The organism is Streptomyces sp. NPDC002309, from assembly GCF_053593375.1.
This window is the reverse complement of record NZ_JBSFCI010000001.1, coordinates 113,978-171,648: the sequence shown is the minus strand read 5'-3', so window position 1 is coordinate 171,648 and position 57,671 is coordinate 113,978. Positions and strand designations below refer to the sequence as shown.

47 protein-coding genes, 2 tRNA genes and 2 pseudogenes (2 of these 51 running past the window's edge) are annotated in these 57,671 nt (G+C 70.4%); 35 read left to right on the top strand and 16 right to left on the bottom strand.

All coding sequences use genetic code 11. From position 1 onward, the window contains the following. Position 1, bottom strand: a 1-nt sliver of a protein-coding gene (gene gvpJ, locus ACWCPM_RS00745; protein ID WP_450974087.1) for a gas vesicle protein GvpJ. It extends 464 nt beyond the left edge of the window; a 1-nt sliver of its 465-nt coding sequence is all that appears in the window; its start codon straddles the left edge of the window (only 1 of its three bases is visible, at position 1); its stop codon lies beyond the left edge, outside the window. Between the two features lie 5 nt (positions 2–6). Further along, complete coding sequence (locus ACWCPM_RS00740) at positions 7–315, bottom strand: gas vesicle protein GvpO (protein WP_450973943.1); 309 nt, start codon at positions 313–315, stop codon at positions 7–9. A 337-nt stretch (positions 316–652) separates the two neighbouring features. Here ACWCPM_RS00740 and ACWCPM_RS00735 point away from each other — a divergent pair, with 337 nt between their 5' ends. From ACWCPM_RS00735 to ACWCPM_RS00680, 12 genes are all read left to right on the top strand, one after another. Next, on the top strand, positions 653–1,402 hold the full coding sequence (locus ACWCPM_RS00735) for a TIGR03936 family radical SAM-associated protein (protein WP_450973942.1): 750 nt from the start codon (positions 653–655) through the stop codon (positions 1,400–1,402). Positions 1,403–1,650: 248 nt separating this feature from the next. Further along, on the top strand, positions 1,651–5,889 hold the full coding sequence (locus ACWCPM_RS00730) for an Rne/Rng family ribonuclease (protein WP_450973941.1): 4,239 nt from the start codon (positions 1,651–1,653) through the stop codon (positions 5,887–5,889). 237 nt (positions 5,890–6,126) lie between these two features. Further along, positions 6,127–6,447, top strand: coding sequence for a 50S ribosomal protein L21 (gene rplU / locus ACWCPM_RS00725; RefSeq protein ID WP_007381993.1), 321 nt, complete (start codon positions 6,127–6,129; stop codon positions 6,445–6,447). Positions 6,448–6,461: 14 nt separating this feature from the next. Further along, the gene (gene rpmA, locus ACWCPM_RS00720) at positions 6,462–6,716 is read left to right on the top strand and encodes a 50S ribosomal protein L27 (RefSeq protein WP_365448950.1); all 255 of its coding nucleotides are present in this window, start codon (positions 6,462–6,464) and stop codon (positions 6,714–6,716) included. A 106-nt stretch (positions 6,717–6,822) separates the two neighbouring features. Further along, the gene (gene obgE / locus ACWCPM_RS00715) at positions 6,823–8,259 is read left to right on the top strand and encodes a GTPase ObgE (RefSeq protein WP_450973940.1); all 1,437 of its coding nucleotides are present in this window, start codon (positions 6,823–6,825) and stop codon (positions 8,257–8,259) included. Between the two features lie 690 nt (positions 8,260–8,949). Beyond that, positions 8,950–10,449 (top strand): SDR family NAD(P)-dependent oxidoreductase, encoded by a 1,500-nt coding sequence (locus tag ACWCPM_RS00710; RefSeq protein WP_450973939.1) that lies wholly within the window; start codon positions 8,950–8,952, stop codon positions 10,447–10,449. 74 nt (positions 10,450–10,523) lie between these two features. Next, complete coding sequence (locus tag ACWCPM_RS00705) at positions 10,524–12,599, top strand: hypothetical protein (protein ID WP_450973938.1); 2,076 nt, start codon at positions 10,524–10,526, stop codon at positions 12,597–12,599. Positions 12,600–12,830: 231 nt separating this feature from the next. Beyond that, positions 12,831–13,937: a glutamate 5-kinase gene (proB, locus tag ACWCPM_RS00700; RefSeq protein ID WP_450974086.1), complete on the top strand. Its 1,107-nt coding sequence runs from the start codon at positions 12,831–12,833 to the stop codon at positions 13,935–13,937. Between the two features lie 240 nt (positions 13,938–14,177). Then, positions 14,178–14,642, top strand: coding sequence for a hypothetical protein (locus ACWCPM_RS00695; RefSeq protein WP_450974085.1), 465 nt, complete (start codon positions 14,178–14,180; stop codon positions 14,640–14,642). 73 nt (positions 14,643–14,715) lie between these two features. Continuing rightward, positions 14,716–16,002 (top strand): glutamate-5-semialdehyde dehydrogenase, encoded by a 1,287-nt coding sequence (locus tag ACWCPM_RS00690; protein WP_450973937.1) that lies wholly within the window; start codon positions 14,716–14,718, stop codon positions 16,000–16,002. A 100-nt stretch (positions 16,003–16,102) separates the two neighbouring features. Next, a complete protein-coding gene (locus ACWCPM_RS00685; RefSeq protein WP_450973936.1) occupies positions 16,103–16,657 on the top strand; it encodes an SCO2584 family spore wall biosynthesis protein in 555 nt (184 codons plus the stop codon). A 135-nt stretch (positions 16,658–16,792) separates the two neighbouring features. Beyond that, positions 16,793–17,863: an SCO2583 family membrane protein gene (locus ACWCPM_RS00680; protein ID WP_450973935.1), complete on the top strand. Its 1,071-nt coding sequence runs from the start codon at positions 16,793–16,795 to the stop codon at positions 17,861–17,863. Between the two features lie 45 nt (positions 17,864–17,908). Here ACWCPM_RS00680 and ACWCPM_RS00675 read toward each other — a convergent pair whose 3' ends face one another. Beyond that, positions 17,909–19,084: a M48 family metallopeptidase gene (locus ACWCPM_RS00675; protein WP_450973934.1), complete on the bottom strand. Its 1,176-nt coding sequence runs from the start codon at positions 19,082–19,084 to the stop codon at positions 17,909–17,911. A 146-nt stretch (positions 19,085–19,230) separates the two neighbouring features. Here ACWCPM_RS00675 and ACWCPM_RS00670 point away from each other — a divergent pair, with 146 nt between their 5' ends. The 9 genes from ACWCPM_RS00670 (at position 19,231) to ACWCPM_RS00630 (ending at position 24,010) form a co-directional block, all read left to right on the top strand. Next, complete coding sequence (locus tag ACWCPM_RS00670; protein ID WP_450973933.1) at positions 19,231–19,380, top strand: hypothetical protein; 150 nt, start codon at positions 19,231–19,233, stop codon at positions 19,378–19,380. A gap of 110 nt (positions 19,381–19,490) precedes the next feature. Then, positions 19,491–19,655 carry a hypothetical protein gene (locus ACWCPM_RS00665; RefSeq protein WP_450973932.1) on the top strand — a complete coding sequence of 55 codons (165 nt, stop codon included), beginning with the start codon at positions 19,491–19,493 and terminating at the stop codon, positions 19,653–19,655. A gap of 32 nt (positions 19,656–19,687) precedes the next feature. Further along, positions 19,688–20,314 (top strand): nicotinate-nucleotide adenylyltransferase, encoded by a 627-nt coding sequence (gene nadD / locus ACWCPM_RS00660; RefSeq protein WP_450973931.1) that lies wholly within the window; start codon positions 19,688–19,690, stop codon positions 20,312–20,314. Positions 20,315–20,330: 16 nt separating this feature from the next. After that, complete coding sequence (locus tag ACWCPM_RS00655) at positions 20,331–22,016, top strand: LytR C-terminal domain-containing protein (RefSeq protein ID WP_450973930.1); 1,686 nt, start codon at positions 20,331–20,333, stop codon at positions 22,014–22,016. A gap of 68 nt (positions 22,017–22,084) precedes the next feature. Beyond that, on the top strand, positions 22,085–22,531 hold the full coding sequence (rsfS, locus tag ACWCPM_RS00650; RefSeq protein ID WP_450973929.1) for a ribosome silencing factor: 447 nt from the start codon (positions 22,085–22,087) through the stop codon (positions 22,529–22,531). Then, positions 22,522–23,199: a histidine phosphatase family protein gene (locus ACWCPM_RS00645; RefSeq protein ID WP_450974084.1), complete on the top strand. Its 678-nt coding sequence runs from the start codon at positions 22,522–22,524 to the stop codon at positions 23,197–23,199. Before rsfS ends, ACWCPM_RS00645 begins: the two co-directional genes overlap by 10 nt. Positions 23,200–23,318: 119 nt before the next feature. Further along, positions 23,319–23,391 (top strand) — tRNA-Ala (locus ACWCPM_RS00640). Positions 23,392–23,596: 205 nt separating this feature from the next. Next, positions 23,597–23,773, top strand: coding sequence for a hypothetical protein (locus ACWCPM_RS00635; protein WP_450973928.1), 177 nt, complete (start codon positions 23,597–23,599; stop codon positions 23,771–23,773). A 3-nt stretch (positions 23,774–23,776) separates the two neighbouring features. Continuing rightward, entirely contained in the window at positions 23,777–24,010 is a 234-nt protein-coding gene (locus ACWCPM_RS00630) for a hypothetical protein (RefSeq protein ID WP_003976229.1), read from the top strand. On the opposite strand, the gene ACWCPM_RS00625 is transcribed toward ACWCPM_RS00630, so the two are convergent. Beyond that, positions 23,989–25,179, bottom strand: coding sequence for a glycosyltransferase 87 family protein (locus ACWCPM_RS00625; RefSeq protein ID WP_450973927.1), 1,191 nt, complete (start codon positions 25,177–25,179; stop codon positions 23,989–23,991). The two genes, ACWCPM_RS00630 and ACWCPM_RS00625, sit on opposite strands and share 22 nt — an antisense overlap. Before the next feature lie 112 nt (positions 25,180–25,291). Here ACWCPM_RS00625 and ACWCPM_RS00620 point away from each other — a divergent pair. Continuing rightward, a tRNA-Ala gene (locus ACWCPM_RS00620) sits at positions 25,292–25,364 on the top strand. Between the two features lie 123 nt (positions 25,365–25,487). Here ACWCPM_RS00620 and ACWCPM_RS00615 read toward each other — a convergent pair. Both ACWCPM_RS00615 and ACWCPM_RS00610 read right to left on the bottom strand, forming a co-directional pair. Then, positions 25,488–27,095 (bottom strand): NADH-ubiquinone oxidoreductase-F iron-sulfur binding region domain-containing protein, encoded by a 1,608-nt coding sequence (locus ACWCPM_RS00615; protein ID WP_450973926.1) that lies wholly within the window; start codon positions 27,093–27,095, stop codon positions 25,488–25,490. Then, positions 27,092–28,375: a cytochrome b/b6 domain-containing protein gene (locus ACWCPM_RS00610; protein ID WP_450973925.1), complete on the bottom strand. Its 1,284-nt coding sequence runs from the start codon at positions 28,373–28,375 to the stop codon at positions 27,092–27,094. Before ACWCPM_RS00610 ends, ACWCPM_RS00615 begins: the two co-directional genes overlap by 4 nt. Before the next feature lie 376 nt (positions 28,376–28,751). On the opposite strand from ACWCPM_RS00610, the gene leuS reads away from it, so the two are divergent. The 9 genes and pseudogenes from leuS (at position 28,752) to ACWCPM_RS00565 (ending at position 42,987) form a co-directional block, all read left to right on the top strand. Next, positions 28,752–31,631, top strand: coding sequence for a leucine--tRNA ligase (gene leuS / locus ACWCPM_RS00605; RefSeq protein WP_450973924.1), 2,880 nt, complete (start codon positions 28,752–28,754; stop codon positions 31,629–31,631). Between the two features lie 218 nt (positions 31,632–31,849). After that, positions 31,850–32,584 carry a hypothetical protein gene (locus ACWCPM_RS00600; RefSeq protein ID WP_450973923.1) on the top strand — a complete coding sequence of 245 codons (735 nt, stop codon included), beginning with the start codon at positions 31,850–31,852 and terminating at the stop codon, positions 32,582–32,584. A gap of 126 nt (positions 32,585–32,710) precedes the next feature. Next, the gene (locus ACWCPM_RS00595) at positions 32,711–33,556 is read left to right on the top strand and encodes a DegV family protein (RefSeq protein ID WP_450973922.1); all 846 of its coding nucleotides are present in this window, start codon (positions 32,711–32,713) and stop codon (positions 33,554–33,556) included. A gap of 284 nt (positions 33,557–33,840) precedes the next feature. Further along, positions 33,841–34,917, top strand: coding sequence for a helix-hairpin-helix domain-containing protein (locus ACWCPM_RS00590; RefSeq protein ID WP_450973921.1), 1,077 nt, complete (start codon positions 33,841–33,843; stop codon positions 34,915–34,917). Next, positions 34,914–36,812, top strand: a pseudogene (locus tag ACWCPM_RS00585) (ComEC/Rec2 family competence protein); the annotation flags it as partial. The gene ACWCPM_RS00590 and the pseudogene ACWCPM_RS00585, both read left to right, overlap by 4 nt. Before the next feature lie 398 nt (positions 36,813–37,210). Further along, complete coding sequence (locus tag ACWCPM_RS00580) at positions 37,211–38,560, top strand: hypothetical protein (RefSeq protein ID WP_450973920.1); 1,350 nt, start codon at positions 37,211–37,213, stop codon at positions 38,558–38,560. Next, positions 38,544–40,463 carry a hypothetical protein gene (locus ACWCPM_RS00575; RefSeq protein WP_450973919.1) on the top strand — a complete coding sequence of 640 codons (1,920 nt, stop codon included), beginning with the start codon at positions 38,544–38,546 and terminating at the stop codon, positions 40,461–40,463. Before ACWCPM_RS00580 ends, ACWCPM_RS00575 begins: the two co-directional genes overlap by 17 nt. Beyond that, on the top strand, positions 40,460–42,532 hold the full coding sequence (locus ACWCPM_RS00570; protein WP_450973918.1) for an integrase: 2,073 nt from the start codon (positions 40,460–40,462) through the stop codon (positions 42,530–42,532). Before ACWCPM_RS00575 ends, ACWCPM_RS00570 begins: the two co-directional genes overlap by 4 nt. Continuing rightward, positions 42,529–42,987, top strand: coding sequence for a hypothetical protein (locus ACWCPM_RS00565; RefSeq protein WP_450973917.1), 459 nt, complete (start codon positions 42,529–42,531; stop codon positions 42,985–42,987). Before ACWCPM_RS00570 ends, ACWCPM_RS00565 begins: the two co-directional genes overlap by 4 nt. Positions 42,988–43,109: 122 nt before the next feature. Here the strand turns inward: ACWCPM_RS00565 and ACWCPM_RS00560 are convergent, their stop codons facing one another. Further along, positions 43,110–44,576, bottom strand: a complete 1,467-nt coding sequence (locus ACWCPM_RS00560) for a hypothetical protein (protein ID WP_450973916.1) — start codon at positions 44,574–44,576, stop codon at positions 43,110–43,112. A 355-nt stretch (positions 44,577–44,931) separates the two neighbouring features. Further along, on the bottom strand, positions 44,932–45,765 hold the full coding sequence (locus tag ACWCPM_RS00555) for a PIN domain-containing protein (RefSeq protein WP_450973915.1): 834 nt from the start codon (positions 45,763–45,765) through the stop codon (positions 44,932–44,934). Positions 45,766–46,118: 353 nt separating this feature from the next. Between ACWCPM_RS00555 and ACWCPM_RS00550 the strand changes: the two genes are divergently transcribed. Next, entirely contained in the window at positions 46,119–47,039 is a 921-nt protein-coding gene (locus tag ACWCPM_RS00550; RefSeq protein ID WP_450973914.1) for an AbiTii domain-containing protein, read from the top strand. Between the two features lie 202 nt (positions 47,040–47,241). Here ACWCPM_RS00550 and ACWCPM_RS00545 read toward each other — a convergent pair whose 3' ends face one another. Then, a complete protein-coding gene (locus ACWCPM_RS00545) occupies positions 47,242–47,562 on the bottom strand; it encodes a transposase (RefSeq protein WP_450973913.1) in 321 nt (106 codons plus the stop codon). 85 nt (positions 47,563–47,647) lie between these two features. On the opposite strand from ACWCPM_RS00545, the gene ACWCPM_RS00540 reads away from it, so the two are divergent. Beyond that, positions 47,648–47,956: a helix-turn-helix domain-containing protein gene (locus tag ACWCPM_RS00540; RefSeq protein ID WP_450973912.1), complete on the top strand. Its 309-nt coding sequence runs from the start codon at positions 47,648–47,650 to the stop codon at positions 47,954–47,956. A gap of 59 nt (positions 47,957–48,015) precedes the next feature. On the opposite strand, the pseudogene ACWCPM_RS00535 reads toward ACWCPM_RS00540, so the two are convergent. Further along, a pseudogene (locus ACWCPM_RS00535) lies at positions 48,016–48,973 on the bottom strand (transposase family protein). A 101-nt stretch (positions 48,974–49,074) separates the two neighbouring features. Here ACWCPM_RS00535 and ACWCPM_RS00530 point away from each other — a divergent pair. Beyond that, the gene (locus ACWCPM_RS00530) at positions 49,075–49,704 is read left to right on the top strand and encodes an SMI1/KNR4 family protein (protein ID WP_450973911.1); all 630 of its coding nucleotides are present in this window, start codon (positions 49,075–49,077) and stop codon (positions 49,702–49,704) included. Positions 49,705–50,038: 334 nt separating this feature from the next. Here ACWCPM_RS00530 and ACWCPM_RS00525 read toward each other — a convergent pair whose 3' ends face one another. The 4 genes from ACWCPM_RS00525 to ACWCPM_RS00510 all read right to left on the bottom strand — a co-directional run bounded on the left by ACWCPM_RS00525 (position 50,039) and on the right by ACWCPM_RS00510 (position 56,169). Next, positions 50,039–51,871, bottom strand: coding sequence for a hypothetical protein (locus ACWCPM_RS00525; protein ID WP_450973910.1), 1,833 nt, complete (start codon positions 51,869–51,871; stop codon positions 50,039–50,041). After that, the gene (locus ACWCPM_RS00520; RefSeq protein ID WP_450973909.1) at positions 51,864–52,331 is read right to left on the bottom strand and encodes an ABC-three component system middle component 2; all 468 of its coding nucleotides are present in this window, start codon (positions 52,329–52,331) and stop codon (positions 51,864–51,866) included. Before ACWCPM_RS00520 ends, ACWCPM_RS00525 begins: the two co-directional genes overlap by 8 nt. After that, entirely contained in the window at positions 52,328–53,353 is a 1,026-nt protein-coding gene (locus tag ACWCPM_RS00515; protein WP_450973908.1) for an ABC-three component system protein, read from the bottom strand. The genes ACWCPM_RS00520 and ACWCPM_RS00515 overlap by 4 nt, the downstream gene beginning before the upstream one ends. A gap of 2,255 nt (positions 53,354–55,608) precedes the next feature. Then, entirely contained in the window at positions 55,609–56,169 is a 561-nt protein-coding gene (locus tag ACWCPM_RS00510; RefSeq protein ID WP_450974083.1) for a hypothetical protein, read from the bottom strand. A gap of 33 nt (positions 56,170–56,202) precedes the next feature. On the opposite strand from ACWCPM_RS00510, the gene ACWCPM_RS00505 reads away from it, so the two are divergent. Beyond that, entirely contained in the window at positions 56,203–56,658 is a 456-nt protein-coding gene (locus tag ACWCPM_RS00505) for a hypothetical protein (RefSeq protein ID WP_450973907.1), read from the top strand. 132 nt (positions 56,659–56,790) lie between these two features. Here ACWCPM_RS00505 and ACWCPM_RS00500 read toward each other — a convergent pair whose 3' ends face one another. After that, positions 56,791–57,327 carry a hypothetical protein gene (locus ACWCPM_RS00500; RefSeq protein ID WP_450973906.1) on the bottom strand — a complete coding sequence of 179 codons (537 nt, stop codon included), beginning with the start codon at positions 57,325–57,327 and terminating at the stop codon, positions 56,791–56,793. Positions 57,328–57,557: 230 nt separating this feature from the next. Then, on the bottom strand, positions 57,558–57,671 hold the 3' portion of the coding sequence (locus ACWCPM_RS00495; RefSeq protein ID WP_450973905.1) for a hypothetical protein. Its footprint extends 444 nt past the window's final position; only the last 114 of its 558 coding nucleotides appear in the window; its start codon lies off the right edge, out of view — the gene reads right to left on this strand; its stop codon occupies positions 57,558–57,560.

Genomic DNA, 57,671 nt, shown 5'->3' with positions numbered 1-57,671 from the left:
TCACAGTCACGATCTGCTCCCTTCGCTCCGGTCGAGTTGGGCACGCGTGTAGCGGCGCCCGCGTCGGTACGCCAGCAGTTGGCCGGCCGGGTCCATCGCGACCTCGTAGCTGGCCATCACGCTCGTGGTCTCGGGGATGCGCTCCAGCTCGACCACCTCGACCTCGGCCTCCCAGCCGTCGTCCGTCGGCTTCAGCGCGGAGACGGACTCGGGTCGCCGTCCGAGCAGCTCCGCGAGCTGTTCGGACGCCTGCCGCATCGCTTCGGGGGCCGAGACTCTCTCGTTGTCGGGCATATCATCACCAACTAGTGTCATTCACCCGTGTCTCCCAAAATCTCCGCCTGTATCGCTCCGGTCAGCAGGTTTTCGGGCACGGGGTGCGTCCGGGGCCGCAGCCGCCGGCGTCCACCGATACATGGATCCGGAAGAACCGCCAGTTCAGCCGCTACCTGGCGGGGTGCCTCACGGGTCGCGAACCGCGTTCCGGCGCGGGTGGTGTGCTCGGCGCGCCCCGTCATCCCGCAATGGGTCGTCCCGGCGGGAACCTCCGGCCGTCGGGACACGTACTCTTGGTAGCAGTACGACCGCTCTCACGAAGGATTGAACGACACTGGGCAAGCGACAGCCCGAAGGCCCGCCGCCGGCACCCGCGGTGCAGCGCGTCCGACTGCGTTACACCAAGCGCGGCCGCCTCCGGTTCACCAGCCACCGTGATTTCCAGCGCGCCTTCGAGCGTGCGCTGCGCCGCGCCGAGGTGCCCATGGCGTACTCGGCGGGGTTCACCCCGCACCCGAAGGTGTCGTACGCCAATGCCGCACCCACCGGCACGGGCAGTGAGGCCGAGTACCTGGAGATCGCCCTCACCGCGCCGCGCGATCCGGAGAAGCTCCGGATCCTGCTCGACGAGTCGCTGCCCACCGGCCTCGACATCGTCGACGCCGTCGAGGCCCGTACGCCGGGGCTCGCCGACCGGCTGACGGCCTCCGTCTGGGAGCTGCGCCTGACCGGCGTGGACCCGGCCGAGGCCGCGCGCGCCGTGGCGGCGTTCACCGCCGCCGAGACCGTCGAGGTCCAGCGGCAGACGAAGAACGGCGTCCGTACGTTCGACGCCCGCCCGGCCGTCGTGAGCCTCGAAAGCCATGACAGCCCCGCGGCCTCGGAAACGCAGCTTCCGCAGGCTGATAGGCCGACCGACCAGCCCTGTGCGATACTGCGGCTGGTTGTTCGGCACGTGACGCCTGCCGTACGACCCGACGACGTCCTGTCCGGTCTTCGCGCCGTGGCCGACCTGGCGCCGCCGGTCCCCGCAGCGGTGACCAGGCTGGCGCAGGGGCTGTTCGATGAAGAGACCGGCACGGTGACAGACCCGCTCGCGCCTGATCGCGAGGCGGGTCCCGCGTAGGACGCACGTCGTAGCGCCGCCCTTGTACTCGGGAGCCACCTGGGTCGGGCAGCACACCGACCAGAAGACTTTCGCCAGGCCGTACGCAACATGGCGTACGGAACCGGCGAGACAGGACAACAGAGAGCTCCCGTGCGGCGCCCGCGCCCCGGACGGCGGCAGTCGCGCATCGCGCGACCCGCGGACGTCACCGGCACCACTGCCGGACCAGGTGCGGCGCCCGGGAGCCTGACGGGAGAAACGCCCGCATGCTCGAGCCGATCGAACCCGCCGAGGGTTCCGAACTCAATACACCCAGCGACACTCTGCCGCCGCGTCGTCGGCGCCGTGCCGCATCCCGACCGGCGGGTCCGCCCGTCGCCGGGTCCGAGACGCCCGCGGAGGCGGTGGAGCCGGCCATACCGGCCGCCGACACCGCAGGGCTCGCCCCGGACGACCTGTCCTTCGCGGACTCCGCGGACTCCGAGGAGGCCGGGGACGTCGAAGAGGCGCTCGAGGCGTCCGGGACCGAAGAGGTCACCGGCACCGTCGAGGCCGTCGAGGAGACCGGCACCCCCGAGGAAGCCGCGCCCGCCGGGCGTCCGCGTCGCCGTGCCACTCGTCGGGCGTCCGCGCCCGTGGGTGCGCCGGTGTCCGTCGAGGACGCCGAGACCGTGGTGCCGGCCGCCACTCCCGCCGCCGAGCCGGTGGACGAGAGCCCGGTCGCCCCTGTCGTCGACGAGCCCGCCGGGCGTCCGCGCCGCCGTGCCACACGTCGGGCGTCCGCGCCCGTGGGTGCGCCGGCGTCCGTCGAGGACGCCGAGACCGTGGTGCCGGCCACCGCCGTGTCTGTGAGCGCCGAGGCGCCCGCCGCTGCCGCCGGCGAGGAGCCCGCGCCCGTCGAGGACGCCGCGCCCGCCGGGCGTACGCGTCGCCGGGCGACCCGCCGGGTGTCCACGCCCGCGGAGGCCCCGGCGACCGCCGAGACCGTGCGGCAGGAAGAGGCCGTGCCCGACGCCGGGACGTTCGCGGCGGAGGAGCAGCACGAGGAGCCCGAGGCGGCCGACGAAGCCGCTCCGCGCCGTGCCCGTCGCCGGGCCACGCGCCGGGTGACGGCGCCCGCCGGGACGACCGCCGGCGTGGTGGACGAGGCCGTCGCGACCGACGCCGAGCAGGCCGTCGAGGCCGACGCCGAGCAGGCATCCGACGAGGCGGCCGAGCCGCGCCGTACGCGCCGTCGGCGGGGTGCCGCCGCCGAGGTGCCCGCGGAGACCGCCGTCGCGCCGTCCGCGGTGACCGAGCGGACCGAGGAGCCCGCCGTGACCGGGTTCACGGAGACCGACACCGAGGCCGCCGACCAGGGCGGTGCGAGCCGTCGGGCGCGGCGCCGGGTGGTGCGCAAGGCCGCGACCGGCTTCGCCGCACCCGCGCAGTCCGGCGCCGGCGAGGGCGACTCGCGGCGTCCGCCGGCGCGGCCCGCCGTCGCGGTGTTCCAGCCGCCGGTGTTCACCGAGCCCAGGTTCCAGACGCCCGAGCGGGCCGCCGCCGAAGCCGCCGCCGAGGCGGCGGATGAGGCACCCGAGGCCGAGGAGTTCCCCGAGGAGCCCACCGGGTCGCGGCGTCGCCGCCGGCGCCGGGGCGCCGGCCCCGCGGAGGAGTACGGGACGCAGGCCGTCGAGACCACCGGCGACGACGACTCGGAGGAGTTCGACGAGGGCGCCGAGCACGCCGTCGAGGACGACGAGGGCGAGGAGACCGGGTCCCGTCGCCGTCGTCGCCGCGGTGGCCGTCGCCGCCGTCGGGGCGAGTCCGGCGACTTCGCGGACGGTGACGTCGACGAGCTCGCCGCCGAGCAGGCCGCGCAGGACACCGAGGACACCGCCGAGCAGATCGAGGAGGACGCCGACGACGACGAAGGGGCCGTCGGGGACTCCGGGGGCTCGTCGTCCAGCCGTCGTCGCCGTCGCCGTCGCCGCCGGGCCGGTGACAGCGGTCAGGACGCCGAGTCGTCCGCCGACGACCCCGAGCGCACGGTCGTCAAGGTCCGCGAGCCGCGGCCCGCGCGGGAGAAGGGCGAGCCGTCCGACGAGGTGCAGTCCATCAAGGGCTCCACGCGTCTGGAGGCGAAGAAGCAGCGCCGTCGTGAGGGCCGTGAGCAGGGCCGCCGCCGGGTGCCGATCATCACCGAAGCCGAGTTCCTGGCCCGGCGCGAGGCCGTCGAGCGTGTGATGGTCGTCCGCCAGCACGGCGACCGTACGCAGATCGGCGTCCTGGAGGACGGCGTGCTCGTCGAGCACTACGTCAACAAGGAGCAGTCGACCTCGTACGTCGGCAACGTCTACCTCGGCAAGGTGCAGAACGTGCTGCCGTCGATGGAGGCCGCCTTCATCGACATCGGCAAGGGCCGCAACGCGGTCCTGTACGCCGGCGAGGTCAACTTCGAGGCGCTGGGCATGGCCAACGGGCCGCGCCGCATCGAGGCCGCCCTGAAGTCCGGCCAGTCCGTGCTCGTGCAGGTCACCAAGGACCCGATCGGGCACAAGGGCGCACGTCTGACCAGCCAGGTCTCCCTCCCGGGCCGCTACCTCGTGTACGTCCCCGAGGGCTCGATGACCGGTATCAGCCGCAAGCTGCCCGACACCGAGCGGTCCCGGCTGAAGACCATCCTCAAGAAGATCGTCCCCGAGGACGCGGGCGTCATCGTGCGCACCGCCGCCGAGGGCGCGAGCGAGGACGAGCTGCGCCGCGACGTCGAGCGGCTCCAGGCGCAGTGGGAGGAGATCCAGAAGAAGGCCAAGAGCGGCAACGCGCCGACTCTGCTGTACGGCGAGCCGGACATGACCGTCCGTGTCGTGCGCGACATCTTCAACGAGGACTTCTCCAAGGTCGTCGTCAGCGGCGAGGACGCCTGGGGCACCATCCACGGCTACGTCTCGCACGTCGCGCCCGACCTCGCCCAGCGGCTGTCGAAGTGGACCTCCGAGGTCGACGTCTTCGCCACGTACCGGATCGACGAGCAGCTCGCCAAGGCGCTGGACCGCAAGGTCTGGCTGCCCAGCGGCGGTTCGCTGGTGATCGACCGGACCGAGGCGATGATCGTCGTCGACGTCAACACCGGCAAGTTCACCGGCCAGGGCGGCAACCTGGAGGAGACGGTCACCAGGAACAACCTGGAGGCGGCCGAGGAGATCGTCCGTCAGCTGCGGCTGCGCGACCTCGGCGGCATCATCGTCATCGACTTCATCGACATGGTGCTGGAGTCCAACCGGGATCTGGTGCTGCGGCGCCTGCTGGAGTGCCTGGGCCGGGACCGGACGAAGCACCAGGTCGCCGAGGTGACCTCGCTGGGCCTGGTCCAGATGACCCGCAAGCGGGTCGGCCAGGGCCTGCTGGAGTCGTTCTCCGAGACCTGCGTCCACTGCAACGGGCGCGGCGTCGTCCTGCACCTGGACCAGCCGACCGCGAACGGCGGTGGCGGCAAGCGTAAGAAGCGCGCCCGTGCCGGTGGCGAGCACCCCGAGCACACGCACGACGAGATCGCCGGCGCGACCGTCGAGGAGGAGGCGGAGACCGAGTCCGAGGTCGCCGCCGAGGTCGCGGAGCCGGTGGCCCTGGCGTCGCCGGAGTTCGCGCCGGACGAGGAGCTGTACAGCAGCGTCGCCGAGGCCGAGGCCGCCGCGTCGCGCGGTCGTTCGCGCCGCCGGTCGAGCCGTCGGGCGTCCGCCCCGGCGGGCGCGCCCGCGCCGAAGGCGGGGACCGAGCCGCGGGTTCCCACGGCTCAGGACGTGACGGTCGAGGAGGAGGCCGCGCGCCCGGTGCAGCCGGAGCCGGCCGCCGCGGCGCACGCCGAGCCGGTCGCCGTCGAGGACCCGGTGGTCGAGTCGGCCCCGGTGGAGGTTCCCGTCGAGGACGCCGCCCCCCAGGGCCGTACGCGCCGGCGCGTCACCCGCAAGGTGAGCGCACCGGCCGGTGCGCCCGCGTCGGCTTCGGCCGGGACGGCCGTGGTGACGGTCGCCGAGACCGCGCCGACCGTCACGGAGACGCCGGAGCCGGTGGAGGCCGCGCAGCAGGTGGAGGCCGAGGTGCCCGCACCGGTGCGTCAGCGTCGCCGCGCGGTGCGCAAGGCCACCGCGCCGACCGCGTCCGAGGAGACGGCCGTGCTGGTCGTCCCGTCGGCGGAGCCGGTCGCGGAGCAGGCCGCCCACGAGGCCGAGCAGGTTCTCGTGGAGGCCCGGGAGGCCGCCGCCGAGGCGGTCGCCGAGGACGACGAGTCCGCTCCGGCCAGGAAGACGGCCCGCAAGACGGCGAAGAAGGCCACGGCGAAGAAGGCCGCCACCAAGAAGACCGCGGCCAAGAAGACGGTCGCGAAGAAGGCGACGGCCAAGAAGGCGGCGGTGAAGTCCGCCACCAAGGTGACCGCCGCCAAGGCCGCCAAGGCGACGTCGAAGAAGACGGCGGCGGCCGAGCAGTCCCAGCCGACCGTGTCGGTCTCGACCGACGAAGGCTGACGCCGCGGGCGGGGTGGGCGTCCGGGTGACCGGCCGCACACCCCGCCCGACGGGGCCCGGTTTGACCCCCTCGGCCACCGCCCCGTAACCTTGACCGTCGGCGTGTCCATTGAACACGCCACATCCCCGTAAACCCTCTTCCTCCCGGGCACTCGGTTGGCCGGGAGAGGCTTCCGGTCTGTACTTCGGTCGCTGGACTGCGGGGGTGCCGTTCCCGAGCGAGAGAGTGAGATCCGCGTGTACGCCATCGTGCGCAGCGGTGGCCGCCAGCACAAGGTTGCTGTCGGTGACATCGTTGAGGTTGACAAGATTTCCACTGCCAAGGTTGGCGACACGGTCGAGCTCTCGACCCTGCTCGTTGTCGACGGCGACGCTGTGACCAGCGACCCGTGGGTCCTGGCCGGCATCAAGGTCCAGGCCGAGGTCGTGGACCACCACAAGGGCGTCAAGATCGACATCCTTCGCTACAAGAACAAGACCGGCTACCGCCGTCGTCAGGGCCACCGCCAGCAGTACACGGCGATCAAGGTCACTGAGATCCCCGCGGCTGCGAAGTAAGGGACTGAGGAGAGATGGCACACAAGAAGGGCGCATCGTCCACCCGTAACGGTCGTGACTCCAACGCTCAGCGCCTCGGCGTGAAGCGGTTCGGCGGTCAGGTCGTGAGCGCGGGCGAGATCCTGGTCCGCCAGCGTGGCACGCACTTCCACCCCGGCGCCGGCGTCGGCCGTGGCGGCGACGACACGCTGTTCGCGCTGCAGGCCGGTTCGGTGGAGTTCGGTACCCACCGTGGCCGCAAGGTCGTGAACATCGTTCCGGTCGCCTGATCGGAAGCTTTCGCGAGGCGGGCCTCACTTCCCTCCGGGGAAGCGGGTCCGCCTTTCGCGTGTTGCACAAGAGACATTCCCGTACGTAACTGGAGGCACCGCAACCATGACCACCTTCGTGGACCGCGTCGAACTGCATGTCGCCGCGGGTAGCGGGGGCCACGGCTGTGCCTCCGTCCACCGTGAGAAGTTCAAGCCGCTCGGCGGACCCGACGGCGGCAACGGCGGGCGCGGCGGGGACGTGACCCTGACCGTCGACCAGTCGATCACGACGCTGCTCGACTACCACCACTCCCCGCACCGCAAGGCCACGGGCGGCAAGCCCGGCGAGGGCGGCAACCGCTCCGGCAAGGACGGCCAGGACCTGGTCCTGGCGGTGCCGGACGGCACCGTGGTGCTGGACAAGGCGGGCAACGTCCTCGCCGACCTGGTCGGGCACGGCACCTCCTTCGTCGCCGCGCAGGGCGGCCGGGGCGGCCTCGGCAACGCCGCGCTGGCCTCGGCCCGGCGCAAGGCGCCCGGCTTCGCGCTGCTCGGTGAGCCGGGCGACCTCCAGGACGTCGTGCTGGAGCTCAAGACCGTCGCCGACGTGGCGCTCGTGGGGTACCCGAGCGCGGGCAAGTCCTCGCTGATCTCCGTGCTCAGCGCCGCCAAGCCGAAGATCGCCGACTACCCCTTCACCACGCTCGTCCCGAACCTCGGTGTCGTCACCGCCGGTTCGAACGTCTACACCATCGCCGACGTGCCGGGACTGATCCCGGGCGCAAGCCAGGGCAAGGGGCTGGGCCTGGAGTTCCTGCGGCACGTGGAGCGCTGCAGTGTGCTGGTGCACGTGCTGGACACCGCGACGCTGGAGTCCGACCGCGACCCCGTCTCCGACCTCGACGTCATCGAGGCGGAGCTGCGGGAGTACGGCGGCCTCGACAACCGGCCGCGGATCGTCGTCATGAACAAGATCGATGTACCGGACGGCAACGACCTCGCCGAGATCGTGCGGCCCGATCTGGAGGCGCGCGGCTACCGCGTGTTCACCGTGTCGGCGGTGGCGCGGACCGGGCTGAAGGAGCTGTCGTACGCGCTGGCCGAGCTGGTGGCGCAGGCGCGGGCCGCGCGGCCCAAGGAGGAGTCGACGCGGATCGTCATCCGGCCCAAGGCCGTGGACGACGCGGGCTTCACCGTCGTGCGCGAGGACGACGGGCTGTTCCGGGTGCGCGGCGAGAAGCCGGAGCGCTGGGTGCGGCAGACCGACTTCAACAACGACGAGGCGGTCGGCTACCTCGCCGACCGGCTCAACCGGCTCGGCGTCGAGGACCAGCTGGTCAAGGCCGGTGCCCGGTCCGGGGACGGCGTGGCCATCGGCCCCGAGGACAACGCCGTGGTGTTCGACTGGGAGCCGACCGTCATGGCCGGTGCGGAGATGCTGGGCCGCCGCGGTGAGGACCACCGCTTGGAGGAGCAGCGTCCCGCCGTGACGCGGCGCCGCGACCGGCAGGCCGAACGGGACGAGCTCCAGCAGGCGTTCGACGACTTCGAGCCGTTCTAGGCCGCGAGGCCCACGGGCGTTCCGCGCTGCGGGATACGAGGACCCGTCGCGGCAGGGTGGCGTTTCACACGCCGTCTCCCTGCCGCGACGGGTCCTTTTCGTCCGCCCGTCCCGTGGGGTGACCGAAGTGACCGGACGAGGGCCGCCGTTGTGATGGCGAACGCATCGGAACGGGGCGGCCGATGGGCGTGTTCGAGACACTCATCAGCCTTCCAGGAAACTCGGACAGAAATTCCACGGAATCCCCACAGGGAATTCAGGACCAATGCGGTGCCCGGTGTTCCGCATTCCTGGACCGGTCGCAAGGGAGCCGTGACGCATATGAAGAACGCGTGCACCCCTTCTTCTCGGGATGTGAAGGTCCGTTCCCGGCGGCGAATGTCCCGCGCGAAGGGCGGTCCTCGGGCGGGACCGCGCCGTGGTCGTGTCGTTCGCGCGCTCATGCGGAATGTACGGGGAACTTACGCGAAACTTACTGCGGAACCCGCGCTCCATCCGGAGACCGCATTTCTTGTGGAGTTACTCACAACATTTGCCAAACCTTTCCACGGAACTCCCGCGGGGTTGCCGGTGACGCCGGGTGAATGGCAGGTTGCGTGTACATTTTCGGCCGTCGTACTTCACCTTGCACAGCCGTAACCGCAAGTGCGACCCTTTGCGAGTTCCCAGTCGCCACGAGGTAGGTCACCTGTGTCAGAACGCATAGCCAAGCCCCGAACCACCGCAGTGATCCTGGCCGGCGGTACCGGCCAGCGTGTGGGTCTGTCGATCCCCAAGCAGCTGCTGAAGATCGCCGGCAAGGCAGTCATCGAGCACACCCTGACCACCTTCGAACAGGCCGACTCCGTCGACGAGGTCATCGTGCTGATGGCACCCGGCTATGTGCCCGACGTCGAGAAGATCGTCGCCAAGGCCGGGTTCCGGAAGGTCACCCGCGTCATCGAGGGCGGCTCCTCGCGCAACGAGACGACCGAGCGCGCCATCGCGGCGCTGGGCGAGGGCCTGGCCGAGGGCGAGGACCTCAACATCCTGTTCCACGACGCCGTCCGCCCGCTGCTGTCGCGGCGCGTCATCGACGACTGCGTGGGCGCGCTGGACCGCTACCAGGCCGTGGACGTCGCCATCCCGTCCGCCGACACCATCATCGTCACGCGGACGCACGGCGAGGACGGCGAGTTCATCACCGAGATCCCGGACCGCGCCCGGCTGCGCCGCGGTCAGACCCCGCAGGCGTTCAAACTGTCCACGATCAGGCGGGCCTACGAGGTCGCGGCGGGCGACCCGAACTTCCAGGCCACGGACGACTGCTCGGTCGTGCTGCGCTACCTGCCGGACGTGCCGATCCATGTCGTCGCGGGTGACGAGTACAACATGAAGGTCACCCAGCCCGTGGACGTCTTCATCGCCGACAAGCTGTTCCAGCTGGGCTCCACGGCCGCGCCGGAGCAGATCGGCGACGACGGCTACCGCGAACTGCTCACCGGCAGGACCGTCGTCGTCTTCGGCGGCTCGTACGGCATCGGCAAGGACATCGCCGAACTCACCGAGTCCTACGGGGCGAACGTCTACGCCCTCGGCCGCTCCACCACCGGCACGCACGTGGAGAACCCGGAAGAGGTCGACGACGCGCTGTCCAGGGCGTACGCCGAGACCGGGCGCATCGACCACGTCGTCAACACCGCCGGAGTGCTGCGCATCGGCAAGCTCGCCGAGACCGGGAACGCCACCATCGAGGAGGCGCTGAAGGTCAACTACCTGGCGCCGGTCCAGATCGCCCGTGCGGCGTACAAGTACCTGGCCGAGACCGAGGGGCAGTTGCTGCTCTACACCTCCAGCAGCTACACCCGCGGCCGCGCCGAGTACTCCCTCTACTCCTCGACCAAGGCCGCCATGGTGAACCTCACCCAGGCCCTGTCCGACGAGTGGGCCGGCGACGGCATCCGCGTCAACTGCGTCAACCCGGAGCGCACCGCGACCCCGATGCGCACCAGGGCGTTCGGCGACGAGCCCTCGGGTTCGCTGCTCTCCTCCGAGGCGGTGGCCCGGGCCTCCCTCGACGTGCTGCTGTCCGAGCTGACCGGCCATGTCATCGACGTCCGCCAGCAGGATCCGACGGCGGGCGCCGTCACGGCCTCCGGCTTCGAGCAGGCGCTGGCCAGGGTGCTGGACCGCCAGGCCGACGTGGCGTGATCGCCCGCCGCCGGGCGTAACGGAACCGTCGACCAAGACCGGCCCCTCTCGACTCTCGACAGAGCAGGTTCTTCGTGATCTCCACCGCTGTACGCGTCGCCCGGGTGGGCAGCGCGGCCGAGCTGGCCGCGGCGGCCCTCATGCTGCTGGGTTATCCGTCCCTCATGCTCGCCGCGCTCGCCCCGAGCGTCCCCGCCTTCGCGGCCGCGGCCGCCGTGACGTACCTGGCGGACCACTATCTGCACCGCCGCGGCAGTTACCTGGTCAACCGGCTCAGCAAGATCCGGGCCGGTCTGTCGATCCGCTTCCTGATCCGGCACCTGCTGCTGGTCCTGCTGCTGGCCCGGCTCTCCCTCTCGGACACCCCGCTCTTCTACGGCGCGGTCGGCTGCTTCATCGCCTTCTACGGCCTCCAGGCCCCGCACGGTGCCCTGGTCACCCTGATCCGCAACCGTCGCAGGCTGCCGGTCGCCACCCGCAACGTCGACCTCGCCTCCCGCATCCGCGTCCCCGACGCCCCGCCGCGCCGCCTGCTGCACCGCTCGGCGGAGAAGATGCTGCACCTCGACCTCGCCGCGTACGTCGGCGTACTGATCTCCGCGGGCGCCGACTCGGCCGCGGCCGGCTTCGCGGGCATCACCGTGACGCTGGTCCTCGGCTTCGCCTATGTCCTCGCCGTGGTGCCGTACGTGCGCGGACGGCGGGTGCCGACCCGTCCGGACGCGGTGCTGGCCGCGGTCGACGACTGGCTGCGCGCGTACGGGCCGCAGACCGTGCTGTACTTCTCCGGCTCCAAGGACTCGGCCTACCAGGTCGACATGTGGCTGGAGACCATGGAGCGGCTCGACACCAAGCCGCTGATCATCCTGCGGGAGCGGGTCATCCTGCAGAACCTCGCGCCCACCACGGTCCCGGTGATCTGCGTGCCCGGCGGGGTGCACCTGATGAACATGGACCTGTCCACCGTGCGCGTCACGCTCTACGCGGCGAACGTCGGCAAGAACATCCACATGCTGCGCGTGCCGACCATGAAGCACGTCTTCATCGGCCACGGCGACAGCGACAAGACCGCGAGCGTCAACCCGTTCAGCAAGGTGTACGACGAGGTGTGGACGGCCGGACGTGCGGGCCGTGACCGCTACGCGGACGCCGACGTCGGCGTCCGCGACGAGGACGTCGTGGAGGTGGGCCGCCCGCAGCTGGCGTCGATCCGCGGCCGCCAGGACGTACCGGAGACCCGCGTCCCCACCGTGCTGTACGCCCCGACCTGGGAGGGCTGGGACGACAACCCGGGCAACACGTCGATCCTCCTCGCGGGCGAGAACATCGTGCGACGGCTGGTCGCGGCCGACCCTCCGGTGCGCGTCCTGTACAAGCCGCACCCCTTCACCGGCACCCGCAGCGCCGAGGCCAGGGCCGCCCACGGCCGGATCACCGCCCTGGTGACGGAGGCCTCCGCGCGCCGCGCCGCCGATCCGGCCTTCACCGCCGACGCCGCCGAGCTGCGCGCCGCCCAGGCCGAGCTGTCCCGGATCGACGCCCGGCTCGCCGAACTGTCCGGCACCACCCGCGGGACCCGGGGCGACGAGGCCGAGGCCACCCGCGACGGCATGACCGACCTCGTGAAGCACCAAGAGGTCGCCCGGCTGCGCGCCGAGCGCGCCGACGTCCACTGGCGGTCCTTCCCGTCGTACGAGCACCGTGTCGTCACGGGCGCCGAGCCCCGTCTGTACGACTGCTTCAACGTCTCCGACGCGATGGTCTCCGACATCTCCAGCGTGGTCTCCGACTTCATCGCCAGCGGCAAGCCGTACGCGGTGACGGACTCGGCCGGACTGGGCGCCGAGGAGTTCGTGCGGCAGAACACCGCCGTGCGCGCCGCGGTGATCCTCACCAACGACGCCGCAGAGCTCGACGGGCTGCTGGCGGCGGTCCACGACCCGGCGGCCGACCCGCTGGCCGAGGAGCGCGAGGAGCTGAAGCGGTATCTGCTCGGCCCGGACGAGCCGAGGTCGCTCGACCGGTTCGACACGGCGGTAGCGGATCTCGCGCTGAAGGCCCGGACCCGCAACCTCGGCCAGGAGCCGCGCGCCGGGGCGGGGGCCGTGGAGGAGGTCGAGCCGGAGGACGCCGGACAGCCGGCCGTCTAGTGCCGCGTCGCCGAGGTTCGCCCCGTCGCGCGAACCTTGACTGACACGGCACCAGGCACACCGCGCGCGGGTCCGACGCGGCGGCCCGCGCGTCCCCTCGCCGGTCACGTCCCCGCTGTCCGGACGCTGGACCGATGCACGGGGGCCGATCCGCTTCGCGTAGATTGCGGAGTCGGGGACCCGAACCTACGCGAGGGGACAGACGGCAAGGTGGCTGGGGCAAGGCAGGCCGTGCGCGAGGCCCGCAGGATCGTCGTCAAGGTGGGTTCCTCGTCGCTGACCACCGCCTCCGGCGGGCTCGACGCGGACCGGGTCGACGCGCTCGTCGACGTCCTCGCCAAGATCCGCAGCGGTGGTGAGAAGGAGGTCGTGCTGGTGTCCTCGGGCGCCATCGCCGCCGGACTCGCCCCGCTGGGCCTGCGCCGCCGCCCCCGGGACCTCGCCCGCCAGCAGGCCGCCGCCAGCGTCGGCCAGGGACTGCTCGTCGCCCGCTACACCGCCTCCTTCGCCCGCTACGGCGTCCGTGTCGGACAGGTGCTGCTCACCTCCGACGACATGAGCCGCCGCGCCCACCACCGCAACGCCTCGCGCACCCTGGACGAACTCCTCGCGATGGGCGCCCTGCCCGTCGTCAACGAGAACGACACCGTCGCCACCGACGAGATCCGCTTCGGCGACAACGACCGGCTCGCCGCGCTCGTCGCCCACCTCGTCCACGCCGACCTGCTGGTCCTGCTCTCCGACGTGGACGGCCTCTACGACGGCGACCCGCGCAGGCCCGGCACCTCGCGGATCGCGGAGGTCCGGGGGCCGGCGGACCTCGCCGACGTGGAGATCGGCAGCGCCGGCAGGGCCGGCGTCGGCACGGGCGGGATGGTCACCAAGGTCGAGGCCGCCCGGATCGCCGCCGCGGCGGGCATCCCGGTCGTCCTCACCAGCGCGATCCACGCCGCCGACGCGCTGACCGGCCAGGACACCGGCACGTTCTTCCACCCCACCGGCAAGCGCTCCGCCGACCGCCTGCTGTGGCTCCAGCACGCCTCGGCCCCGCAGGGCGCCCTGACCCTGGACGACGGCGCCGTGCGCGCGGTCGTGGAGCGCCGCACCTCGCTGCTGCCGGCCGGGATCGCCGCCGTCGAGGGCGAGTTCAGCGCGGGCGACCCGGTCGAACTCCGGGACGGCGGCGGGCATGCCGTGGCGCGCGGGCTCGTCAACTTCGACGCCAAGGAGATCCCCCTGCTGATCGGCCGCTCCACCCGGGAGCTGGCGCGTGACCTGGGACCCGCGTACGAGCGTGAGGTCGTCCACCGGGACGACCTGGTGATCCTGCACCCCTGACACGGCCTGACGCGCGGACGGGAACAGCGGCCGGGAACAGCGGCCGAAAACGGCGCCGGGGAACGGCGGCCGAAAACAGGGGGAACGCCCCGCAAAAGCCCCCGCCCTGAGGTGGACGTTCCGCAAAACCGCCACGCGATCCCGTGGGGCCTGCTGAACTTTGTTTCAGAGGCACATTCCGCACGGGCATGGCTCGACCCCCTGCTCGACCATCGCGTAAAGGAGGCCGTCGTGAGACGAGTGCGCCCTGGGGCAGCGTCCCGCGGCGGTGCCGGTGGAGCCTCCTCCCGCCCGGCGGGCGAGGAGCGGGCCCTCACCAGCGTCGCCGCCGGTGACCGCTACCCGGGCGAGGAGCCCGAGAACCTGCCACGGCTGTGGCACGTCACCCTCAGCGTCTCCGGCGCGGCGGCCCCGCTGCCGGAGCTCCGGCGCGCCCTGGAACAGCTCGCCCACGACCACCCCTTCCTGCTGACCAGCAGATACGCCGACGACCACGCGGAGATCCGGTACTGGGAGGAGGCCCGCGACCTGCACGACGCGGCCGCCGTCGCCCTGCGTCTGTGGGGCGAGCACCGGCAGACCGCCGGACTCCCGGCCTGGGAGATCGTCGGCCTGGAGGTCATCGACCGGGCCACCTACCACCAGCGCATCTCCGAGGGCTTCGGACCGCTGCCCGCGTCACCCGTGGGCGTTCATCCCTTTTGAGGGCCTTGCGCCGCTTGTCTCGGGGTGTGGGATGGCCCCCGGAACGGCCGGTGAGGCGCACTACCCTTCCCTCATGACGACGCTCTCGCCGTACGACTCCATGACCCCGGTCACCCGGGCCGCCTACCGCGCCAAGGCCGCCGCCGCCGACCTCGCGCCGCTGCCTCGGGCCGTCAAGGACGACGCGCTGCTCGCCGTCGCCAACGCCCTGGAGGTTCGTGCGAGCGAGATCGTCGAGGCCAACGCCAAGGACGTGGCCAAGGCGCGCGAGGCCGGCACCAGCGAGAGCGTCGTCGACCGGCTGGCCCTCACCCCGGAGCGGGTGCGCGCCATCGCCTCGGACGTCCGCGACGTCGTCGCGCTGCCCGACCCGGTCGGCGAGGTGGTCCGCGGCTCGACCCTGCCCAACGGCATCGACCTGCGCCAGGTGCGGGTGCCGCTCGGCGTCGTCGGGATCATCTACGAGGCCCGCCCGAACGTCACCGTGGACGCCGCCGCGCTCTGCCTGAAGTCGGGCAACGCCGTCCTGCTGCGCGGCTCGGCCTCCGCCTACGAGTCCAACACCGCCCTCGTCCGGGTGCTGCGCGACGCCCTGGGCGGTGCCGGGCTGCCCGCCGACGCGGTGCAGCTGGTGCCCGGCGAGAGCCGAGAGAGCGTGCGCGAGCTGATGCGGGCGCGTGGCCTGGTCGACGTGCTGATCCCGCGCGGCGGGGCGTCGCTGATCCGGACGGTCGTGCAGGAGTCCACCGTCCCGGTGATCGAGACCGGCACCGGCAACTGCCACGTCTACGTCGACGCCGACGCCGACCTCGACACGGCCGTCGAGATCCTGATCAACTCCAAGGCCCAGCGGGTCAGCGTCTGCAACGCCGCCGAGACGCTGCTGGTGCACCGGGACATCGCCGACCGGTTCGTGCCGCGCGCCCTGGAGGCCCTCGCCGAGGCCGGGGTGACCGTCCACGCCGACGAGCGGGTGATGGCGTACGCCGAGGGCAGCAAGGCGACCGTCGTCGAGGCCACGGCCGAGGACTGGGAGACGGAGTACCTGTCGTACGACATCGCCGCGGCGGTCGTGGACTCCCTGGACAAGGCCGTCGAGCACATCCGGCTGTGGACCTCCGGCCACACCGAGGCCATCGTGACGACCTCGCAGCAGGCCGCCCGTCGTTTCACCCAGCTGGTGGACTCCACCACCGTCGCGGTGAACGCCTCGACCCGTTTCACCGACGGCGGGCAGTTCGGCTTCGGTGCCGAGATCGGCATCTCCACGCAGAAGCTGCACGCCCGCGGCCCGATGGGGCTGCCCGAGCTGACCAGCACCAAGTACATCGTGACCGGCGACGGGCACGTACGGCGCTGAGGCGCACGCCCCCGGCGCGCGCGACCGGCTCAGTTCCCGCCGGACGGATGAATTTCCATACCGTCTGCCCAAATTGACCCCCCAGGTCTACTCTGGATCCGTGCCGGAGGACGTGGGGGGCACGCCGTTCCCTGACGGCTGGGAGCCCGACGACGACCACGACCGCGGGGTGTCGGACGAAGAGTTCGCCTCCGTGGTCTTCGACGAGGCCTTCGTACGGTCGGCGGCGGTGCACGAGCCGACGGCGGTCGAGCGCCTCCTGGCCGCCGCGCAGGCGAGAGCCGAGGCCTCCGAGGCGGAGGCCCGCCGGGCACACGGCAGGAGCGAGCGCTACGACGACGGGTACGGCACCGGCGGTCTCGACCACGACCCGGACCTCGACGACCTGGACGACTTCGACGAGCACCACGGCACCGCGGGTCACGGAAAGCAGGTCCGCTGGCACCGCCCCGTCGCCTGGCTGCTCGCCCTCGTCATGGGCGTCGGCATGGTCGCGCTGGCCTTCGCCGCGGTGTACCGGGGCGCCTCCTCGCACCGCGAGGACCCGGTCCCGACGCCCGCCTCGACCGGCCTGGAGCACGGCACGTCGGCCGCGCCCCCCGCGTCCGCCGACCACTCCCGTCCGGCGGTCTCGGCGGTTCCGCGCACGCCCTGAGCGGCTGGTTCCACAGACCAGGACGGAGGCCCCGGCAGAGGGCCGGGCCGAGGCTCGCAGACCTGGTGAGTACCTGTCAGAAGTTGTGGTGGGGCGGGGCGTTTACCGGGGCTTGCGGAGACCCACTCTGAAGATATGGGCGGGCCTGGAGAACCACCTGAGGGGACACCCGACGGCGCCCCCAACGGAGCGGACGACGAATACCGATCCGTCGTGTTCGACGAGTCGTTCGTCCGGGCTGCCCGCCTCCAGGAGTTCTCCGCGCAGGAGCGCATCGCCGACCACGCGCCCGCCGTCCGCCGCCGCCCGCCCCTGCGCCGGGGTCTGTCCCGGCAGGCCCTGATCCTGGTCATGCTGATCGCGGTGGCGTTTGGCACCGCGATCTACCTGGGCGTTCGGCACCCGTACCAGAGCTCGGGGCCCGGCCGGCCCGCCGAAGCCCTGCGGATGACCGTCATCCCGCTGGCCCCGCGCGGCAGGGTTCCCGGTGCCACCGACCCCGAGCGGCTGTTCGCCGACAGTCCGGCCGCCCAGTTCCGCGTCGGCGCCGAGGGCATCGCGCTCCCGGCCGCGCGGCGCACCACGAACTTCTCCGACGCCCAGGTCGTGACCGCCCTGACCACGGCGAAGGACTACCTCGTCCGCTCCTCGCTCCACCCGGACGTGCTCACCGGCGGGCAGACCAGGCCCGTGCGCGTGCTGCTCGACCCGGATCAGCTCGAGCAGTTCGACCAGAGCTTCGCGCTGCCCGCCGCCGACGGCCTGCACGCTCCCCTCGGCTGGCTGGTGCGCTTCGACCCGGCCCGGGCCGAACTCGCCGACCGCGAGATCCGGGTGCGGGGCACGCTGACGGCCACCGAGACCGACGCCTCCACCCTGGAGGTCACCACCGACCACACGTTCGTGTACGCGCTGCGGCCGGCCGGGGCCGGTGACGGGGCCGAGGCGTCGCTGTTCACCGTGCGGCGCGAGCTGCACCTCCGCTTCGACCGCGAGGACCTGCGGCTGCAGCAGGCCGAGCTGGTCGGCTCGGTTCTCCAGGCCGGTCCGCTGTCCTGCGCGGACGACGCCACCAACCACCTGCGTCCCGTGCTCGCCGGCGGGACCGCCAGGGCGGGAGGCCCGGCCGCTACGGACCCGTTCGCGCCGCAGGGCACGGCGGCACTGTGCGGCACGCTTGCCGACACCGCGCAGCCGACGGCGTAAGCGGACGCGAAGGGTGAGCGCGGCGCGAGGCGGGCGCGGTGGAGGTCAGTCCTCGTCGCGCGGCGGTCGCTTCGCAGTGGGGTCGGTGCCCTGGGAGCCGTTGGCGCTCGTCGTGCCCGTGGACCCGGTACCGGAGGAGCCCGAAGCGTCCGGCGAACCCGCACCGGAGCCCGTGGCGCCGCTCGTGAAGCCGCCGAAGCCCCGCCGCACCCGGCTGCCGAGGTCGCCCGCGCCGCCCGCGATGTCCGCGACCAGCTTCATCAGCGGGTCCTTGCTGCCCCGCACCTGCCCGGCGTAGCTCGTCGCGGACTCGCGGAAGGAGTCGGTGACGGAGGTGTCCTTGTCCTCGCCGCGCCGCGGGTAGTGGCCGTCCATGATCCGCTGGTAGTCGCGGGAGGCCGCCCACTTCTTCAGCTCGGCCGCGCGGATCGTGGCGAACGGGTGGGAACGGGGGAGCACGTTGAGGATCTTCAGCACGGAGTCGCGCAGGTCGCCGCCCGCCTCGTACTCCTCGGCCTGCTCCAGGAAGGCGTCCACGTTCATCTCGTGCAGGTGGTTGCCGCCGGCGAGCTTCATCAGGCCGCGCATCGAAGCCTGGAGGTCCTGCCCGACCAGCAGCCCGGCCCGGTCGGCGGACAGCTCCGACTTGCGGAACCACTCGCGCAGCGCGGTCACGATCGCCATGATCGCGACATTGCCGAGCGGGATCCAGGCGACCCGGAGGGCGAGGTCGGTCAGGAACAGCAGCACCGTGCGGTAGACGGAGTGGCCGGACAGGGCGTGGCCGACCTCGTGGCCGACGACCGCCCGCATCTCCTCCTCGTCGAGCAGCTCGACGAGCCCCGTCGTCAGGACGATGACCGGCTCGTCCAGGCCGATGCACATGGCGTTGGGCACCGGGTTCTGGCTGACGTACATCGGCGGGACCTTCTCCAGGTCCAGGATGTAGCAGGCGTCCCGCAGCATGTCGTGGAGATGGGTGAACTGGCGGTCCGAGACGCGCACCGAGTCCGACAGGAACAGCAGCCTCAGGCTCCGCTCGGGCAACAGACCGCTGAGGGCCTTGAAAACCGTGTCGAAGCCGCTCAGCTTGCGCAGCGCGACCAGGGCGGAGCGGTCGGCCGGGTGCTCGTACGCCCGCGAGGAGATCTCCGGGAAGCGCCTGCGCTGCCTGCTGGGCACCTTCTCGTACCCGCCCTGCTGACTGCCGTCGTCGGACATGTGGTCCCCCATGTGCGTCTGTTGTGCCTCTGTTGTGCGCCTGTGTGCCCGGTGTCTCTTCCGCGCTTTCCCGTACGCCCCCGAAGCAACCTCCAGCCTAGGCGGAGATACGGTGGTCGGGGAGTACGACGAAGGAGTCCCGCACCATGCAGCACGTCACCGCCACCGACTGGCTCAGCGCCGCTCAAGAGCAGGGGGCGGGGAATCTCCTCCGGGTCGTACTGATCGTGATGGTCGTCGGCTGTGTACTGACGGGGTGGTTGCTGCTCCGGGGTTACAGGCGGAAGGACGACTGACGGCCCGCGAAGGTTGCCCGACGGCGGAGTCGGCGTGAGCGCGGCCGACCCGCCCGCATACGATGAGCCGACGTCTTTATCCCGCCCACACGCGATAGGTTCTGCCGAAGATGAGCTTCCACAGCGCCGCTGCCCAGTTGGTCACCCTCGCCGCCGGGGGCGAGGAGCACGGCGGCAACCACGAGAGCCTCAGCCCGTGGCTCACAGGCGGTGGCGCGTTCGTCGCCCTGATGCTGCTCCTGTGGATCACCACGCGCTTCAACCGCGACCGCTGACCGCACAGGACGGGCCGGTAGGGTCTGCACGCATGGGAGAGCAGGACATGCCTACCGGCCCGTCGACCCCGGCCAAGCGCCGTCTCGGCGTCATGGGCGGGACCTTCGACCCGATCCACCACGGGCACCTCGTGGCGGCCAGCGAGGTGGCCGCGCGGTTCCATCTCGACGAGGTGGTGTTCGTGCCGACCGGGCAACCGTGGCAGAAGACCCACCGCAGCGTGTCCCCGGCCGAGGACCGCTATCTGATGACGGTCATCGCGACCGCCGAGAACCCGCAGTTCTCGGTGAGCCGTATCGACCTGGACCGCGGGGGCCCCACGTACACCGTGGACACCTTGCGTGACCTGTGCTCCCTCAATCCCGACACGGACCTGTTCTTCATCACCGGCGCGGACGCCCTCGCCCAGATCCTGACCTGGCGCGACAGCGAGGAACTGTTCTCCCTCGCGCACTTCGTCGGGGTCACCCGGCCGGGCCACGTCCTGACCGACGCCGGCCTTCCGGAGGGCGGCGTCTCGTTGGTCGAGGTTCCCGCCCTCGCCATCTCCTCCACGGACTGCCGTGCGAGAGTCGCCAAGGGCGACCCGGTCTGGTATCTGGTGCCGGACGGAGTCGTGCGCTACATCGCGAAGCGACAGCTGTACCGCGGCGAGTGAGCAGAGAGGGGCACCGGTGAACGACCGATACGACGCGGGTTACGGGGACGGGCAGTACGAACTCGTCGGCTACGACGAGTACGGCCGCCCCGTCTACCGGCAGGTGCCGGCCCAGCCGCAGGCACAGCAGCAGTACGACCCCTACGCGCAGCAGCAGGGATACGGCCACGACCCGTACGCCACCGGCAGGCAGCAGCCGGTACCCGCCTACGACCCCTACGCCACCGGCCAGCAGCCGCCCGTGACCTCGTACGACGCCTACGACGGGTACGACCCCTACGGGCAGACCGCCACCAGCGGGCAGCAGCCGCGGGTCGCCGAGCAGACCGCGTACATCCCCCAGCAGGCCCGGCCGGCCGAGCCCGGGCAGCGCCAGGAGCCCGCGCCGGGCGTCCCCGGCCCCGGGGACGGGCACGGCGACCGGGACTACCGCACGGAGCAGTTCGCCTTCGTCGAGGAGCCCGACCAGGACTCCGAGGACGTCATCGACTGGATGGCGTTCACCGAGAACCGCACCGAGCGCCGCGAGGAGGCCAAGCGCCGTGCCCGCAGCCGTATGACCGCGCTGGTCGTCGTACTGGCCCTGGTCGCGGCCGGCGGGGTGGGCTACCTCTGGTACGCCGGGAAACTGCCCGGTCTGTCCGCTCCCGCCGACAAGAAGGGCGGTACGACGTCCGTCGCGGCGCAGAAGCGGGACGTGGTCGTCGTGCACCTGCACGACACCAAGAAGGGCGGCACCTCCACGGCGCTGCTCGTCGACAACGCCACCACGAAGCAGGGCACCACGGTCCTGCTGCCCAACTCGCTCGGGCTGTCCGGCGACGACGGCACGACGACGCTGGCGAAGTCCGTCGAGGACGACGGCTCCTCCGGCACCCGCGAGGCCCTGGACACCGTCCTCGGCACCTCCATCCAGGGCACCTGGCGTCTGGACACCCCCTATCTGCAGAACCTCGTCGACCTCGTCGGCAACGTCGAGGTGGACACCGACGCCGACGTGCCCGACCCGGCCGCCAAGAAGAAGGGCGAGGCGCCGCTGGTCAACAAGGGCGAGGCCCAGACCCTGAGCGGCAAGATGGCCGTCGCCTACGCCACCTACCGTGCCCCGGGGGAGGCCCAGGACGCCCAGCTGGAGCGGTTCGGACAGGTCATGCACGGGGTGCTGCGCAAGGTGTCGTCGGACGCGCAGGCCGCCACGACCACCGTGCAGACGCTGGCGCAGATCCTCGACCCGTCGCTCACCGACAAGGACCTCGGCACCTTCCTCGCCAAGCTGTCCGACCTGGCCAAGAGCGGCGACTTCAAGACCGCCACCCTGCCCGTCCAGGAAGACGGCACGCTCAGCGCCGAGACGAGCGACGGCGTGGTCAAGGACGTCCTCGGCGGCACCGCGAAGAGCCCCGACCAGGACGCGGCGGTCCGGGTCTCGGTGCAGAACGCCACCGGGGTGAAGGACGACGCGGAAAAGGCCCGCGTGGTGCTCCTCAACGGCGGCTTCACCTTCCTGGAGGCCGGCGCGGCGGGAAGCGCCGAGGCCACGTCCGAGGTCACCTACGCCGACCCCGCCGACAAGCAGAACGCGATCGAGGTCGCGAAGACCCTCGGTCTGCCCGACAGTGCGGTCGCCAAGGGTGAGGTCTCGTCCAACGCGAACGTCTCGGTGGTCCTCGGCCAGGACTACGAGCCGGCTCCTGCCGGGTAATGCGTGGGGTGCCGTCGGCGGTCCGTGAGACCCTTGAGGTCAAGTGACCGCCGACGGAAAGCCGTGCAGTGACCGCAACAGACCGTTCCCTCGAACTCATCAACACCGCCGCCCAGGCGGCGGCCGACAAGCTCGCGCACGACGTCATCGCCTATGACGTGAGCGATGTGCTGTCGATCACGGACGCCTTCCTTCTCGCGTCCGCGCCCAACGACCGCCAGGTCAAGTCGATCGTGGACGAGATCGAGGAGCGGCTCCAGAAGGAGCTCGGCGTCAAGCCGGTGCGCCGCGAGGGCGACCGGGACGCCCGCTGGATCCTGCTCGACTACGTCGACATCGTCGTGCATGTGCAGCACAGCGAGGAGCGAGTCTTCTACGCCCTGGAGCGGCTGTGGAAGGACTGCCCGGAGCTGGAACTGCCCGCCGAGGCCAAGGCCACCCGTGGCAAGGCCGAGGAGCATGCCAGGCTCAGGGCCGCCGAGGAGGCCGCCGAGACGGACGGTGACTGGCGGTGAGTGCCACCGGTGAGGTCACTGGCGCGAAGCCGGGCCGGGGCCGCCGGATCATCCTGTGGCGGCACGGTCAGACCTCCTGGAACGTGGAGCGCCGCTTCCAGGGCTCCACGGACGTCGAGCTCACCGGGACCGGCGTCGCCCAGGCCCGTCGCGCCGCCCGTCTGCTCGCCTCCCTCAAGCCCCACGCGATCATCGCGTCCGACCTGATGCGGGCCGCGCACACGGCCGCCGAGCTGTCCGCGCTCACAGGTCTCGAGGTCCACCGCGACGAGGCCCTGCGCGAGACGTACGCGGGCGTCTGGCAGGGCCTGACGCACGACGAGATCATCGCCCGCCACGGCGAGGAGTACGCCGCGTGGAAGCGCGGTGAGGCGGTGCGCCGCGGGGGTGGCGAGCTGGAGTCCGAGGTGGCCGACCGCGCGGCGCCGGTCGTGCTCGAGCACGCCGAGAAGCTGCCCGACGACGGCACCCTCGTGGTCGTCAGCCACGGCGGCACGATCCGCACGACCATCGGGCGTCTGCTCGGCCTGGAGCCCCACCACTGGGAGAGCCTCGGCGGACTGTCCAACTGCTGCTGGTCGGTCCTCGGTGAGGGCGCCCGCGGCTGGCGGCTGCTGGAGCACAACGCCGGCACGCTCCCGGAGCCCGTGCTCGGCGACGACGACTGAGCGGCGCGGGCACGGCGGGACCCCGGATTTCACTTTCCGGCAGGTCGCAGGCTAAAGTTCTTCTTGTTCGCCCCGCCGAGCGGGGCGAAACACCATGCGGCTCAGCCGCGTGGGGGCCAGGGGCTATAGCTCAGTTGGTAGAGCGCCTGCATGGCATGCAGGAGGTCAGGAGTTCAATTCTCCTTAGCTCCACGGACGAATCCCGTCCCCTTCGGGGGGCGGGATTTTTCGTTCTCCGGTGTTTGAGCAGTCCGGGCCCAGGAGGCGTATACCTCTGTGAAGACGCTCCGGGCTGCCTGTGGCCGGACCGGTACCCAGGCGTCGCTGACCGTACTGGTCCGGTCGTGGCAGAATCAAACGGCCGGAAGGGGGCGCGGCCCGACGGGAGGGAGTAGCGATGCCTGCGAGCATCCTCGGGGAGGTCGGCCACCTCCTTGGCGAAGCGGCGTTGATGCGGGACAAGACCACCCGGCTCAGCTGCCCTTCCTGCGGCTCCGCGTATGTCGCCCAGATGCTCGGCGACAACGGCGGGATCTCCTACGTGTGCACGGCCTGCGGCCACAGCTGGAGCTGATCGATGGGTGCACACAGGCGGAAGTGCGACTGGTGTGGCAGCGGTACACCGATCGTCCGCGACATGGAACCGGTGAACCCCGACTACCAGTACTGGTGCGAGGAATGCGCACGGGCGCTGATCATAAAAGGCGACCCGATCGAGACGTACCGCGAACTGGAGGGCGAGCCGATCTACGGGCGGCTCCTCGAAGAGCACTGCACGCTCAAGCGGTTCTATTCGTTCGTGACGGCCTGACGCTTTCGGGTGGCGGCCTCGGTGATCAGCAGGAAGAGGCAGCCGGTCGCGGCGTAGAGCCCCGACAGGGCGAACTCGGCCGGGTTCTGGTGCAGTTCGGGCCGCCCGGGGGTGTGCGGCACCCACCACAGGGCGTACGAGCAGAAGACCAGGAGCGTGGTGGCGGCGGCCGCGCGGCGGCCACGGGCCGCGAGGAGCAGGACCAGCGGCACGCACCAGACCCAGTGGTGCGACCACGACACGGGGCTGACGAGCAGCGCCGTGACGGCGCAGCCGGCCACGGCCCAGGCCCGCTCGCCGCGCAACTCCGCCCGCACCGCGACCGCCAGCCCCGCCACGGCCGCCAGGGCCGCCACGACGGCCCACAGGACCCCCGGGTCCGGGGTGTGCAGCAGTCGGGCCAGAACGCCGCGCAGGGCCTGGTTCGCCGTCTCCTCGGCGTGTCCGGCCCGGTCCGCCCGGAACACCACGTCGGTCCAGAAGCGCCAGGAGTCGTGCGGCAGCACGGCCGCCGCGAGGAGTGTCACCCCCAGGAAGCAGGCCGCGGCCCGGCGCGCGTGCCACAGCCAGGAGCCCTCGCGGCGATTCCGGCGCGCCACGACGGCGACGGCGAGCAGGAGGACGGCGAACAGCGCCGGGGTCAGTTTCACGGCCGCGGCGATCCCGATGCCGACGCCCGCCCAGCGGTCGCCCGGCCGCCGGGTGAGGTCCCACAGGACGAGTACGGCGAGCAGCAGGTTGACCTGGCCGTAGCGCAGGGTCGTCCACACCGGCTCGCACCACACGGCCGCCGCCGAGACCCACCAGACCGTCTCCCCGCGCGTGTGCCCGACGAGCCGCAGGGAGAGGTGCACGAACGCCACCAGCAGGGCGAGGTTGCCCGCGGTGGCCATCGTGCGCAGGGACCCCGTGTCGAGGAGTGTCAGCGGGGTGAACAGCAGGGCGGCGAAGGGGGGGTAGGTGGCCGGGAGTCGGGCGGCGGTCGCACGCAGGGCGTACAGGTCGCCGCCCGCGCGCACGGTGGCGCCCTCGGCCCGGTACACCAGCAGGTCGATCATCGAGACGTGCGCGGCCCGCTGGGCGATCCAGAACGCCACGAAGGAGAGCAGGCAGGCGCCCAGGGCGACGGGCGTCCGGCGGTGGACTGCGGTGGACGTGATCACGGTCACGAGGGCCGACCATATCGGTCGTATCGGCGCAGACGGGAAACGATTTGGTGGAGGGCCTGGTCGACCGTGTAATGTTGGCGTCGCCGCCGGGGAGAACCGGAGGGCAACACAAGGGGCTATAGCTCAGTTGGTAGAGCGCCTGCATGGCATGCAGGAGGTCAGGAGTTCAATTCTCCTTAGCTCCACAAGTGGATCCCGCCAGGTCGAGACGACCGGGTGGGATCTCTTCTTTTTCCGGACATCCCATCTTTCCCGAAAAAGAAGGGGAGTTGGGCCGCCGGGACACCGGGCGGCCCTTCGTCCGTACTTCAGCGGCCGAGGGCGCGACGGCCGCGGCCCTGCGAGAGGACCGGCAGGTTGTTGCGGTCCGGTGCCCGCTCCACCTGCTCCTCGATCCGCAGGGCGAGTGCCGGGCAGCGGCGGACCGCGCGCAGCGCCTTCTCCTCCGCGCGGCGCGGCACCTGGGCCTGGGCGACGGTCGGGAAGCCGTCGGCGCCGAGTTCGAAGACCTCCGGGAGGATGTCGGCGCACAGGCCGTGCCCCCGGCACAGCGTCCAGTCGACGTAGATCTTCTGGCGGCTGGGGCCGTTGTCCGCGGAGCCGCCGCCCGGGAGGCCCGTCGGGGTCTGGCCGCCCTCGAAGAGCGGCAGCACGCCCTGCACGGGCCGCCCGCAGCCGTTGCCCAGGACGTGGGCCGCCAGGTCGTCGGTGAACGCCTTGATGGTGGATTCGAGGAACATCGCGGAGCCGTCGGGGTGGGAGCAGGCGCCGCGCCGCTTGACGTTCTTGGCGACCTGCTTGACCGCTTCCAGGGCGGCGGGGCCGCCGCCGTTGAGGATGTCCTCCAGCCCCCGGGCGGCGGCGGGCAGGCCCAGGTAGCAGGGGCCGCACTGGCCCGCGCTCTCCTCCGCCAGCCACTGGGCCACCCGCAGCGACTCGCCCAGCGGACAGGTCTCCTGGGTGATCGGCAGGATCGCGCCGGCGCCCAGCGAACCGCCCACCGCGTCCAGCGAGTTGCGGGAGACGACCGCCTCGTTGACCGTCGCCGCGTCGATCCACTTGCCGTGGTAGCCACCGGTCAGCACGCCCTGCGGGACCGGCGGGGCGCCGGCGAGCTGGAGGACGTAACGCAGCGGCACACCGGTGGGCACCTCGATGACCATGGGGCGGGCGACGGCGCCGGAGACCGTCAGCATGACGGTGCCCGGCTCGTCGAAGAGGCCGGTGTTGCCGTAGCGCTCCGGGCCGATGCGGGCGGCGATCGCCAGCTGGGCGAACGTCTCGGCGTTGGACAGCAGGGTGGGTGCGCCGCCGACGCCGCTCTGCGACGCGCTGATCTTGCGGCCGGGCGGAATCGCCGGGCCGCCGTCGATCGAGCGGATCAAGGAGGCGGCGGCGCCGGTGACCATGCGGACCGGGTTGCGCTGCACGCGTGCGCGGAGCACCGACCGGCGGCCGTTGTTGAGGCCGCGTTCGGCGAGCGCGGCCTCCATGGAGCGCTGTGTGGACTCACGGGTGACACCTATGACGAGCGTGCGGGCACCCATGGCCTCGGCGCACAGCAGTGCGCCGTCCAGGATCAGGTGCGGTGCGCGGTTGATCAGCACCGTGTCCTTGCGGCAGGCCGGTTCGTCCTCGCTGCCGTTGACGACGACGACCGGCCGGACGCCGCGCTTGATCGCCGTTTCGGCGACCGAGCGCAGCTTCTTGTGGAAGGGGAAGCCCGCGCCGCCGCGGCCCCTCAGGTTGATGCGTTCGGCGAGCTGCGCGAGCTGCTCGCCGCCCAGGGGTTCGAGCGGCCCGTGCACCTTGAGGTGCATGGGCAGATCGAGTCGTTCGACAAGGTCGAAGCCCGACGTGAGCTGGGGAAGCCCGACCACGCGGACTTCTGGGACGTCGGGCAGGGCCTCGTTCACTTAAAGCCTCCGGAAGGCGTGTTCCAAGGTTCGCCCGAACCCGGTGCGTCGAAGTCGTAGGACGCACCGGGCAGTGTTTCAGTGGCGGGACCGCTGTTGTTGTACGTGTCATCCGGGTAGTACGAGCTGAAGGCCGCGTTCATCTCACCGGTGTCGTACACATCACTCGATCCGTACCCGGCGACGCCCGGATTGCCATAGGCCGGGATGTTGTATCCCGTGTCCTGGAGCGGGTCGTAGGCCGACGGGGGAGCCTCTCCGACCGGCGGCGGGGACGGGACCGGCCACGAGCCGGACGGGCTCTCCAGGCGCGGAAGGGCCTCCGTGGGCTGGTAGTCCGGGACCTCCGTGCGGGCGGTCCGGTCGGCGAACGACTGCTGGGGACGCGGGGTGTTGCCGACGGCGCGGTAGGCGGCGGCGAAACCGCCGGTGGTCTCCGCGGCGGAGGGGCCCGCGGAGGCGTCGGCAGGGGCGTACGGCGAGGCCGCCGGGGGCTGCCGCTCGTAGCCGGGGAGCGCCCTCCCGTAGCCCGGCAGGGCGGACTCGCCGGCCCGCGCGCGGCTCGCCTCCAGCTCCTCGCGGCCCGGCAGCCGCTGGGTGCCGACCACCGTGCCGACGAGGTCGGCGATCCGGCGCTTGACCGAGCGGGGCGCCGAGCGCAGGGCCAGGGCGGCCATCACCGCGACCAGGGACAGGCCGTAGAGGAACACGAAGATCGGCTTGGCCTCGCGGCCCGCGAACAGGCCGTGGACGAGGGCCGCGCACCAGGCCGGATAGGCCAGGGTGTGCATGGCCCGCCAGCGCGAGGCGACCGGGGCCGGGGAGGCGAAGGCGCCGCGCAGCGCGCCGGTGACGCCGACGAAGACCATCAGCAGGCCGGCCGCCGAGCCGAGGCCGATCAGCCCCGCGCTGCCGGTGACGCCGAGCGAGAACGGGATGATCACGGCGAGGAAGCCGATGTGGTCGAGCGCGAGCTTGGTCGTGACGTGCAGCAGCAGGAACGCGATCGAGGCGACGGCCATCGTCCGGTGCACCGCCTGCCCGAGGATGCGCTGGCGCGCGTTGAGCAGGACCCGGTCCTGGGCGAAGAGGCCCCAGAGCACCGAGGCGGTCAGGGTGACGAGGGTCAGGACGCCCGCACCGAAGTTCAGGAAGTCGCGGAACTGATCACCTCCGACCAGCACGATCACGGGTATGAGCACAAGGGCGGCAGCGGTCGCCGCCCCGTAGGCCGATCGGCCGGGCTGGGGGAGCGAGCTGGTACTGCGTCGAGGGTTCATGGGGGCAACTCCGAGCGGATTCGGTAAAGCGGTCCCGTGCCGCACTCTAAGTGGCGCCCAAACCGATGGGTACGCAGTTTGAGTTATTGCGTTGTTATCAAGTGACAATGTGGTCGTGGTTCTGCCCCTTAGTGGCTGTTACGCGGAGTAACTTTTGACCAGCGTTCAACTCCGTCGCGGCCGGGTCGGCCCCTGCGGTACCCTGACGCCATGCGTGCCGTACGCCTTCTGCTTAGCGGGCCGCGCTGATCAGTCCCGGCCACCGGGTGAGTCGAGTGGCCGGAGTCAGCGCGGCGTCCCCTCCTGTGCGAGGGGATTTTTCGTTTCCGAGGAATCACAGCCGCCGGCAGAGACGATCGATGGAGCTTTGAGGATCATGAGCGAGACGAACCCCGCAGCCACCCCCGGCATGTCGGTGGATGCCGCGCCGCACCGCTACACGGCCGCCATGGCAGCCGAGATCGAGGCACGCTGGCAGGACTTCTGGGACGTCGAGGGCACCTACGACGCGCCGAACCCGAAGGGCGACCTGGCGGGTGATCCCGAGGTCGTCGCGCGGCCCAAGAAGTTCATCATGGACATGTTCCCGTACCCCTCCGGCGCCGGCCTGCACGTCGGCCACCCGCTCGGGTACATCGCCACGGACGTCTTCGCGCGCTTCCAGCGCATGACCGGCCACAACGTCCTGCACACCCTGGGCTTCGACGCTTTCGGCCTGCCCGCCGAGCAGTACGCCGTGCAGACCGGCACGCACCCGCGCGTGTCGACCGAGGCCAACATGGAGAACATGAAGGCCCAGCTGCGCCGGCTGGGCCTGGGCCACGACAAGCGCCGGTCGTTCGCCACGATCGACCCGGACTACTACAGGTGGACCCAGTGGATCTTCCTGCAGATCTTCAACTCCTGGTACGACGACGAGGCCGGGAAGGCCCGCCCGATCGCCGAACTGGTCGCCCTGTTCGAGAGCGGTGAGCGCGCGCTGCCCGGCGGCCGTTCCTGGCACGAGCTGAGCGACGGCGAGCGCGCCGACGTGCTGGGCGAGTACCGCCTGGCGTACGCCTCGGACGCGCCGGTCAACTGGAGCCCCGGCCTGGGCACGGTCCTGGCCAACGAGGAGGTCACCGCCGACGGCCGTTCCGAGCGCGGCAACTTCCCCGTCTTCAAGGCCAAGCTGCGCCAGTGGAACATGCGCATCACCGCCTACGCCGACCGGCTGCTGGACGACCTGGAGGAGCTGGACTGGCCCGAGGCCATCAAGCTGCAGCAGCGCAACTGGATCGGCCGCTCCGAGGGTGCCCGCGTCGACTTCCCGATCGACGGCGAGCACATCACGGTCTTCACCACGCGCCCGGACACCCTGTTCGGCGCGACCTACATGGTGCTGGCGCCCGAGCACCCGCTGGTCGAGAAGTTCACCCCCGACCAGTGGCCCGAGGGCACCCACCAGATGTGGACCGGCGGCCACCGGACCCCGGCCGAGGCCGTCGCCGCCTACCGCGCGCAGTCCGCCGCCAAGTCCGACGTCGAGCGGCAGGCCGAGGCGAAGGACAAGACCGGCGTCTTCACGGGCACGTTCGCGACCAACCCGGTCAACGGCGAGCCGGTACCGGTCTTCATCGCCGACTACGTCCTGATGGGCTACGGCACCGGCGCGATCATGGCCGTTCCGGCGCACGACAGCCGGGACTTCGCCTTCGCCCGCGCCTTCGAGCTGCCGATGCGCTGCGTCGTCGAGCCCTCCGACGACCGGGGGACGGACACCTCGACCTGGGAGGACGCCTTCGCCTCGTACGACGCGAAGATCGTCAACTCCTCCGGCAAGGACGTCTCCCTGGACGGTCTGGGGGTCGTCGACGCCAAGGCGCGCATCACCGAGTGGCTGGAGCGCCAGGGCATCGGAGAGGGCACCGTCAACTTCCGCCTGCGTGACTGGCTGTTCAGCCGGCAGCGGTACTGGGGCGAGCCGTTCCCGATCGTGTACGACGAGGCGGGCATCGCGCACGCCCTGCCCGAGTCGATGCTGCCGCTGGAGCTGCCGGAGGTCGAGGACTACTCGCCGCGCACCTTCGACCCGGACGACGCCGACACCGAGCCCGAGACGCCGCTGTCGCGCAACGAGGACTGGGTCAACGTCACGCTGGACCTGGGCGACGGCCCGAAGAAGTACCGCCGCGAGACCAACACCATGCCCAACTGGGCCGGTTCCTGCTGGTACGAGCTGCGCTACCTGGACCCGCACAACAGCGAGCGGCTGGTCGACCCCGGGATCGAGCAGTACTGGATGGGCCCGCGCGAGGGTCAGCCGCACGGCGGCGTCGACCTGTACGTGGGCGGCGCCGAGCACGCCGTGCTGCACCTGCTGTACGCCCGCTTCTGGTCCAAGGTGCTGTACGACCTGGGGCACGTCTCGTCCGCCGAGCCGTTCCACCGGCTGTTCAACCAGGGCATGATCCAGGCGTACGTCTACCGCGACAGCCGGGGCATCGCGGTGCCGGCCGCCGAGGTGGAGGAGCGCGACGGCACGTACTGGTACGAGGGCGAGCAGGTCACCCGGCTGCTGGGCAAGATGGGCAAGTCCCTGAAGAACGCGGTCACTCCGGACGAGATCTGCGCCGAGTACGGCGCCGACACGCTGCGGCTGTACGAGATGGCCATGGGCCCGCTGGACGTGTCGCGGCCGTGGGACACGCGCGCGGTGGTGGGCCAGTACCGGCTGCTGCAGCGACTGTGGCGCAACATCGTCGACGAGACGAGCGGCGACCTGACCGTGGTCGACACGGAGCCCGACGAGGACATGCTGCGCGCGCTGCACAAGGCCGTCGACGGTGTCCGCGGCGACCTGGCGGGCATGCGGTTCAACACCGCGATCGCCAAGGTCACCGAGCTGAACAACGCGCTGACCAAGGCGGGCGGCCCGGTGCCCCGGCCGGTCGCCGAGGCGCTGGTCCTGATGGTCGCGCCGCTGGCGCCGCACATCGCCGAGGAGCTGTGGCGGCGGCTGGGCCACACCGAATCGGTGGTCCACGCGGACTTCCCGGTGGCCGACCCCGCGTACGTCGTGGACGAGACGGTGACCTGCGTGGTGCAGGTCAAGGGCAAGGTCAAGGCGCGGCTGGAGGTGCCGCCGTCGATCTCCGACGAGGAGCTGGAGAAGGTGGCGCTGGCCGACGAGAAGGTGGTCGCGGCGCTGGGCGGGGCCGGGATCCGCAAGGTGATCGTGCGGGCGCCGAAGCTGGTGAACATCGTCCCGGCGTAGGGCGATCCCCTCGTGATGTCAGGGGGCCGGTGCGGCCTCCGCTCCGGGCCGTCCCCTACGGGACGGTTCGGGGTGCGGTGCGGGCCGTCCCCTACGGGACGGTTCGGGGTGTGGTGCGGGCAGGTTCGGGGTTCTTCCGGAACTCCGGGCCCGCCCGTTGCGTTTACCGTTGAAGAGGGGCGCGGTGCGTGCCGCCGCCGGTTCGGAGGAGGAGCCTCGTGGAAGCAGTGATCATGGTGTTCGCCCTGCTCTTCGTGGTCTTCCTGGGTCTGGGCGCGTACGCCACGGTCAAGGCGGTCGGCGCCGCCAAGCGAGGTGTGGACCGCACCCTCACACAGGCCCGGCGCACGGTCGAGGACCACACGCTGCGGGCCAGGTCCTTCACCCAGGCCGGTCCCGTCGGCGAGATCGTCCAGCTCCGGCTGAAGCTGCGCACCTCGATGCGGGCCACCCAGGACACGCTGCAGGCGGGCGCCGCCGAGGACGAGTCGCTGAAGGAGGCGCTCGGCCTGTTCCAGCGGCTCAGCGCCCATGGGCACGAACTGGACGCCGAGCTCCGGCGCCTGGAGTCCGAGCCCGACCGCGCGACGCTCACCGGGCGGCTGCCCGAGCTGCGGGACCGCACCGAGCGCATCACACAGTCCGCGCAGTCGCTGCGCTCTGCCGCCCGGGACCGCGCCGGCCGCTTCGCCGACGACGACCTGGACGCGCTGAGCGCGCAGATCGACGTGGAGAGCGGGGCGCTGCGGCACTGGACGCCGACCGACTCCACCGCGACGCCGCCGCCGTGGCCCGAGGCCCCGTCCGCCGACGCCCCGAGCGCCGAGCAGACCTGGACGGACACCCCGCGGTCGGGCGCGGCGGAGGAGCCGACGCGACCCGCCATCACGCCGCCGGGACCACGCCCGACGTACCCGTGGCAGAAGAAGCCCCGTCCCGAGAGCACGACCTGAGCGAGTGGCCCCGGCCCGTCGGCCGGCGCGGTCTGCGCGGGTTCGGCGTGGCTTGCTCGTACATGTTCCGGGCAGGTGAGAGGCCCGGGCTGCCGCCCGGGCGCTACGGCAGGTAACCTCCAGCTCATGTCCCGCCATGTCGCGATCGTCACCGATTCAACGGCCTACCTGCCGCCCCGGACGATGGAGCGCCACGGCATCACAGCGGTTCCCCTGACCGTGGTCCTCGGCGACCGCGCGCTGGAGGAGGGCACCGAGATCTCGACCCGTTCGCTGGCCCAGGCGCTGCAGAAGCGACGCCCCGTCACCACCTCGCGCCCGAGCCCCCAGCTGTTCGCCGAGACCTACCGCAAGGCGGCAGAGGCCGGCGCCACGGGCATCGTCTCCCTGCACCTGTCGGCCGAGCTGTCGGGCACGTACGACGCGGCGGTCCTCGCGGCCCGCGAAGCGCCGGTGCCGGTACGGGTGGTGGACACCGGCATGATCGCGATGGCGCTGGGCTTCTGCGCGCTGGCCGCGGCCGAGGTGACGCAGTCGGGCGGCACGATCGACGAAGCGGTCACGGCCGCGGAGAAGCGGGCCGCCGGCACCTCGGCCTACTTCTACGTCGACACCCTCGACTATCTGCGGCGCGGCGGCCGGATCGGCACCGCCCAGGCGTTCTTCGGGTCCGCGCTCGCCGTGAAGCCGCTGCTGCGGCTGGACGAGGGCCGGATCGAACTGCTGGAGAAGGTCCGGACGGCGTCGAAGGCCATCGCCCGGCTGGAGGAGATCGTGGCCGAACGGGCCGGGGGCGCGCCGGTGGACATCGCGGTGCACCATCTGGGCGCGGCGGACCGCGCGTCGGCACTGGCGGACCGGGTGCGGAAACGCGTGCCGGGCCTGGTGGACCTGCATGTGAGTGAGGTGGGCGCGGTGATCGGAGCGCACACGGGGCCGGGGCTGCTGGGGGTTGTGGTCTCGGCGCGGTGAGGGGCTGGTTTCGGGAGCGGGCACATGCTTTCTGAGTGGTCACCTCCTTTCTGAGTGGTTGCCCTCTTTCTTGAGCGGGTGCGCTGTGTCTTGAGCGGGCGTGTCGTGTCCTGAGCGGGTGCGCTGTGTCCTGAGCGGGCGTGTCGTGTCTGAGTCGGCTCACCCCGGTGGGTGGTGGACGGGTCTCACTCGTGTGGGTGGCGGAGTTATCCACAACCGGGCCGTTCTCCCCCGGAATGGACCATGATCATCGCGAGGGGTCCGGGTGGCCGCATCCTCGTCGCATGGCACTTCGATCACGCGCAGGCGTTACGTCCGCCACCAGCGGACCCGGCCGCGGAGCCGCTTCCGACGGCCGCACGGCACACCGGCGGCGCCCCGCTCCCACCCTGGTCCGGGCCCGGCACCGGCACGCTCCGGCGGACGAAGTCCGCCGCCGTGCGGAGGTGCTCTTCGGCGAACACGCCGGAAAGCGACGGGAGTCGGGAGCGGGGCCACCCGGTGATGCCGGTGAGGGTGGCGCAGGGGCCGCGCCTGCCGTGGCGGCTGCATCTGCCGGCATGGTTGAGCCGGCTGTCTCGGCTGGTTCCGCCGGCATGGCCGCGCCTGCCGTCGTCGATGCTCCTGCCGTCACGGAGGGCCGCCGGGAGCGGGTCGCGCTCGCCGTCCGGGAGCGGATGCCCGTGTGGTTCCAGGCGCGGTGCGGCCTGGAGCGCAGGAGCGTGGTGGCGCTCACCGTGCTGCTCGTCGTCGTCGCGGGGTTCGCCGTGCAGCACTTCTGGGCCGGGCGCACCCAGTCCGTGCGAGCGCCCGAAGTGGTCGGCGCGGCGGTGCCGTTCCAGGAGCGGGGGGACGGACCGACCGCGGCTCCGGGCCTGGCGGTGGATCCGCCGGGCGGCGCTGCCACCGGCACGCCGGTCGCCGAGATCGTCGTGGACGTCAGCGGGAAGGTGCGCGAGCCCGGGATCCGTCGTCTGCCGGCCGGTTCAAGGGTCGCCGACGCGCTCAAGGCGGCCGGCGGTGTGCGGCCGGGCACGGACATCAAGGGTCTGAACCGCGCCCGGTTCCTGGTCGACGGCGAGCAGGTGGTCGTCGGAGGCCCCGCGCCCGCGGCCCTCCCGGCGGCCCCGGCCGGGGGAGCGCCGGGAGGCGGGGCGGGCGCACCCGTGGCGCCCGTCTCCCTCAACACCGCCACGGTCGAGCAGCTCGACACCCTTCCCGGCGTCGGTCCCGTGCTGGCGCGGCACATCATCGACCACCGCACCCGGCACGGCGGCTTCCGCTCGGTGGACGAACTGCGGGAGGTCGACGGCATCGGCGAACGGCGGTTCGCCGACCTGCGGGACCTCGTACGGCCATGAGGCGCCCCCAGGACATCGAGGGCGCGCGTTCCTCCGTGCACGAGGCTGCCCCGAGCCGCCTCGGTGCGGCGCACCCACGACAGGAAGGCCCAACAGACCTGCGCCTGGTTCCGCCCGCCCTGGCCGCCTGGGCGACAGCGGCGACGGCACCGGACGCCTCGCCGGGACTGCTCGCCGCCGTGGGCGTGACCGGCCTGGTCGTCGCGTGCGCCCTGCTGCTCGGTGCCGTTCCCCCGGCGGTGCTGGTCCGGTCGCGTGCTCCCGTCGCCGCCGTGCTGCTCTGCGTGGCGGCGGCGGCCGCCTCGGCCGCACTGCACGGTGCCGATCTGCGCCGGGGACCGGTGCCGGGGGCGGCGGCGCGGAACGCCACGGTGACGGCGGAGGTCGAGCTCACCTCCGACCCACGGCTCACCCGGCCGAGGGTCACCGGGAACCACCTGGCCCCGGTGTCCGTGCTGGTGAAAGCGCGGGTGCGCGGCGTCGAGGAGGGGGCCGGGGCGCGGGCGGTGACGCGGACGCCCGTGCTGGTGATGGTCGACGCCGGGGCACACGGGCGGCGCGAGTGGCTCGGGCTGCTGCCCTCCACGCGGGTCAGGGTGACCGGGCGGCTGGCGCCCGCTCTGGTGGGCGGGGAGCGGATCGCGGCCGTGCTGCGCGTGCGGGAACGGGCCAGGCCGGAGGTGGTGGGCGGGCCTTCGAGGGCGCAGCGGTTCGCGGGGCGGTTGCGCGCGGGCCTGCGCGAGGCGACGGACGGGCTGCCGGCGGACCCGCGGGCGCTGCTGCCGGGACTGGTCGTCGGGGACACCGCGCGGATCACGCCGGAGCTGGAGCAGGCGTTCAGGGAGACCGACCTCGCCCACACGCTCGCCGTGTCCGGGAGCAACCTCACGATCGTCCTCGCGCTGCTGCTGGGCCCGCCCGGTCTGGCACAGCGCAGCGAGCGGCGTGGCCTCGCACCCCGGCTGGGCGTCTCGCTGCGGACGACGGCGGTGCTCGGCGGAGTCCTCACACTGGCGTTCGTCGTCGTGTGCCGACCGGACCCGAGCGTGCTGCGGGCCGCGGCCTGCGGGGCCGTGGCGCTGCTGGCCCTCGCGACCGGCCGCCGCAGGTCGCTGATCCCGGCGCTGGCGACGGCGGTGCTGGTGCTGGTCCTCTACGACCCGTGGCTGGCACGCAGCCACGGCTTCCTCCTCTCGGTGCTGGCCACGGGCGCGCTGCTCACCCTCGCGCCCCGGTGGAGCGGCGCCTTGCGTCGGCGCGGGATGCCGGCGCGGCTCGCGGAGGCGCTGTCCGCGGCGGGAGCGGCGCAGGCGGTGTGCGCGCCGGTCGTGGCGGTGCTGTCGGCACGGGTGAGCCTGGTGGCGGTGCCGTGCAACCTGCTCGTGGAGTTCGCGGTCGCGCCGGCCACCGTGCTGGGCTTCGCGGCGCTGGCGCTGGCGCCGGTCGCGATGCCGGTGGCCAAGGCGTGCGCGTGGTGCGCGGGTTGGCCGGCCGGTTGGATCGCGGACGTCGCCCGGACCGGGGCGGCGCTGCCGGGCGCCGGGGTGGACTGGCCGGGGGGCTGGGGTGGGGCGGCGCTGCTCGCCCTCGTCACGGGGGCCGTCCTGGCAGCCGGCCGGGGGCTGCTGCGACACCCTTGGCTGTGCGCGGGCTGCGGGATGCTGCTGGTACTGGCGGTGGTGCAGCCGCCGCCGCTGGCCTCCGTCGTCACGGGCTGGCCGCCGCGGGACTGGCGGCTGGCGATGTGCGACGTGGGTCAGGGCGATGCCACCGTGCTCGCGGCGGGTCCGGATGCGGGGGTCGTCGTGGACGCGGGGCCCGACCCGGCACTGGTCGACCGGTGCCTGCGCGACCTCGGCGTCACCCGTGTCCCGCTGGTCGTCCTCACGCACTTCTTCTCCTGGTAGTCCTCGATACTCTCAGCGAGAGGATCACGATCTGCTCGGTGAGACCCTTTGGGCTCCTTGGCGAACGTGGTGCCGCCGCCCGAGCGGGCGCGTCGAGTGAGTCTCTCCCCGCGCCATCTTCTCCTTAATGACTGCTATCAACGTGCTTCGTCTCTAATGTGGGTGGGAGCGAACGGGGCGGAAGACAGGCCACGCGAGCGTTACCCAGCACTGTGTGTGGGCTTCCTCGTTACCTCCGGTGGTTGTGGGTTCTGTCAGCCGGAGGGGTAGTGGATCTGTTCTTTGTCAGCCGGGCTCGCGTGCTGGAACGGCCCGAGTTATACAACGGGGCAGGTCGGGAGGCCGTGCGTCGGCTTGACTTCCGGGCCTTGCCGGACCGTCTGCCGGTGATCGTGGACGATCAGATGCGGCCGGTGGAGCCCGCCTGTTCCTGGTTTCGTCATCTGGCCTACCTGGGGCGCGATCCGGAGGACACGCTGCGGCACTACGCCTACATCGTGCTGCGGGTGATGGAGTTCCTGGCCGAGCGGGGCCGGGACTTGGGCACCGCGGTGGAGTCCGATCTGGTGTCCTACCGGCGGTCGCGGACGGAGTTACAGGACGTGCCGGTGGGCGGGACGGTCTGGGACCGCGAGGCGTCCGTGATCAACACGCTGCTGGACTGGATGGTCGGGCAGGGCCTGCGCCGGGCGTCGCCGCTGCGGGCGGCCAGCTCCTCGAACCCGCTGTCCATCGGGATGAGCCGGGACATGGACATCCGGCACCTGACGCTGGGGCAGTACCTGTTCTTCCGGGACGTCGGACTGGGCGGGCAGACCCTGGACGGCGAGATGGACCGGGCCTTCCGCGGACTGGCGCCGAACCGGAGCCGGGCGGCGGCTGACCTGGCTTTGACGTCGGGGATGAGGCCGCAGGAGTGGTCGACGGTGCTGCTGCCGGAACTCGCGGTCGGCAGGCGTCGGCCCGGTGAGGGGGCGGAGTTCGATCTCCAGGAGTGCGCGAAATACAGGAAGCACCGCCTCGCCTATGTCCCGTCGGACGCGCTGACCTCGGTGGACCGGTTCGTGCTGATCGAGCGGCCGGAGATGGCGGAGGCGATGGCCCGCACGCTGGAGCGGCGGCACCGGGACCTGTTCGTGGTCGTCGAGATCGACTACGCACGGCGGCGGCTGCGGGGACGCTGGCAGGGCCGGGGCCGGGCGTTCGCCTGGTCGACGATGCCGCCGAAGCTGCGGCGGGTCACGGTCCACGAGGGGCCGGCGGGGTTGGAGCCGCTGGCGGTGTTCATCGGTCACGGCAGCCTGATGCTCACCTCGTCGTCCTGGGACCGCGTCCGCTACCAGGCATGGGACCGGATGACGGCGGTCCGCGAGGACGAACGGGCCCCTCAACTCCCCATAAAACGCTGGCGGTTCCACGACCTCAGACACACCTTCGCCCTGCGGCTCTTGGACTTCCTGATGCGACGGGCAACGGAGCGAGAGCGAACTTCGGACCGAGCGGGCACGGCGACGCTCGCCGAGCACATCGCTTTCAACCCGTTGCTGATCGTCAGTCGGAGGCTCGGTCATTCGAGCCCGGCCGTGACCTACGAGTACCTGCGCTACCTGGAGGACCCGATGTCCTACGTTGACGCCGCGTTCGCCCGGTGGGCGACCAGCGACGAGGACACCTACACGGACATCGCCCTGCGGGTGATGAAGGGCGAGGAGGCTGGTCATGCCGCGACGCGGTGAACGGCGCCGGGACTTCCGGCACGACGACCCCGCCCTGGAGCCGGTGAGGGTCGGCGTCCGGCAGGTCGTTACCTCGGACGCCCGGGGCAAGAAGCGCGTCCTGCGGTTCGACCCGGCGCAGTTCGCTTGCCGGACGCTCGCGGAGGAACTCGCGGACGAGTGGGTCGAATACATCGAGGTGACCGCCCGCAGCACCGCCACGGCGAGCGACCACCGGCAGTGCATGCGGCTGTTCTGCGAATACGTCGACGCCCATCTGCCTGACCAGGCGGCGAAGGCGTCCCTCGCCAGGGAGGACCCGGATCTGGTCGCGGTGCTGCTGGCCTGGGAACAGTCGCTGCCCGCGAACTGGCCGCGCGGGTCGACACGTCCCGCAGCCTTCGCGGCGAACCTGCGCATTCTGATAAACCGGCGTCAGCAGCATCCAGACCGGGCCCTCGCCGCCCGGCTGGGACGAGTCACCGCCCAGCACCACATGCTGGCCTGGGGCACCACCCAGGAGCTGGACGAGTTCTCCCGCAAGGACAAGGCCGCGCTGGTCAGGGCGGCCTGGGACGACGTCGCCCGGCTCCGCAAGCGGCTGCGGGACGGCTGGGAGATGGCCGCCGCCGGCCGACACCCGGCCGAGCACGGCTGGACGAGGATGCCGGATCTGCTCTGGGCCCTGGCCCACCGGGCCATGTCGCCCCTGGAGCTGGCTCAGCAGGTTTCGTTCCCTCTGGCTCCGGAGCTGGCGGCGCTCATCCCGGACCGCATCCGGACCGAGGGCCCATACTCTGGGATGCGCGGCCACGTCCTGGTCCGCGGTCTGCTGAATCAGCTCTATCCCAACGAGCGAGACCTGCACGGCTTCCGGGTGCTTTTGGTCGCCGCGACCGGCCATGCACCGGAGGAGGTGACCAGCCTGACGGAGGACTCGGTGGAGTTCACCGAGAACGGCATCCGGCTGACCATGACCAAGAACCGGGCCCGCAGGATTCACCGTCGGGCCTTCAGCTGCATGGACAAGGTGAACGCGGTTGAGCACGTTCGCGAGTACGCGGGCCGGCCCCGGCTGGAAGTCGCAGCGATTGTTCGGCAGTTGATGGAGGCGACGGCGCCGTTGCGCGAGCTCTACGGAATTCGTCCGGCACCGCTGTTCCTTCAAGGGGCCCTGCCGCCGAACTGGCAGTTCACCGTCAGCCGGGGACGGCTGCGGATGTTCGGGCGGTGGGTCAAGGAGGTGGGGCTCGACCTGGAGGGCCGGGCCGACATCCGGCGGCTGAGGAAGTCGGTGAAGGTGGAGAAGGCCGTCGCCTTCGGCGGCCGGATCACCGACATCGCGGACGACCACCACGAGGAGACGTTCCGCGGCCACTATGCGCAGGGCACCACCCTGCGGATGATCTCCGGGCAGGTGATCACCGCGGCTCAGCAGTCCTGGTTCGCCAAGGCCACTGCGGGCCCGGTCGTCCTGGACGCCGCGGCCGAGGCGTCGCTCGCCGAGGAGGAGACCGCACCGGCCCTGCGGGAGCTGGGGCTGAGTGCTGAACAGGTCGAGGACCTGCGCAGCGGCGCGATGGAGATGGGCGTCACCAGCTGCCGTGATCCGTTCGACTCACCGTTCTCCCGCCCTGGCGACCTTTGCACGGTCGCGCCGTTGCGCTGCCTGGAGTGCCGCAATGCCTGGGTTCTGCCCTCACACCTGCCTCAGCTCCTCTTGTTTCAAGATCACTTGGAGGCGTTGCGCACCCGGTTGAGCCCCGTCCACTTCCAGACCCTCTGGGGGCAGACCGCCGCCAACCTGGCGGCGGTCCTCGCCGAGCGGACCGAGGCGGAGAGCAGCGCCGCCCGCCGGCACATCGCCGAGGGCACTGCCACCTTGCAGCTTCCCCTCGCCGCACGAGCGGAGTTCGACGCATGAACAGCACGGCCCCCGACCTGTCGGCCGGCGCGGCCTTCCACGCGGACGAGCCGGTCCTGACAGCGCGTTCCCTGCTGCCAGACGCGGTGAGTCCGCTCTTCGGGCAGTGTGATCAGTGGGACCTCAACGGGGTGCTGCGGCGTCCGGCGAACCTGCATCCGGCCGAGTGGAAGCTGAAGTTCGACGGCCTTCCCGGCCCCTGGCACCTCCGGGCCCGCGAGATGGCCATGATCGCGCTGAGCCCGCGGCACCCGAAGGTGATAGACGCCGGGATTCCCGCGCCGCGACGGCCCGTTGACCCACGGACGGCGATCAGGAGACTCAGCCCCTTGCGGGCCCTGGCGGCCTGGGCCGCCGAGCGGAGCCTTCCCGAGGATCTCGGGGCCTGGCCCGAGCACCAGCTGCACGTCCGCATCGCCGCACTGAAGGAGGAGGGGCTGGCCGTCACCAGTGTGGTCAGTCACATCACGGTGATTCGTGAACTGCACCGCTGCGGACCCCTGCTGACCGGCGGCGGACTGCTCCGTGACCCCTGGCCGGGCATGTCCGCGCGGGCGGCTGCCGGTGTCGCGGCGAGCGGCTCCCGGGGGCTGTCGACGCCGGTCATCCCGCCGGAGGTGTGGTTCCCGCTGGTCCGGGCCGCCTGGACCTACATCGACACCTTCGCCCCGGACATCCTGCGAGCCCAGGAGCGATGGCGGCAGCTCCGGGCGGACGCGACACTGTTGTCCTCGGGCGCGGGGGACCGGCTGCGGACCTGGCTGGGCGACCCGGGCAACCGCGTCCCGCTGCACGACGAGCACCTGCCGCCGCGGATCGTGGACGCGGGCCAGGTTCACTGGACTCTCCTGTCGTTCCTGATCGGCATCGATAGAGAGGCCAACATCTTCAACCTGCACCGGGGCCTGCGGAAGATCGCGCTGGACGCGGTGGAGCGCGGCCAGTGCGCGAGCGCCAGCCTCCTGCCGGAGTATGCGCAAGTCAGGCGCGCGGACGGCACGACAGGGGGCTGGAGCCGGGGACTTGCACCCCGCAGCCTGAGACGGGAGATCGAGATTCTCCGGGTCGCCTGCTACGTCTTCGTCACCGCGCTGAGCATGATGCGTGACTCCGAGGTCCAGGAGATCCTCAAAGGCTCGGTGGTCGAGTACTTCGGGGCGCCCGCCGTGGTCTCGGCGGAGATCAAGGGCGAGGAGGACTTCCCTCGAAAGCAATGGTGGATCATCGAACCGGTCGCCCGCGCCCTGGCACTGGCCGAGGAGATCACCCCGCACCCCGAGCGGCTGTTCACCGGCATCGCCGGAGAGGTCCAGAACGCGGAACGGTTCGCCGCAGGTGAAGGGATCAAGACGTTCATCGAGCACGTGAACGCCCGGACTGACGTCAATGGGCTGGAGCCCATCCCGTCCGACCGGGTCGCCCCGCACATGTTCCGCCGGACTATGAGCATGCTGACCGACCAGTTCCCCGGCTCCGAGATCGCCCTGGGCATCCAGCTCAAGCACGTCGCCTCACGGGCCCTGGCCAACCGCACCACCCAGGGCTATGCAGCCTCCGCGGCGTCCTGGGCCAAGCACCTGGACGCCGCGATCGAAGCCGCCCGGTTCCGCGGCCTGCAAGACCTGTTCGATGCCCACAAGGCGAACGAGCCGATCGGCTTCGGCCCCGGAGCCGAGCAGCTGACCCGGACCTTCGACGCGATCCGCGACACTGTCGCTGCCCAAGGAGGCGACGCAACGGTCGAACACGCCCTGCTAAAGCAGGCCCGAGTCTCCATCCGCTTCGGAACCCTGAACAACTGCCTGTTCGACGCAGCCAACCCGGCCGGCGCCGTCTGCCTGGAAAACACCGTGATCCCACCCGGCCACACCGGCCCCCTGCCGGACCGCTGCCGCCCGGACCGCTGCGGCAACAGCATGATCGGACCCCAGCACGTCGAGATCTGGGACAGCGAGGAACGATCCCTCACCAAGCTCCTGGAGACCCGCCGCCTGGCCCTCGGGCATCGCGCGGCACTCGAACAGCAGCGGGACGAGGCACGTGCCGTTCTGCGAAAGGCCGGACGATGAACGACACGGGCGTCTCGGCCAAGACCGAGCGCAAGCTCCGCGACGCCATGGACCGGCTCCTGGCAGGCAAGCCGCAGCACAGCGACGGCCGGCTCACCAAGAACAACCTCGCCCTGGAGGCGGGCGTCAGCCCGGCCACCATGTTCCGCGCGAAGACCGTGCTGGCCGACTGGGACGCCCATATCGAGACTCACGGCAGCCTCACCCCCGGCGAGGCCCGGAGGGACGCCGACATCGACGACCTCCGCCGACAACTCGCAACAGCCAAGAGAGAGATCACTGAACTCAACCGTCGGCTGACCGCGGCCGCCACGGTCATCGCTTCGCTCCATCACGACAACCAGCTGTTGCGGACCGAGAACGACGCTGCGGGGACGATCATCGCGTTCCCGGCTCCGCAGCGTTCCGGAGTGGGAAGCGAACTTCCCACTCCGGGAATACGATATGAATCGTGAGCACTTCGCCAGAGCCTCCTCACAGAGACAAGCGCTCCGGGCAGAGGCAAGATAGCGACCAGCCAACCAGGAACGCTGCCCCGGGCTCACGGCCCGTCCTGCAGCGTCGATAATGCCTTAGGTCAGGTCAGGTTTCGCTCCAGCCAGGTCTTCGTGAGTGCCCTGATCTTGGTGTCCTGGTAGAGCCGGTCGGGGGTGCCGCGGAAGTTGCGGACGGTTTCGAGGAAGGCGCGGTCGCCGCGGCCGGTGAGCTTCGGGTCGATCAGGTCGAGCAGTTCCTGCCACTTCTTGCGCGGCCATTCGTCCTGGAGCTTGAGCCGGATCTGCGAGTTCGCGAAGGCTCGAAGGGCGATCGCCGCCTGGTAGCCGTCGAACCGGCCGATGAGCTCCTTGTAGATCGGTTCCGCGTTCCAGGCGACCCCGTAGCTGTTCGTCAGGAAGACATTGACCAGGTGGACGACGTAGCTGCGGACGGCCTGCCCGGGGATGTCTCCGTGGCGGCCGACCACGTCCTTGAGCCGCTGCGCGGCGGGCGGCTCCTCGGCATAATTGCGCATGTACGCCTCGTGGGCCCGCTTGAGGTCGTCCAGGGCCTGCTGGATCTCGGCGACACGCTCGGGCTCGGGAAGGTAGGACGACCCGCCGACCAGCTCCAGCAGTTCCCTGGCGCGGATCGCCCGGTCGGTATCGGCGTTGGCGGTGAACCGGGCGAGCTTGATGCCGACGTCGTTGCGGCCGTCCTCGCTGACCAGCGGCCAGAGGTCGGGCCAGAGCGAGCGGACGTTGTCGAGGATCTCGGGGGTCGCGTCGGCGGGGGTGTAAATGCCGAAGAGGCCGGCGGCGAGGTTGTCGGCCTGGTCCTGCTCCAGCCCGTCGAAGAACGCCGCAATCTTCTTCAGCTCGTCCTTCGGTAGCCGCTTGGACTTGATGTTGGTGAGGAGCTTGCCGATCGCGGCGACGACGTTGCGTGGCTGGATCCGGAAGACCTCCTTGATGCAGGTCTCCAGCCACTCGGCCAGCTTGAGGCCGGTCAGCTCCTCGATATTCGGATGCGCGGCGCTCGCGTGGTTGCGCATGTAGTTGATGTGGATGAGCTGCTTGAAGCCGATGTCGCTGACGAGCTTGATCTTGTTAGCGGCTTCCAGCAGCTTGTAGTCGTCGATCTGGGAGAGGTCGTCGCGGGTCTTGAGGTTCTTGCGGCGGGCGGGGTCGGTCTCGGCGAGGTCGAAGAAGTAGTCGACGTCGAAGGCGGCGACGTGGTCCCGCAGCCGGTTGATCGTCTCGTTCCAGAGGTAGTTCAGCGCGGCGTCGAACAGCCCGACCGAGCCCGCCATGATCATCTTGGCGATATAGGGCGCGTCCGCCCGTTCCTCGGGGGTGAGCTCCTCGATGACGTCGGGGGTGTTCCTGAGGAGGGTCTCGCGCTGCTTGGCCGCGACGATGATGTTGTCCGTGGGCAGCCCCCAGGCTTCCAACACCTGGAACATCAGATCTTCGAATGCCTCCAGATCCGCGCGGGCGGCCTGGACCTGGACCGAAGACTGCGGTGCGGGTACTGGCAGGTTTTCGGGGACGTCCTGGGGACTCATTTGTTCCTTTTCCGATGAGAGTTGTTCGTCCTCGCCTCGCGGCGGGGAGTTCTGCCGTCGGCCTCTGTCGCGCCCTCTGCGGCGTAGTCCGGGCGATTGTCCCGACGTCTGCCGTAGCTTCCGGATCACCCCGGAGCCCGATGTTGCCCCGGAAGCCGTAAGGGGCGGGCTGGCGAGCGATTGGGCGCGTCAGCCTGGCATTTCGGGCGATCAGTTTGTCGCATCGTGCGCGGAACGGGGAGGGAATTTCCTTTTCTGCAGGTCACCGACGCGAAGCGAGCCGAGACGGCCTTGTTCTCGTACAGCTACCGCTAGGTGGCGTGTAACACAGTGCTACTGCCGTGGTCCTTGCTTCTCAACTGGCCGTCGGTGCCTCGGCTTCTGCCTGTCGGGCGCGCCGCCGGGCACGTACGCCAGTGCCAGACCTGTCCGGGGCCGACCAGTCCGGTTCGTCCCCGGGGTCCTTCGTCGTCACCTTGGTCACCTCCAGCCCGGCGGTCCGGCCCCGGGTGTGCTGACTCGTATCGCACGTCAGCAACCGAATGCCACGGCCGGCCAGGCTTTGAATGGCCATCGTCCGGTCGATGATCTCGACATCGGGGCGGTCCAGACGCACGTGGCCGGGCGGATCGAGGACGATCTCCACGTTGACCCTGCCACGGGTCTCGCCGTCCTGAACGGTCTGCTCCCCCTCATGCAGGACCCCGTGGGCGTAGCCGTTGAGAACCCCGTCGAGGAGACCGAGCGCGTGGGCAGCACGCCAGCGGGCCCGCTGCTTGCTGGCGTCCTTGAGGTCGTCCAGCTCATCGACCACCACGATCGGGAACAGCAGGCGCACGAACTTCCAGCGCGGCACGTCGAGCACCTCGTGCAGGTCGACGTCGGCCAGCTTCACCTCGTTCTGGATGTAGAAGCTGGAGTCGGCCACGACGAACTCCTCCTGCTGGATCCACCGGCCGATCCTCGTATCCAGTGCGGCCACGGCCGCCTCGAACGCCTCGATCCGCTCAGCGACCTCAAGTTGGACCAAGCCGTTCACAAGGCGCTGCTGGGCGCCCCCGGCGAGCATGCCGCAGCTACCCAGCAGCGCCCGGTAGCGGTCGGTGAACACGAGCTGGTCGAGGTCCCGGTCGCTGATCTGGGAGCCAAGCATCTGCGCGGACTCCGTGGCCCACTCCAGATACGTCACCAGCCCCCTCAAAGGCGCTGCCGTAGGGCTGTCGCAGGTTCATCGCCGTGGTGTGGACGCCGCTGAGGGCCTGGCGGATGTTCTTCCGGTTTGTGCCGGGGAGCGGTGTGATGAGCATGCTGTGATCCTGTCAGCAGGGCCCGCGGGGGCGCCTCGGGCTTCCGACGTCGCAGGATCTCCAGCAGCACGACCGCGGCCCAAGTAGTCACTCAGCGCTACAAACCACTTGGCGGCGGAGACTGTCGTGGCCACCGAAATAATCGGCACAGATGTGTCGGACCCGCGTGGTACGACTGCAACCCAGCAGAGTTCGAGCCGACGGGCGGTCAGCAGTGGGGCGACAGGAAGAAGCGATGCGCGTTGCGGACGAGCTCTTGGCTGACATCGAGGTCAAGCGGCTGAAGACGTCCGAGATCGTCCTGAAGGCGAGCAGGCTCGCCCGACTGGTCGGCCACACCGAGTTGACGGAGTTCCTCGGGTTCGAGCGTAACGGGTACCCGACCGACGGTTCGGCGAGGATGTGGATTGGACGGGCGGGCCGCTGGGCCGACCGGGAAAAGGGGACCTTCTACACTCAACCGATCGCGAAGGTGGAGGCCCAGGTCGAGTCCGGCCAGCTCGCCATCGACGCCATGCGCGGCGGCGGCAACTACTCCGGCGACATGATCGTCTCTGCGTCGCGCAACCATGACGAGCGGATCCTCAAGTCCTCAGCCAACCTCGGCACGTGGACTGGGATCTGCGGGCAAGTCGTCGCGACCCTCTACGACATGGTTACCGAGATCTACCACGAGCTCCTGTTCAGCGAGCTCCAGGCGAGTCTGTTCGCGGATACCCAGGAGAAGGTCGACGGGTCGTTGGCGGCGGCGAGCGGGACTGCGCTCGAAAAGATCGAGCGCATTTCTGACCGCCTCCGGGACGGCGACCCCGAGTCTGTCAGCCAGGCCCTCACCACCTGCCGCCGGTTGATCGACTCCTCTGCGGACTACGTGTTTCCGGCCCGGGACGAGCCGTACAAGATCGGGGACGAGGTCAACTTGAAGGTCGGACCGCAGCAGGTGCTGAACCGGCTCCAGGCCCACACCCACGCCTGCGGGGCGTCTAAGAGTCGCAGGGACCGGCTACGTCGGACCCTGTCTGATCTCTACGACCGGTGCTCTGCAGGCACTCACGCCGAGGTCACCATCGACGAGGCCCGTTTTATCTTCCTGCAGGCCTACATCGCCCTCGGCGAGATCCTGACCCTGAGTGCGCCTGAGGACAGGGAATCCTGACACTGCCTTAGGCTGCAGGAAGAGCCTTGACGGCACGTCGGTATCGAACTGCTCCGGTCCTTCGCTGACGCGGGCGCCCAGTGCCTATGCAGGTCCGTACGACGGCGTTGTCGGTGGCCACCGTCTCCGGCCTCACCCCGCCGTCGAGGTTGAGTCGGGTGTCCGGGCCCCCAAAGGCGTTGTGTTTACTTGACGATTAAATTCAGGTCACTTGCCCAGGTTCGATTTCTGCTGCGAACAGAACGGCTGCTGCCTTGAGGATGCCATTAAGGCGGCGAAGGTCCGCGTTCTCCTTCTCAAGCTGACGGACTCGGGCATTGACACTTGCAGCAGTGTGGGGATTTCTGCCAGCTGCCGCATCAGCCTTGTTGACCCAGTGTCGTAGCACCTCCGGGTGGATCCCAAGGAGCTCTCCCACCTGCCTCACGATGGCGGAGCGTCCGGGGCTGGCCGGTCTCATATCAATAACCATCCGCACTCCCCGCTCAATCAATTCTGGTGGGTACTTCCTCGGGGCGGGCATAGACGCTTCCTCTCCAAGCGGCCTGGCTTCACCGACGGCCGTCCCTTGACTCGGCAGGCCTAAAGCGCAGCACTCAGCGCTGATTATGCACAACTGTTCATGGCGGTCAAATGGGCGCAGATGTCAAGTCGGATCCGTGCCCCACTTTGATCCGCCCGACCCCCTCCTCCACGCCTTCGGCATGCATCTGCGTCGGTTGCGCGAAGCTCGTGGGCTCACCCTTGAGGAGCTCGCCAGCAGAAGTGGGATGAGTTTCCGCGGAGTGGTCTACATCGAGCACGGACAACGCAACCCAAGCTTGACCACCTTGCTCAACCTTGCGCGCGGCTTGCAGGCCGAACCTTCGGTGCTCCTCGCGGTTTTCGATGGCCGTGACTGGGGCGACAACAACTAACGGCCTGACCCGCGATTGAGATCAGGTTGTGCTGGCCTGGTGGCTCGGCTGATGGTGATTCAGCAGGCCGTCGCGCTGGAGGGCACGAGTTCTGTGCTCGTCTTGCGCCGGGTGGCCCGCCGGGCTGCGCGGTCGGAGACAAGCCCGGCGATGGCCCGGTGGGTGTCGCCGTAGTACTCGCGGCGTCCGGTGTATCGCTGGAGGGGACGCCACTGCCGGTGTTCTGCGTTGGCGTGCTCGACGCAGATCCGGCGGGAGGACTGGCGGCGGCGCATTTCGCGCCATCCGTAGCGATCGCTCAGCGGCCCGTCGTCGAGGTCCTTCGGCTTCCTCGGCGGGGCGAAGATCTGGTCGGGAAACTCGTTGGCCAGGCCCCGGTAGCCCTCGTCGACCTCGGCTTTGACCGTCGGGCGTTGGCGGAGCTGCTCGGCGATGCCTTCGGTGCGCAGAGCGGTCTGGTCGTGCATCCGGCCGGGCCGCTCGGCTCCTGACCACAGGGTGCGGCCCTGATGATCGCTGATCGTGGTCGTCTTGATGGTGTTCTGCCTGCGCTTGCCGGAGATGAAGGCACGCCTGCCGGGGCGGTTCGCCTGAGGGCGGCGGACCTGGGTCTCGGTGCCGTCGAGCCGCAGCGTGACGTCCTCGGCCTCGGTGTAGGCGAAGACGTCCTCCTGAGTACGAAGCCGGATGCCAGGCCGGTTGGGCACCGCGAACCCGCGCGTCGCCAGCAGCGCACGGATCCCGCCGATCGACCGCCCGATCGTGGAAGAGCCCATCCCGTAGATCACACCGAGCGCCTCGTTGGGTCAGCCCAGTCCGCAGGTGAACGAGCGTCACCAGCACCCGGTCGGTGAAGACCAACTTGTACTTCGGCCCGGCGCCGGCCTCCCGCTTTCGGGCCCCGTGCCGCCGCTCGTGCCGCCCTGACTCACACCGTACTTCCCATCGCGGCGCGAGTTCGGCGATCAACTCGCCAAGGTGCTGTGCCGAAATACCGCAGAGCGCGCGGTGAGCCATGACGGCACGGGTCTTCTCGATTTTCACATCCCAAGAACAGGCACGACCGTCGTCATGTCACGGCGCAACACCGTGGATCGCTCGTGTCTACCCTCACTCGTATGACGATCGACTGGATAGCGGAAGCCGGACGCGTGGAGCGGGGACGCCGCTTCGATGAGCTGAGCCGTCCGGCTTGGGAGCAGTACAGGTCTCCAGCACCACCGCCGTTGTCCGAATCCGAGGTTCGTGAGGCGGAGGAAGGGCTGGGGATCACGTTCCCGGTCGAGTACCGGGACTACCTGCTCCGGCACAGTGCCGGCGGCACTGTGAATCGCTTGTGCCGAAGCACGGCAGGGTGGGGCTGGCACGGAGACTCGAGCACCAACTACGACCTGCTCGCCACGGCTTTCCCCCATCCCGACTCCTACCGTACTTACGAGGACGAGCTGGACGACCGTGAGCCGCTCGAGGAAGACTTCCCGGACCACGACGCCTACCAGGTGGCGTGGAACAACTGGGACGCTGAGTACGCGGTGCTCCAAGAACGCAAAACATCCGGAGCTGTGTTCATCCAAGAGAACGGCTGCGGCTTCTCCACCCTGCTCATTGTCACTGGCCCGCACCGGGGCACGATGTGGTTCGACGGCCGGGCCACTTGCGACCAAATCCTTCCACTGAGCCTGGACGATCGACCCGTGTCGTTCACAACCTGGCTCGGCCGGAGCTCCATGGATCTGCTCGACTGGTAAATGCCGCGGAGCCGCCACCGGGCGGGTGCGGCCCGGGGCTCACGGGCAGGCACCACCGAGGGGAACCCGCAGCCACATCAATTGTGGGTCAGGCCGTAAGGGGCGTATCGCAGGGGGCGGCCTTGCGGGTGCGGTCTGCTGTCCCCGTGGCAGCTGTGAGGCGGTGGTGGCGGCCTCATAGCAAGGTTGAGCCCAGGGTCCTGCGGTCCGCGAGTTTGGCCGGGGGAGGGCGGTTGCGTGATTTGCCCGCACCCGTAGACGTAGCGGTTCTACTCAGGTACCAGAGCCTTCGCTGCGGCAGAGCAGGCCCTGCAGATCGTGGAATCGATGGGGTTCACGGGAGGAAGCCAGGGCGGCCATCGGCGGCGGTGAAGTTGTAGGTGGTGGCCTCGGAGAGGACGCCGAGAGGTGGATCACCGTTCTCGATGATCACAGCCTGGCCGGGGAAAGCGAGCATGTCTTCGTAGAAGCGGTCCACGACGGTGGATGTGATGCGCACGTCGGGTAGGTCGGGGTCCTGTGGGGTGTTCTTCACTGGCTGGCGGTAGGTGACCACGGGGGAGTCCAGGACGACGAAGCCGAGGTGGGGGAGGTCTCGTTCAATGCAGAAGCGGGCCAGTGAGGTAGTGAAGGCCGAATGCAGCACGGATCGCACGCCCTTGCCACGACCGGCGCGCGGGCGGCCGCCGGCTCGGATCTCGGCGTTGTACTGGTCGTACCCGGAGTTGTCGACTGCCGGTATTTCCCAGCTGCTCAGGGTGCGTTGAAGGACCGAGTCGAAGTCGTTGACGACCCGGGCGGCGATGTACTGAGCAGGCCGGGCAGCGGGCACCGCCCCCTCCCCGTCCAGGCGAGAGCGCTTGTCCTCAAGTTCCGCGATCCGCGCATGCAGTTCCAGCCCCCGCTCGATTACAGATCGTGCGTCCAGCAGCTCTTGAAGGCCCTCACGGAGCGGTGCGAGCTGGCCCTCCGCTTCAGCGATGAGTTCATCCAGCGCCTCCAAGTCGACCTTGACGGACTGCCAGGTCCGGGCGATTTCTTCCTGTTCCCGGGCGAGGTCGGCAATGGTCGGCAGGAGGTCGGTGAGCAGGGTGGTCGTCTTCGCGGCCTCCGCCTGCACCGCAATGTGGAGCTGAGTGGCCTCCTGCTGGCTGTGGCCGGGGTGCTGATGCTCGGGATCCGCTCCACAAAATACGCAGGTTCCGACCCGGAAGTAACCGAGGATGCTGCCAGCCTCGTTGACCATTACCAAACGCTCCAGATCGGAGCGGTACTGGTCCTCCAGCAGGCTAAACCGTCCCAGCAGATCGCTAACCTCAGCCAGCCGCTCGTCTAGCCCAGCAAGACGGCGGGCGTGTGTCATGCGCTCGCGTACCGCTTCGCGGTGACCTTCGTCGGCCGCGCGCAGGGCAATGTTTTGCGCGTCGATCGCGGTTTTGACCCGCGCCAGGCGATCCTTAAGATCGCGCTCAGACTCGTCCGACTCAAGCTTTGCGTACAAGTCGATCACGAGCTGGTCCAAGAGGTTGATCTGTCCCCTGTTTACACGCCGCTGTCCCGCGTTGGGCCCGGTGTCGACGGGAGGGTCTCCCTCCCCGGTCAGGAGGAACCGCATGACCGACGTCTCCGCGGTGCGGGTGCTGGCGGTGCCAGTGCGCAGGACCGGGGAGGGCATGGCGATCATGCGGTCCTCCGTAACCACGGACAGATGCGCCAGATCGGTCAACGCCAGGGAGCGGGTGCCACCGGCTTCGTTCTTGCGGATAAGGACCTCGTCCAAACCCATAGCGCGCATCAGGTGAATCGAGAGGCTGTTCTTGCTACGGGCGTTGTGCACCGAGTTCACGATGGCGTCCGCCGGGCGGTGAACCAGGTCGCGGAGGTCCTCGCGATGCAGATGCGTGGAGTTGGTGCCGGGGCGCCGGACGAGAGTGAGGGGGCTGCCATCGGGCAGCAGCAGCCCAAGGAGGATCTGGGTGTATCCCTCGGCTTCGTCGACCATTTCCAGCTGGGCGCCGCCGAGCATGTACTCGATAGACCTGACGATGAAGGTCTTCCCGGTGTCGGAGGCACCGTAGATGGTGGTCAGTTCGGGGCCGAAGACGATTTGCGCTGATGGCTTGCCCGAGCCGGCGTAAGTGAGGTGGACCAGCTGGAGACTACTCACGATGGCCCTCGAACGGGCGGGAGGTCACGCGGGCGGGGGGAGCCGTTAGCAGGGACTGGGTGGCGGCGCGTACATCGATGTCCGGGGCCCATTGGTGGACGGCCCACTCGGCGCGCTCGCGGAGCCGCAGGACGTACGGGGCTTCGAGAACGTCCACGAAGGCCGGGCCGCGTTCCGTGGCCCGGTAGACCAGGCCGGTCCCGTCAGCTTCGAGTTCGGCCAGGCCAGCGCGGATGAGCACCAGAAGTGCCTGTTCGAGGACCGTGCGCTTCAGGCCGAGCTCACCCGTGCGAGCTGGCAGATCCGGGTGCAAGCTGGGCGGTCCGTCGAACTCGGCGCTGTGCAGTACGGCATGGTCTAAGAGCGCGAGCTGGGCCAGGTCCAGAGCATCGGGATGGCTCTCCGAGAGCAGCACCAGTGCTCGCACGCCGATCTCCAGCGAGCTGTTCAGCGGTTTCATGTCCCTTCTCCCTCACACCACGTGATCTCGTTCTCGTTCGCCAGGTGATGACATACCCCGGTACGGTCCAGAGGTCTCACGTGCTGAGCGAAAACCGTCTGCGTCAGCCCGGCACTGATCGCCTGCGAGGTGACGGCATGTAGGCGCTTCCACCCCGTGGGATGGTCATCCCTCGCCACGTCGACCACAGCGTCATATATGTCCTTGACAATGGCCTCGAAATGACCTTCGGGGTATGCCTCCTCGCCGAAGCGGCGCAGAGACTCGGCGCTGAAAAATGCTTCACGCTGGTGGCGCAAGTGCGGGCCAGCCGTGGGGTGCTGTGCAATCTGGGTAACGGTGCTGGCGTCACTGGGCCAGCGCTCGGCGTAGACCTGGACGAGCTGCTGCACGTAGCGGGCCTCGCGCGGCTCCGGCTTCTCGGGCGGTGCCATGACGGCCGGGCGAGGCGGGGACTCCGGCGGGAATCGTTTCACCCAGAAGTCAGTAGTCTTGTGCTGTTCGAGCATCTTCTTCATGTTGACGGTCTGAAAGATCTCGAACGGCGTATCTGCCGCCAGCTCCTCGGCCTCGCGCCTCAACCGCGGGCCCAGGTCGGTGATGACCTTGTCCGTGGTTTCGCGCAGCACCTCCACGAAGTTCTTGCGGGTACCGACCGGGCGTTGCAGGGCCTGCTGCAGGCTGGGGCCGATGGACGGGGCGACGAAGGTGTACTGCTCCGGCACGATAAACTGACCGGTGACCACGCCCGCAAACATCTTCCGAATCTCACCCGCGGCGGTGCTCCAGGCCAGCGTTCCCTTGTAGCGCTTGCACTGGTAGTTGTGCCAGGGACCTTCCAGGCCCTGGCGGGTGAGGAATGCGGCCACGTCGATGCCGTGGTCGCCAGCCCCTCCCTGGCGCTCCACCCGCACGTACAGGCTGTCCAGCGCGGGCACCCACTCCTCGACGAACTTCTCGAACTCGTCGGGGGGGTAGGTGAAGACGATCTGCTCCGGCGACGGCATGGCCGGAAACTGCATGGCCGTTGGATAGTTGAGGATGAGCGACGGGCCATCAGCCCGGCTGCCTGCCCCTCGCGATCCCTGACTCGGATCCAACATCTCCCCCTGTATGCCGCCGCCATTTTCCGCGATGAACCCACTAGAGATATCACTGGCAGGTCGTTCACGAAAAGACGACAACCGAGCGAATAGGAGTCAGGTGCCAGTGTGAACCGTTCCGGGTTCGATAGGGACTCGGGCCTGTACCGAGTTGTGCGGAGTACCGGGACGCGGACGGCGTCGGCCAGTGCCACACCCGCTCGCGGGATCTCGTCGTCGCGCATCGTGTCGAAGTCCCGCCCGGGCCGAGGCCAGGAGGAGCGTCAGCGCCCACCCCGAAAGCGTAGTGGCTCCGGGGCGAGCGACGCGGGCACCACGGAAGCGGACCCCGCTCGGGGCGCTGTATCTGACGGGCCGACAATTGTTGGTTCCGGCGCGTACTCTGGGTGGTGGAGCGCACCGATGTCGGTGACCCGCACCAACCTCAGTGGACCGATCCCGGTTCGGGGTGGCCAGTACCGCGATTCCCGTGAGGATTCAGCGGTGGCCGGGTGATGGTGATCTGGCCAAGGTGGTCGCAACGGCCCAGTGCCCTGCAGTGGCGGGGAGGCGGTACGGCGGCGGCACCCACCTCTGCACCTGCGGGAGGCGGACCCTCTCTGCGTCCCGATCCGTTCAGGGAATGCGGCGAAAGCCCCTCCCTGCGTACGAAGGCAGAGGTGCGGTATGTCACCGCGTCGTCCCAAGCGCCCTGTCGGGCGCTTTCCCTATCTCGATGATCCCGAGTACCGGGCCCAGTTTGTCGAGGCCGGCCTGGCCGATCCCCGGTGCACCCTCGACCGGGGCGCGCTGGAGCGCATGGCCACCGATGCCGTCAATCTCAAGCCGCTGATCGCGGCGAGCGGGAACAAGGCCACCGGCGTAGTCGTCCACGGCTTCAAGGACGCCGCCGTGCACCCGGTGCTCACCGAGCACGGCACCCTCTACCAGATGAGGGTCCAGCAGCCCGGCATCGCCAGTGCGATCAACCAGTTCAACATCCGCTTCGCCTACGACGTCGCCCAGAACGCCGCCGTCACCACCCCGCGCGTGACCCCGGTCGCGTCGCCGGACGGCGGACAACTGGCGGTTTTGGAGGTTGAGTTCGCCTCCGAAGAAGCGCTGCTGGAGCACCTGACCTTCATCGAGGGCCGGCTGAGCGCGGCGGAGAAGGCCCGCAAGTACGACCTGAAGGCGGACCTCGCGGTCTCGGGCCAGACCGAGCCGGCCACCTACCACATCGTGCGCTACCGACTCGGTGACCAGGTCTGGTACGTCACCGTCTCGACGGCCGGGACGAACCGCACCTTCCACCGGCACAGCCTGCTCGGACTCCAGCCCGCCGTCGGACTGCTCGGCCTGCCGCAGAAGGTCCTCGGCGGAGCCGAAGGCCAGCGCTGGCGCAACCCGGCCGACTGGCGGGACCGCTACACCGCGCAGCTCAACAGGTACGACGGTGTCGATCCCCAGGACATCGAGATTCCGGCGGACGACCCGGAGAAGGCCAAGGAGGCGCAGGAGGCCCGTGCGTGGGCGGAACTGGCGGCCTCCGCGTTGCCGGTGGCGACCACCGGCGCCGTCTTTGTCATCGGCTACGTGCCGGCCGCCGGCAACCGCCCGGACTTCGACGCCGCGCTCGCGTCGACCAACCTGCGCACCCACCTGCGCGGCCCGCTCGACTTCTCCGGCCCCAACCAGGCCATGGCGTCCGGGCGGACGCTGGCCGACCACGCGTTCGCGGACGACGCGATCACGGATTTGGAGCACGCGGTCCTCACCGGGGCACGCCCGGCCGCAGACCTGCACGACGACCCGCGCGAGGCCGTGGTGAATCTCGTCCGGTTGGCGGACCGGGTGGTCTTCCCCAGCGACATCCCCAGCCTGCGCCGGACAACCAAGGTCCTCGTCGAGCCGTCCCCGACGCGCCTGCAGACCAAGCACGCCCAGAGCCGCGGCGAGATCCGCAGCGCACTGCTCACGGCTGCCGTCGGCGGGGTCGACCTCCCGGCCGCCGCCATGGACACCCCCCACCACGGCACGGTGCGCAACGGCATCGTCACCACCGGGCTGTCCGCCGCCGGGCTGATCGCCGCGGCGACGGCGGCCGAGCCGAGCGAGAGCCGCGACGCGGCCCGCGCCGAGCTGGCGCACATCGCGGTACCGGGCCTCGTCAACGGCAAGGTGCTGCTCGGCTCCTACGGGTCCACAGGCGACCGCCGGACGGTTCCCACCAAGCTTGCCGCGGCCCGCGTCACCGACGAGGGGATCAGGCTGTTCGTCGAGGCCATCGACGCCTTCGCCGAGGTGATGCAACTGCGCGCCGGCCGCGAGATAACGCCGCAGGCGGCCGCGGCGCCTGGCCGCCTGCGCAAGGTGGTCAGCTGGGACACCGACGAGGCGGACAAGCCGGCCGACTCGGTGTGGTTCACCAAGCATTGGCCGGTGGAGAACAACAACTCCGACTCGGGCGGGGGAGCGGGCACCGCGTCCAGACTCTCCGACAGCGAGCAATGGACGGACAAGGTCAAGGACACCCTCGGCCGGGTCACGGCCGCGAAGAAGTCCATGACGGCGCTTTCCACGCACTTCAAGGAGATGCACTCCCTCGTGGGACCGGGCAGGGATCTGACCGCCGACGAGCGGCAGTCCTGGGAGGACGAGCTCGACACGGTGAAGTCCCAATTGGACGACGCCCGCGAGTACCTGAGGAAGCTGCGGTACCGGCCGGCCGACACCGTTGCCACGAGCGGTGACATCACCGACTTCGCCTTCGCGGCGGAGGAGTCCGAGTGAGCGGCCTCCTGTCGGGGGCGCGTCTGGCGCAGGCCGCCGCACCGCCGCCGGGCCCGGTCCTGCGGCCAGTGCACGTCCAGCTTCTCGCTCGCGCCCTGGGCGGCTACAGCAGCAGCGCCCCGTACTGGTCACTGGTCGACACTGTCGAGGCCTTCTGTCCGGGGCTCTACCTCGTCGCCGACGCCCACGGACGCATCGTCTGGCTCGGGATGGCGGCCGGCGACCAGGGGGTGACCGGGCGGATCAGGAAGCATCTGGGCGAACCCTGGAAGCGCGCCGTCTTCCACCGGGTCTGGGTCGCCTCCGCCTACGACCAGATCTCCCGGCCCGCTCTGGAGGCCGCCGAAGGCTGGGCTGCCGACGCGCTGGATCTGCGTGCCCGGATGCCGCACCGCACCTGGCCGTCGTCCACCCACTGGCAGTTGCTCGTCGGCCGTCAACCTGTGGTGTGACCGCGTAGAGCGTGGGTCTGGGACCGCTGCGCTCCCGGACCCACGCCCGCCCCCGCTGTCCAATGGCCATCGCAGCCCTACAGCCGAGCTTGAGCGGGGACAGTCGGGGCTGGGCAGCCCGCCGGAGCGCTCTCACAGCCCGAACGCACGGCGGATCTGCTGAGCGAGATCTTCAGCGAGAGAGACAGCCCGATTCTCCGCGCTGACCGTCCGCACCAGAAACAGCATCGCCGGCCTATAGGCAACCAGCGTCCAAACTGGCTGGCCAAAAGGACCCGGCGCCGTCGGGACGAGCGCTATCGCAGACGCCATCTGCGACGCATTCTTTAGTGACGGCCAGTCGCTGGTACGGGCATCGAGAAGGGGCACGCATACCTGCGGCGATGTGAGGAATCCCAGCAGGAAGTCGGCTCCCTCCGACGGGACGCTGTAGTTGCACAGGGCAGAGAGAGCCCCTGTGGCGTTGGAACCCCGGTACCAGGCGGCGGTCCCGCCTTCCGGCGACGGAGTGCCACCAACCAACTGTTCCAAGGAAGCGGTGCTCAGTTCATCCGGAGCCATACTTTCCTGGACAGTCGCCTGCTCCGTCGTCGTCAGACGCAGATCGGTTGCACTGATCTTCACGGAACGCCGGAACGGGAACTCAGGGTCCCCAATGTCGACGATCAACGAGGCAGCGCGGCAGTAGCTACTCGGTGGGCTCGTCATCGGGCTCACCTCCCGCTTCCAGTACGCCCCTCATGCTCGGAGGCGCCAGCGGGAAGTCTTGGCCGGGCTCGGGCCAGCCAGAAGCGGCGGTCAGCCTCCCGGCCTGGTGAGCCCAACAGCCGCCACAAAATGGTCTTGGCCGGTGAGGGCTTCCGCAGCGTGACGTAGAGCCGTCATACGCACGGGTCTCCTTATGCGGCCCGGCGGTAGCGGTCGCCGTGGTGGCGGTCGAATACCCAGTGGTGCGCTTCGGGGGGTTCGCCGCAGTCTTCGCAGACGCCGGGGCGCAGGGCCACCTCAAAGTA

Excerpts from the sequence above, each read along its gene's own strand:
- ACWCPM_RS00680 (WP_450973935.1), top strand. The coding sequence starts at position 16,793 with ATGGGCGGGCCTGGAGAACCACCTGAGGGGACACCCGACGGCGCCCCC.
- ACWCPM_RS00740 (WP_450973943.1), bottom strand. The coding sequence starts at position 315 with ATGACACTAGTTGGTGATGATATGCCCGACAACGAGAGAGTCTCGGCC.
- ACWCPM_RS00595 (WP_450973922.1), top strand. The coding sequence starts at position 32,711 with ATGTCCCGCCATGTCGCGATCGTCACCGATTCAACGGCCTACCTGCCG.
- ACWCPM_RS00515 (WP_450973908.1), bottom strand. The coding sequence starts at position 53,353 with ATGCAGTTTCCGGCCATGCCGTCGCCGGAGCAGATCGTCTTCACCTAC.
- ACWCPM_RS00565 (WP_450973917.1), top strand. The coding sequence starts at position 42,529 with ATGAACGACACGGGCGTCTCGGCCAAGACCGAGCGCAAGCTCCGCGAC.
- ACWCPM_RS00675 (WP_450973934.1), bottom strand. The coding sequence starts at position 19,084 with ATGTCCGACGACGGCAGTCAGCAGGGCGGGTACGAGAAGGTGCCCAGC.
- ACWCPM_RS00510 (WP_450974083.1), bottom strand. The coding sequence starts at position 56,169 with ATGTCACCGCTCGTGGCAACGGTGTCGGCCGGCCGGTACCGCAGCTTC.
- nadD (WP_450973931.1), top strand. The coding sequence starts at position 19,688 with ATGGGAGAGCAGGACATGCCTACCGGCCCGTCGACCCCGGCCAAGCGC.
- ACWCPM_RS00610 (WP_450973925.1), bottom strand. The coding sequence starts at position 28,375 with ATGAACCCTCGACGCAGTACCAGCTCGCTCCCCCAGCCCGGCCGATCG.
- ACWCPM_RS00670 (WP_450973933.1), top strand. The coding sequence starts at position 19,231 with ATGCAGCACGTCACCGCCACCGACTGGCTCAGCGCCGCTCAAGAGCAG.
- ACWCPM_RS00570 (WP_450973918.1), top strand. The coding sequence starts at position 40,460 with ATGAACAGCACGGCCCCCGACCTGTCGGCCGGCGCGGCCTTCCACGCG.
- ACWCPM_RS00665 (WP_450973932.1), top strand. The coding sequence starts at position 19,491 with ATGAGCTTCCACAGCGCCGCTGCCCAGTTGGTCACCCTCGCCGCCGGG.
- ACWCPM_RS00635 (WP_450973928.1), top strand. The coding sequence starts at position 23,597 with ATGCCTGCGAGCATCCTCGGGGAGGTCGGCCACCTCCTTGGCGAAGCG.
- ACWCPM_RS00630 (WP_003976229.1), top strand. The coding sequence starts at position 23,777 with ATGGGTGCACACAGGCGGAAGTGCGACTGGTGTGGCAGCGGTACACCG.
- rpmA (WP_365448950.1), top strand. The coding sequence starts at position 6,462 with ATGGCACACAAGAAGGGCGCATCGTCCACCCGTAACGGTCGTGACTCC.
- ACWCPM_RS00530 (WP_450973911.1), top strand. The coding sequence starts at position 49,075 with ATGACGATCGACTGGATAGCGGAAGCCGGACGCGTGGAGCGGGGACGC.
- ACWCPM_RS00545 (WP_450973913.1), bottom strand. The coding sequence starts at position 47,562 with ATGCCCGCCCCGAGGAAGTACCCACCAGAATTGATTGAGCGGGGAGTG.
- ACWCPM_RS00590 (WP_450973921.1), top strand. The coding sequence starts at position 33,841 with ATGGCACTTCGATCACGCGCAGGCGTTACGTCCGCCACCAGCGGACCC.
- ACWCPM_RS00575 (WP_450973919.1), top strand. The coding sequence starts at position 38,544 with ATGCCGCGACGCGGTGAACGGCGCCGGGACTTCCGGCACGACGACCCC.
- obgE (WP_450973940.1), top strand. The coding sequence starts at position 6,823 with ATGACCACCTTCGTGGACCGCGTCGAACTGCATGTCGCCGCGGGTAGC.
- ACWCPM_RS00690 (WP_450973937.1), top strand. The coding sequence starts at position 14,716 with ATGACGACGCTCTCGCCGTACGACTCCATGACCCCGGTCACCCGGGCC.
- ACWCPM_RS00550 (WP_450973914.1), top strand. The coding sequence starts at position 46,119 with ATGCGCGTTGCGGACGAGCTCTTGGCTGACATCGAGGTCAAGCGGCTG.
- ACWCPM_RS00520 (WP_450973909.1), bottom strand. The coding sequence starts at position 52,331 with ATGAAACCGCTGAACAGCTCGCTGGAGATCGGCGTGCGAGCACTGGTG.
- ACWCPM_RS00560 (WP_450973916.1), bottom strand. The coding sequence starts at position 44,576 with ATGAGTCCCCAGGACGTCCCCGAAAACCTGCCAGTACCCGCACCGCAG.
- ACWCPM_RS00730 (WP_450973941.1), top strand. The coding sequence starts at position 1,651 with ATGCTCGAGCCGATCGAACCCGCCGAGGGTTCCGAACTCAATACACCC.
- ACWCPM_RS00540 (WP_450973912.1), top strand. The coding sequence starts at position 47,648 with ATGCACAACTGTTCATGGCGGTCAAATGGGCGCAGATGTCAAGTCGGA.
- leuS (WP_450973924.1), top strand. The coding sequence starts at position 28,752 with ATGAGCGAGACGAACCCCGCAGCCACCCCCGGCATGTCGGTGGATGCC.